The organism is Idiomarina sp. H2 (assembly GCF_004364275.1).
GTDB lineage: Bacteria > Pseudomonadota > Gammaproteobacteria > Enterobacterales > Alteromonadaceae > Idiomarina > Idiomarina loihiensis.
On the sequence record NZ_SNZY01000008.1, the window covers coordinates 113,482 to 168,916 of the forward strand.

62 protein-coding genes and 1 tRNA gene (2 of these 63 running past the window's edge) are annotated in these 55,435 nt (G+C 46.6%); 44 read left to right on the forward strand and 19 right to left on the reverse strand.

What is annotated here, in order from left to right; all coding sequences use genetic code 11:
- On the reverse strand, positions 1-1,664 hold the 5' portion of the coding sequence (gene putA, locus DET62_RS11370; RefSeq protein WP_110013974.1) for a bifunctional proline dehydrogenase/L-glutamate gamma-semialdehyde dehydrogenase PutA. The gene continues 1,504 nt to the left of window position 1, outside the view; the window shows 1,664 of its 3,168 coding nt (coding positions 1-1,664); the start codon lies at positions 1,662-1,664; the stop codon falls past the left edge of the window.
- A 225-nt stretch (positions 1,665-1,889) separates the two neighbouring features.
- On the opposite strand from putA, the gene DET62_RS11375 reads away from it, so the two are divergent.
- Positions 1,890-3,389, forward strand: coding sequence for a CYTH and CHAD domain-containing protein (locus DET62_RS11375; protein WP_110013975.1), 1,500 nt, complete (start codon positions 1,890-1,892; stop codon positions 3,387-3,389).
- A gap of 7 nt (positions 3,390-3,396) precedes the next feature.
- Positions 3,397-6,246 carry a bifunctional [glutamate--ammonia ligase]-adenylyl-L-tyrosine phosphorylase/[glutamate--ammonia-ligase] adenylyltransferase gene (gene glnE, locus DET62_RS11380; RefSeq protein ID WP_110013976.1) on the forward strand — a complete coding sequence of 950 codons (2,850 nt, stop codon included), beginning with the start codon at positions 3,397-3,399 and terminating at the stop codon, positions 6,244-6,246.
- Here the strand turns inward: glnE and lpxL are convergent.
- Both lpxL and tolC read right to left on the reverse strand, forming a co-directional pair.
- Positions 6,222-7,163: an LpxL/LpxP family Kdo(2)-lipid IV(A) lauroyl/palmitoleoyl acyltransferase gene (gene lpxL, locus DET62_RS11385; protein WP_034822497.1), complete on the reverse strand. Its 942-nt coding sequence runs from the start codon at positions 7,161-7,163 to the stop codon at positions 6,222-6,224. The two genes, glnE and lpxL, sit on opposite strands and share 25 nt — an antisense overlap.
- A gap of 100 nt (positions 7,164-7,263) precedes the next feature.
- Complete coding sequence (gene tolC / locus DET62_RS11390; protein ID WP_110013977.1) at positions 7,264-8,649, reverse strand: outer membrane channel protein TolC; 1,386 nt, start codon at positions 8,647-8,649, stop codon at positions 7,264-7,266.
- A 185-nt stretch (positions 8,650-8,834) separates the two neighbouring features.
- Between tolC and DET62_RS11395 the strand changes: the two genes are divergently transcribed.
- The 6 genes from DET62_RS11395 to rraB all read left to right on the forward strand — a co-directional run bounded on the left by DET62_RS11395 (position 8,835) and on the right by rraB (position 15,289).
- Positions 8,835-9,452 (forward strand): NUDIX domain-containing protein, encoded by a 618-nt coding sequence (locus DET62_RS11395; protein ID WP_110013978.1) that lies wholly within the window; start codon positions 8,835-8,837, stop codon positions 9,450-9,452.
- A 9-nt stretch (positions 9,453-9,461) separates the two neighbouring features.
- On the forward strand, positions 9,462-9,923 hold the full coding sequence (locus DET62_RS11400) for a DUF1249 domain-containing protein (protein ID WP_110013979.1): 462 nt from the start codon (positions 9,462-9,464) through the stop codon (positions 9,921-9,923).
- Positions 9,924-9,989: 66 nt separating this feature from the next.
- The gene (gene parE / locus DET62_RS11405) at positions 9,990-11,882 is read left to right on the forward strand and encodes a DNA topoisomerase IV subunit B (protein WP_110013980.1); all 1,893 of its coding nucleotides are present in this window, start codon (positions 9,990-9,992) and stop codon (positions 11,880-11,882) included.
- A 26-nt stretch (positions 11,883-11,908) separates the two neighbouring features.
- The gene (gene parC, locus DET62_RS11410) at positions 11,909-14,152 is read left to right on the forward strand and encodes a DNA topoisomerase IV subunit A (protein WP_110013981.1); all 2,244 of its coding nucleotides are present in this window, start codon (positions 11,909-11,911) and stop codon (positions 14,150-14,152) included.
- A 13-nt stretch (positions 14,153-14,165) separates the two neighbouring features.
- Positions 14,166-14,906, forward strand: coding sequence for a 1-acylglycerol-3-phosphate O-acyltransferase (locus DET62_RS11415; protein WP_034822503.1), 741 nt, complete (start codon positions 14,166-14,168; stop codon positions 14,904-14,906).
- Positions 14,903-15,289 carry a ribonuclease E inhibitor RraB gene (gene rraB / locus DET62_RS11420; RefSeq protein WP_110013982.1) on the forward strand — a complete coding sequence of 129 codons (387 nt, stop codon included), beginning with the start codon at positions 14,903-14,905 and terminating at the stop codon, positions 15,287-15,289. The genes DET62_RS11415 and rraB overlap by 4 nt, the downstream gene beginning before the upstream one ends.
- Positions 15,290-15,409: 120 nt before the next feature.
- Here rraB and DET62_RS11425 read toward each other — a convergent pair whose 3' ends face one another.
- Genes DET62_RS11425 through pepA form a run of 3 tightly spaced genes read right to left on the reverse strand, consistent with a single transcriptional unit; the run spans position 15,410 to position 20,223 of the window.
- Positions 15,410-18,259 (reverse strand): valine--tRNA ligase, encoded by a 2,850-nt coding sequence (locus DET62_RS11425; RefSeq protein ID WP_110013983.1) that lies wholly within the window; start codon positions 18,257-18,259, stop codon positions 15,410-15,412.
- A gap of 7 nt (positions 18,260-18,266) precedes the next feature.
- Positions 18,267-18,716: a DNA polymerase III subunit chi gene (locus DET62_RS11430; protein WP_034822505.1), complete on the reverse strand. Its 450-nt coding sequence runs from the start codon at positions 18,714-18,716 to the stop codon at positions 18,267-18,269.
- A 1-nt stretch (position 18,717) separates the two neighbouring features.
- Entirely contained in the window at positions 18,718-20,223 is a 1,506-nt protein-coding gene (gene pepA, locus DET62_RS11435) for a leucyl aminopeptidase (protein ID WP_110013984.1), read from the reverse strand.
- Between the two features lie 133 nt (positions 20,224-20,356).
- Between pepA and lptF the strand changes: the two genes are divergently transcribed.
- Together lptF and lptG are read left to right on the forward strand one after the other, a co-directional pair.
- Positions 20,357-21,466: an LPS export ABC transporter permease LptF gene (lptF, locus tag DET62_RS11440; RefSeq protein ID WP_181396972.1), complete on the forward strand. Its 1,110-nt coding sequence runs from the start codon at positions 20,357-20,359 to the stop codon at positions 21,464-21,466.
- On the forward strand, positions 21,466-22,536 hold the full coding sequence (gene lptG / locus DET62_RS11445) for an LPS export ABC transporter permease LptG (protein ID WP_011235174.1): 1,071 nt from the start codon (positions 21,466-21,468) through the stop codon (positions 22,534-22,536). The genes lptF and lptG overlap by 1 nt, the downstream gene beginning before the upstream one ends.
- A 22-nt stretch (positions 22,537-22,558) precedes the next feature.
- Here lptG and DET62_RS11450 read toward each other — a convergent pair whose 3' ends face one another.
- Positions 22,559-23,068, reverse strand: a complete 510-nt coding sequence (locus DET62_RS11450) for an RDD family protein (protein ID WP_110013986.1) — start codon at positions 23,066-23,068, stop codon at positions 22,559-22,561.
- Between the two features lie 220 nt (positions 23,069-23,288).
- On the opposite strand from DET62_RS11450, the gene DET62_RS11455 reads away from it, so the two are divergent.
- Positions 23,289-23,374, forward strand: a tRNA-Leu gene (locus DET62_RS11455).
- A 69-nt stretch (positions 23,375-23,443) separates the two neighbouring features.
- Here DET62_RS11455 and DET62_RS11460 read toward each other — a convergent pair.
- Complete coding sequence (locus DET62_RS11460; RefSeq protein WP_011235172.1) at positions 23,444-24,031, reverse strand: hypothetical protein; 588 nt, start codon at positions 24,029-24,031, stop codon at positions 23,444-23,446.
- A 37-nt stretch (positions 24,032-24,068) separates the two neighbouring features.
- Positions 24,069-24,425, reverse strand: a complete 357-nt coding sequence (locus tag DET62_RS11465) for a hypothetical protein (protein WP_016341380.1) — start codon at positions 24,423-24,425, stop codon at positions 24,069-24,071.
- Positions 24,426-24,619: 194 nt separating this feature from the next.
- Here DET62_RS11465 and rnr point away from each other — a divergent pair, with 194 nt between their 5' ends.
- The 9 genes from rnr to dnaB all read left to right on the forward strand — a co-directional run bounded on the left by rnr (position 24,620) and on the right by dnaB (position 32,208).
- On the forward strand, positions 24,620-26,929 hold the full coding sequence (rnr, locus tag DET62_RS11470) for a ribonuclease R (RefSeq protein ID WP_110013987.1): 2,310 nt from the start codon (positions 24,620-24,622) through the stop codon (positions 26,927-26,929).
- Positions 26,926-27,672 (forward strand): 23S rRNA (guanosine(2251)-2'-O)-methyltransferase RlmB, encoded by a 747-nt coding sequence (rlmB, locus tag DET62_RS11475; RefSeq protein WP_110013988.1) that lies wholly within the window; start codon positions 26,926-26,928, stop codon positions 27,670-27,672. Before rnr ends, rlmB begins: the two co-directional genes overlap by 4 nt.
- Entirely contained in the window at positions 27,662-28,093 is a 432-nt protein-coding gene (locus DET62_RS11480) for a hypothetical protein (RefSeq protein WP_011235169.1), read from the forward strand. Before rlmB ends, DET62_RS11480 begins: the two co-directional genes overlap by 11 nt.
- A 137-nt stretch (positions 28,094-28,230) precedes the next feature.
- Positions 28,231-28,581, forward strand: a complete 351-nt coding sequence (gene rpsF, locus DET62_RS11485; RefSeq protein WP_011235168.1) for a 30S ribosomal protein S6 — start codon at positions 28,231-28,233, stop codon at positions 28,579-28,581.
- A 24-nt stretch (positions 28,582-28,605) separates the two neighbouring features.
- Positions 28,606-28,905: a primosomal replication protein N gene (gene priB, locus DET62_RS11490; protein ID WP_011235167.1), complete on the forward strand. Its 300-nt coding sequence runs from the start codon at positions 28,606-28,608 to the stop codon at positions 28,903-28,905.
- Positions 28,906-28,915: 10 nt separating this feature from the next.
- Positions 28,916-29,143, forward strand: a complete 228-nt coding sequence (gene rpsR, locus DET62_RS11495; protein ID WP_011235166.1) for a 30S ribosomal protein S18 — start codon at positions 28,916-28,918, stop codon at positions 29,141-29,143.
- Between the two features lie 41 nt (positions 29,144-29,184).
- Positions 29,185-29,637, forward strand: coding sequence for a 50S ribosomal protein L9 (gene rplI, locus DET62_RS11500; RefSeq protein WP_011235165.1), 453 nt, complete (start codon positions 29,185-29,187; stop codon positions 29,635-29,637).
- A gap of 121 nt (positions 29,638-29,758) precedes the next feature.
- Complete coding sequence (locus DET62_RS11505; RefSeq protein ID WP_110013989.1) at positions 29,759-30,718, forward strand: DUF4097 family beta strand repeat-containing protein; 960 nt, start codon at positions 29,759-29,761, stop codon at positions 30,716-30,718.
- 95 nt (positions 30,719-30,813) lie between these two features.
- Entirely contained in the window at positions 30,814-32,208 is a 1,395-nt protein-coding gene (gene dnaB / locus DET62_RS11510; protein ID WP_011235161.1) for a replicative DNA helicase, read from the forward strand.
- Positions 32,209-32,214: 6 nt separating this feature from the next.
- On the opposite strand, the gene DET62_RS11515 is transcribed toward dnaB, so the two are convergent.
- Genes DET62_RS11515 through zur form a run of 4 tightly spaced genes read right to left on the reverse strand, consistent with a single transcriptional unit; the run spans position 32,215 to position 35,995 of the window.
- A complete protein-coding gene (locus DET62_RS11515) occupies positions 32,215-32,685 on the reverse strand; it encodes a chemotaxis protein CheX (RefSeq protein ID WP_011235160.1) in 471 nt (156 codons plus the stop codon).
- Between the two features lie 3 nt (positions 32,686-32,688).
- Positions 32,689-33,195: a DUF6702 family protein gene (locus DET62_RS11520; protein ID WP_011235159.1), complete on the reverse strand. Its 507-nt coding sequence runs from the start codon at positions 33,193-33,195 to the stop codon at positions 32,689-32,691.
- Positions 33,188-35,518, reverse strand: a complete 2,331-nt coding sequence (locus DET62_RS11525; RefSeq protein ID WP_110013990.1) for a M1 family metallopeptidase — start codon at positions 35,516-35,518, stop codon at positions 33,188-33,190. The genes DET62_RS11520 and DET62_RS11525 overlap by 8 nt, the downstream gene beginning before the upstream one ends.
- 36 nt (positions 35,519-35,554) lie before the next feature.
- Positions 35,555-35,995 (reverse strand): zinc uptake transcriptional repressor Zur, encoded by a 441-nt coding sequence (zur, locus tag DET62_RS11530; protein WP_011235157.1) that lies wholly within the window; start codon positions 35,993-35,995, stop codon positions 35,555-35,557.
- A gap of 157 nt (positions 35,996-36,152) precedes the next feature.
- Between zur and dusA the strand changes: the two genes are divergently transcribed.
- From dusA to DET62_RS11605, 15 genes are all read left to right on the forward strand, one after another.
- Positions 36,153-37,151 (forward strand): tRNA dihydrouridine(20/20a) synthase DusA, encoded by a 999-nt coding sequence (gene dusA / locus DET62_RS11535; RefSeq protein ID WP_011235156.1) that lies wholly within the window; start codon positions 36,153-36,155, stop codon positions 37,149-37,151.
- Between the two features lie 172 nt (positions 37,152-37,323).
- Positions 37,324-37,581 carry a hypothetical protein gene (locus tag DET62_RS11540; RefSeq protein WP_011235155.1) on the forward strand — a complete coding sequence of 86 codons (258 nt, stop codon included), beginning with the start codon at positions 37,324-37,326 and terminating at the stop codon, positions 37,579-37,581.
- A 174-nt stretch (positions 37,582-37,755) separates the two neighbouring features.
- Positions 37,756-38,976 carry a dipeptidase gene (locus DET62_RS11545; protein ID WP_110013999.1) on the forward strand — a complete coding sequence of 407 codons (1,221 nt, stop codon included), beginning with the start codon at positions 37,756-37,758 and terminating at the stop codon, positions 38,974-38,976.
- 209 nt (positions 38,977-39,185) lie between these two features.
- Positions 39,186-39,497 carry a 30S ribosomal protein S10 gene (rpsJ, locus tag DET62_RS11550; RefSeq protein ID WP_053954198.1) on the forward strand — a complete coding sequence of 104 codons (312 nt, stop codon included), beginning with the start codon at positions 39,186-39,188 and terminating at the stop codon, positions 39,495-39,497.
- Positions 39,498-39,535: 38 nt separating this feature from the next.
- On the forward strand, positions 39,536-40,174 hold the full coding sequence (gene rplC / locus DET62_RS11555; protein WP_110013991.1) for a 50S ribosomal protein L3: 639 nt from the start codon (positions 39,536-39,538) through the stop codon (positions 40,172-40,174).
- An 18-nt stretch (positions 40,175-40,192) separates the two neighbouring features.
- The gene (gene rplD, locus DET62_RS11560) at positions 40,193-40,798 is read left to right on the forward strand and encodes a 50S ribosomal protein L4 (RefSeq protein ID WP_110013992.1); all 606 of its coding nucleotides are present in this window, start codon (positions 40,193-40,195) and stop codon (positions 40,796-40,798) included.
- Positions 40,795-41,097 (forward strand): 50S ribosomal protein L23, encoded by a 303-nt coding sequence (gene rplW / locus DET62_RS11565; protein ID WP_011235151.1) that lies wholly within the window; start codon positions 40,795-40,797, stop codon positions 41,095-41,097. The genes rplD and rplW overlap by 4 nt, the downstream gene beginning before the upstream one ends.
- Before the next feature lie 14 nt (positions 41,098-41,111).
- Positions 41,112-41,936, forward strand: a complete 825-nt coding sequence (rplB, locus tag DET62_RS11570; RefSeq protein WP_011235150.1) for a 50S ribosomal protein L2 — start codon at positions 41,112-41,114, stop codon at positions 41,934-41,936.
- Positions 41,937-41,952: 16 nt separating this feature from the next.
- The gene (gene rpsS, locus DET62_RS11575) at positions 41,953-42,231 is read left to right on the forward strand and encodes a 30S ribosomal protein S19 (protein ID WP_011235149.1); all 279 of its coding nucleotides are present in this window, start codon (positions 41,953-41,955) and stop codon (positions 42,229-42,231) included.
- Positions 42,232-42,244: 13 nt separating this feature from the next.
- Positions 42,245-42,577: a 50S ribosomal protein L22 gene (rplV, locus tag DET62_RS11580; protein WP_011235148.1), complete on the forward strand. Its 333-nt coding sequence runs from the start codon at positions 42,245-42,247 to the stop codon at positions 42,575-42,577.
- Between the two features lie 10 nt (positions 42,578-42,587).
- A complete protein-coding gene (gene rpsC / locus DET62_RS11585) occupies positions 42,588-43,268 on the forward strand; it encodes a 30S ribosomal protein S3 (RefSeq protein WP_011235147.1) in 681 nt (226 codons plus the stop codon).
- An 11-nt stretch (positions 43,269-43,279) separates the two neighbouring features.
- Positions 43,280-43,693, forward strand: coding sequence for a 50S ribosomal protein L16 (rplP, locus tag DET62_RS11590; RefSeq protein WP_011235146.1), 414 nt, complete (start codon positions 43,280-43,282; stop codon positions 43,691-43,693).
- Positions 43,693-43,884, forward strand: a complete 192-nt coding sequence (gene rpmC, locus DET62_RS11595) for a 50S ribosomal protein L29 (RefSeq protein ID WP_011235145.1) — start codon at positions 43,693-43,695, stop codon at positions 43,882-43,884. Before rplP ends, rpmC begins: the two co-directional genes overlap by 1 nt.
- Positions 43,884-44,147 (forward strand): 30S ribosomal protein S17, encoded by a 264-nt coding sequence (rpsQ, locus tag DET62_RS11600; protein WP_011235144.1) that lies wholly within the window; start codon positions 43,884-43,886, stop codon positions 44,145-44,147. Before rpmC ends, rpsQ begins: the two co-directional genes overlap by 1 nt.
- 166 nt (positions 44,148-44,313) lie before the next feature.
- On the forward strand, positions 44,314-45,726 hold the full coding sequence (locus DET62_RS11605; RefSeq protein WP_110013993.1) for a hypothetical protein: 1,413 nt from the start codon (positions 44,314-44,316) through the stop codon (positions 45,724-45,726).
- A 36-nt stretch (positions 45,727-45,762) separates the two neighbouring features.
- On the opposite strand, the gene DET62_RS11610 is transcribed toward DET62_RS11605, so the two are convergent.
- The 6 genes from DET62_RS11610 to DET62_RS11635 are packed head-to-tail and all read right to left on the reverse strand — an operon-like array spanning position 45,763 to position 51,570.
- On the reverse strand, positions 45,763-46,155 hold the full coding sequence (locus tag DET62_RS11610; RefSeq protein ID WP_011235142.1) for a Na+/H+ antiporter subunit G: 393 nt from the start codon (positions 46,153-46,155) through the stop codon (positions 45,763-45,765).
- Positions 46,156-46,168: 13 nt separating this feature from the next.
- A complete protein-coding gene (locus DET62_RS11615) occupies positions 46,169-46,438 on the reverse strand; it encodes a K+/H+ antiporter subunit F (protein ID WP_011235141.1) in 270 nt (89 codons plus the stop codon).
- Positions 46,432-46,920, reverse strand: a complete 489-nt coding sequence (locus DET62_RS11620) for a Na+/H+ antiporter subunit E (RefSeq protein WP_011235140.1) — start codon at positions 46,918-46,920, stop codon at positions 46,432-46,434. The genes DET62_RS11615 and DET62_RS11620 overlap by 7 nt, the downstream gene beginning before the upstream one ends.
- 5 nt (positions 46,921-46,925) lie before the next feature.
- Positions 46,926-48,440 carry a monovalent cation/H+ antiporter subunit D gene (locus tag DET62_RS11625; RefSeq protein WP_110013994.1) on the reverse strand — a complete coding sequence of 505 codons (1,515 nt, stop codon included), beginning with the start codon at positions 48,438-48,440 and terminating at the stop codon, positions 46,926-46,928.
- Positions 48,440-48,781: a Na+/H+ antiporter subunit C gene (locus DET62_RS11630; protein ID WP_011235138.1), complete on the reverse strand. Its 342-nt coding sequence runs from the start codon at positions 48,779-48,781 to the stop codon at positions 48,440-48,442. Before DET62_RS11630 ends, DET62_RS11625 begins: the two co-directional genes overlap by 1 nt.
- Entirely contained in the window at positions 48,781-51,570 is a 2,790-nt protein-coding gene (locus DET62_RS11635) for a monovalent cation/H+ antiporter subunit A (RefSeq protein WP_110013995.1), read from the reverse strand. The genes DET62_RS11630 and DET62_RS11635 overlap by 1 nt, the downstream gene beginning before the upstream one ends.
- 272 nt (positions 51,571-51,842) lie before the next feature.
- Between DET62_RS11635 and rplN the strand changes: the two genes are divergently transcribed.
- The 9 genes in view from rplN to rpmD are tightly spaced (at most 26 nt apart) and all read left to right on the forward strand, a layout consistent with a single transcriptional unit that may run on beyond the window.
- Positions 51,843-52,211 carry a 50S ribosomal protein L14 gene (rplN, locus tag DET62_RS11640; RefSeq protein ID WP_006956444.1) on the forward strand — a complete coding sequence of 123 codons (369 nt, stop codon included), beginning with the start codon at positions 51,843-51,845 and terminating at the stop codon, positions 52,209-52,211.
- A 10-nt stretch (positions 52,212-52,221) separates the two neighbouring features.
- Positions 52,222-52,536, forward strand: a complete 315-nt coding sequence (rplX, locus tag DET62_RS11645) for a 50S ribosomal protein L24 (protein WP_011235136.1) — start codon at positions 52,222-52,224, stop codon at positions 52,534-52,536.
- A 20-nt stretch (positions 52,537-52,556) separates the two neighbouring features.
- Positions 52,557-53,096 carry a 50S ribosomal protein L5 gene (gene rplE / locus DET62_RS11650; protein ID WP_011235135.1) on the forward strand — a complete coding sequence of 180 codons (540 nt, stop codon included), beginning with the start codon at positions 52,557-52,559 and terminating at the stop codon, positions 53,094-53,096.
- A gap of 11 nt (positions 53,097-53,107) precedes the next feature.
- Positions 53,108-53,413, forward strand: coding sequence for a 30S ribosomal protein S14 (rpsN, locus tag DET62_RS11655; RefSeq protein WP_011235134.1), 306 nt, complete (start codon positions 53,108-53,110; stop codon positions 53,411-53,413).
- Between the two features lie 26 nt (positions 53,414-53,439).
- Positions 53,440-53,832, forward strand: a complete 393-nt coding sequence (gene rpsH, locus DET62_RS11660; RefSeq protein WP_011235133.1) for a 30S ribosomal protein S8 — start codon at positions 53,440-53,442, stop codon at positions 53,830-53,832.
- A gap of 14 nt (positions 53,833-53,846) precedes the next feature.
- Positions 53,847-54,380: a 50S ribosomal protein L6 gene (rplF, locus tag DET62_RS11665; RefSeq protein ID WP_034822546.1), complete on the forward strand. Its 534-nt coding sequence runs from the start codon at positions 53,847-53,849 to the stop codon at positions 54,378-54,380.
- A 9-nt stretch (positions 54,381-54,389) separates the two neighbouring features.
- Positions 54,390-54,743, forward strand: coding sequence for a 50S ribosomal protein L18 (gene rplR, locus DET62_RS11670; protein WP_011235131.1), 354 nt, complete (start codon positions 54,390-54,392; stop codon positions 54,741-54,743).
- Between the two features lie 9 nt (positions 54,744-54,752).
- The gene (gene rpsE / locus DET62_RS11675; RefSeq protein ID WP_011235130.1) at positions 54,753-55,253 is read left to right on the forward strand and encodes a 30S ribosomal protein S5; all 501 of its coding nucleotides are present in this window, start codon (positions 54,753-54,755) and stop codon (positions 55,251-55,253) included.
- A gap of 6 nt (positions 55,254-55,259) precedes the next feature.
- Positions 55,260-55,435, forward strand: the 5' portion of a protein-coding gene (gene rpmD, locus DET62_RS11680) for a 50S ribosomal protein L30 (RefSeq protein WP_011235129.1). It continues 7 nt past the right edge of the window; only the first 176 of its 183 coding nucleotides appear in the window; the start codon lies at positions 55,260-55,262; its stop codon lies off the right edge, out of view.

Consider the following 55,435-nt stretch of genomic DNA (forward strand, 5'->3'; position numbering starts at 1 on the left):
TGTTGAACCGCTGCAATAAAATCATCTGCTTGTGAGTGAATATTCATATTCAATCCTAATGAATTTGTGCGATCCCCATACATTTCTGAGGGAAGTGGAATTTTGCTGTTAGCGTACTTCTCGTAGCCGGACGCGGTTTTCATCGGGTGCTCGACTAAGTCATTGACCGGTGTGTCTGCATCTAGCAGCTTGTGGACAAACGACGAGTTAGCACCGTTCTCTAAAAGCCGGCGGACTAAATACGGCAACAAATCTTTGTGAGGGCCTACTGGTGCGTAGATACGTACCACCATACCTGGATTTTGCTCCATTATGGTGTCGTACAAGCTATCACCCATGCCGTGCAAACGCTGATACTCAATTCGACGCTGATGGGTCTCATTCATTTGTTGAATGGCCATAAAGGTTTGCGCGTTGTGAGTCGCGAATTGCGGATAAATGGCACCGTCAGTGTCGTCACTTAATAAGTAACGTGCACAGGCCAGGTATGAAATGTCGCTGTGTGACTTACGAGTAAATACCGGGTAACCAAGCAGACCGTTTTCCTGAGTCCACTTAATCTCGTTATCCCAATAAGCCCCTTTTACCAAGCGTACAGGAATTTCATCGCCACACTCTTTTGCCAGTGCCGTTATCCAGCACAAGGTTGGTAGTGCACGCTTCGAGTAGGCCTGTACAACCAAACCAAAACGAGGCCAGCCTTTACAGACACCGCTGCGGTAGACTTTCTCAAACAGCTCCATTGAAAGCTCGTGGCGATCGGCTTCTTCGGCATCAATGGTCACACCAACATCGGCTTCTTTGGCCAGCTTGACCAGTTCGGTCAACGTGGTGGCCAGCTCAGTCAGTACACGTTCGTGATTTGATGCTTCATAACGAGGGTGCAAGGCTGACAATTTAATTGAAATTGTCGGGCGTGGTGCATCCGGGTTATTGAACTCTTCTTTGGTTATCGTCTTGATTGAGTTGACGTACTGCTGCTTGTAGTAATCCGCATCCTTCATAGTTAATGCGGCTTCGCCAAGCATATCGTAAGCGTGAGTGTAACCCTTGTCACGGTTATCACGGCTTTCTTTCAAGGCTTCCTCAATGGTACGTCCCAATACGAACTGCTTACCCATAATTTGCATGGCGGTATAGGTTGCCTTGCGAATAATGGGTTTACCGAGTTTGCGAACAAGACGACGGAAAGCACCACGAGGTGTTTCCATGGCTTTGCCTGTAGGGTTTGTCACACTGTTTGTCAGTGCCAGCCCCCAGGTACCTGAGTTAACTAACCAGGACGCGCTCTGGCCCATATGTTTCTGCCAGTCTCCGCCGGAGAGTTTGTCTTGAATTAACGCGTCGGCTGTATAAGCATCAGGAATTCGCAATAGTGCCTCGGCAAGGCACATTAAAATAATACCTTCTTTGGTATCTAGGCTGTACTCTTGCAGAAATGCGTCGACGACGCCGTTATCTGCCTGTTCCCTCACTTGCTCAACTAACTTAGCTGCGCGCTCGGTTACTGCGCTAACCGTATCATCATCGGCCGGAACCAGCGGCAACAGCTCACGCATATATTCGTCTTCATCAACAATATAATTGTCAGTAATTGCCTGCTGTAAGGACTTTAAGTCCTCAGCCTGATGCTGTTTGGATAGCACCTCACTCGCTTTGAACATAGCATCTCCTGTGTAGCCAGGCCGAAGCTCGGCGTGCTTCCCCAAAGTTGGGAATCGGCGCAAGTATAAGCTTATTTTTGCGCGGGTAAAGACCCTTCATGGTCGGATCTCACGTTGCAACTTTTCACCCTTGGTGTCAAGTGAACTAAATGCCCGTGTTTGTTGACCGTTAGCCGCCAAGCCAGTACCTTTAATCTAACTTATTAAACGCATCGGAATCGATTTATGTCACAAGAAGTTGAGCTCAAGTTACTGATTGCTCCAGAACAGCGAGAAAAAGCGCTCGAAGTCTGCCAGTCGTTGGCGGATTCTCATCAGGCAAAACCCCGCAAAGAGCAGTTTGAACTCAAAAATGCTTATTTTGACACGTCCGATTTACGTTTACGTCAGTTCGATATTGGATTACGGATACGTAGCGATAAAGCTCATAAAGAGCAGACAGTGAAATTGGCTGGTCGAGTTATGGGCGGCATGCACCAAAGGCCAGAGTATAATATTGACATTGATAGCGACAAACCCGACTTAACCTTGTTTGATAACGAAATATGGCCGGAGGACTTTCCGGTTTATGATATTCAGCGTGATTTGGACACCTTGTTCGTTACCGATTTCACCCGAACCCGTTGGCGGCTTCCCAGCGGCGAAGGTGTTATCGAAATGGTTCTTGATGAGGGATATATAGAGTCGGGCGAGCAGCGAGAGCCAATAGCGGAGATTGAACTGGAGTTACAGGGCGGTTCTTTGGCCGAGGCCTATCGACTGGCACAGGAGTTAGTGAAAAAAGCCGGTGCGCGAGTAGGCTCGTTAAGTAAAGCGGCAAGAGGCTATCTGCTGGCCGGAAAAAGCTTGCTGGAGCCTTTTACACAAATGCACTACGTACCAATACACTCTGAGCAAAATGTTGGCCAGGCGCTTTATCGGTCGCTGGAATCGGGCTTGCGCCATTGGCAGCACAACGAAGCGTGCCTGGACTTCCAACCCAGTGTCCGGGCGGTACAGGGAATGGCGGACGGTATGCAAATGGTGCGGGTTGTGTTGGAACAACTTATTGAGAACGGGGTTGGTGAACGACGGTTGCTGACCGGCATCTCGCAAATAACCGCAAAACTGCAATGGTTGAAGCGATTTGAAGGGCTGGATGAGTTAACCGCTGAAGATGGGGCCTATCATCGCGCGCTTAAGCGTTACAGCAAATTGTATGAATCTTTAGTCAACAGTCAGGAGGATGTTATTCGCCTGAATGAAGTTGCTGAACTGGTGCATTCTGCGGCATACCAAAAAACCGTACTGGGATTGTCAGAGTTTCTCTTGAAAGAAGAAATGACAGAGGAGCTGGAGCAGCCGGTTTTACCCTGGAGCAGTCAACTTTTGAAAAGCGACTGGCAACTGGTGCAAACGGCATTTTCTGAGCATGAAAAGCTCAGTGAAGAAGGGTATCTTAAGTTGCTGACACCCTTGCAAAACAGCCTTTTGATGGGAACTTGCTTCGGACATTTGTTTGATGCTGACTTGAGAGAAAGCTTCCGGCTGCCGTGGCAGGATTTAGCCCGGGGTATTCGTGAAATTACCGCATTGCATATTTTACATGAGCGTATTCGGGACCGCGACGACGAAGTGGATGAAAAATTAATGGACTGGCAAAAAGTACAGCGTGAGTCCCTGTTAAAAGCTCTTGAATATTCGCGTAAAGCTGCGCTGAAACGTGAACCATACTGGTTAAATTAAGGTGGTTATGCAGACTCCCGACAATAAATTGATGAGCGAGACTGAAACAGCCTGGGAACGTTTTAAAGAGGTTGCAGAGAATATTAAGCTCACAGCTGAACAGGAGCAAAGATTACGGGCATTATTTGCTGTTAGTCCTTTTCTTGGCAGGGTTGCTGAAAGTTACCCAGAGCATCTTTTAACCGACTTTTTTGACGACGGTGGAACGAGTATTTGTTTGGTTGATGCTGACAGCTACGGTGACCGTATAGCAGAGTCGTTAAATCAAATAACGCATGACGATGACGCAAAAAAATGCCTCCGCAGGCTACGGCACTGTTGGATGGCGAAGCTGGCAGCAGCCGACATTCTGCAGCAAGTGTCGCTAAAAGAATCTCTACACCATTACAGTACCTTTGCTGATGCAGCAATCAATAAGAGTCTGGAGTGGTTGTTTGAACGTTTTGTCCAACGCCACGGTAAACCGCTAGATGCTAATGATCAGCTAATGCCAATGCTGGTCATTGGAATGGGGAAGCTGGGTGGAAAGGAGCTGAATTTCTCTTCCGATATTGACCTTATTTTTGCTTTTCCTGAACAAGGCGAAACTCAGGGGCCTGGACGTAATCTGGAGCACGGTGTTTTCTATAAGCGGCTGGCGCAGTCACTGATTGGGTTACTTGACGAGACGACTGCGGACGGGCAAGTGTTCCGGGTCGATATGCGGTTAAGACCTTTTGGTCAGTCGGGTCCGCTGGTAACCAGTTTGAATGCGCTGGAGCATTACTATCAGGAGCAGGGTCGGGACTGGGAACGTTACGCCATGGTTAAAGCTCGCATGGTAGGGGCTGATGAACAGTATGAGCAAGCATTTCAACAGTTGATACGACCTTTCGTTTACCGCCGCTATATTGATTTTGGCGCCATTGAAGCGCTGCGTAAAATGAAGCTTTTGATTACCCAGGAAACCCGCCGACAGGGCGTTAAAAATAACATCAAGCTGGGTGCCGGTGGGATTCGCGAAGTTGAGTTTATTGTTCAGGCGCATCAGCTTATCCGCGGGGGGCAGGAAAAATCACTGCAGACACGTTCAGTTTATATCGCCATGAACGGCCTGGTGGAACTGGATTTGATAAGCTCGGAGCATGCTAGTCAGCTATTAAAAGATTACGAGTATTTGCGGGTTATTGAGCACCGCCTGCAACAAATTGATGACCAGCAAACTCAGCAATTACCCAGCGATGAAACTGGCCGCGCACGGTTGTGCACAATGCTGAATGAACCTGAGTGGGAAACCTTGCAGAGAAAAATAGACAAGTGCATGGAGCGCATTCATGCTGAGTTCCAGCAAGTGGTTGGCGCGGAGTCTGAAGATGACGAGGATGAACAAGGCTTGCAGGTTTTGTGGCAGGACATGCTGGATGATGATGCTGCGATAGAAATCATAGAGAGCGAGGGCGTTGACGAACCTCAGGCATTATGGACTCTAATTAAAAATTTTCGCCAGGAGAGCCGCCGTCGTAGTTCGGGCCCAAGAGGGCGTTCTGCATTAGCTAGGTTAATGCCGATAATGCTCCGGCATGCTATTCAGCATCAGCATCCAGAGCGGTTGCTGGAAAGGCTGCTTTCTATTATTAAAGCGGTTATGAGCCGAACGGCGTACATTGAACTGCTGGCGGAAAACCCCGGCGCCCGCGAGCAGCTTTGCAAATTGTGTATGGCGAGCCCATGGATCTCTGAACAGTTGGCTTTGCACCCCATACTTCTGGATGAACTGATTGACCCGCAGCAGCTATACAGCCTACCTGAGTCAAAGGACTACGCGGCAGTGCTACGAGAATATCTTGTACGTATTCCTGAACAAGATCTGGAAACTCAAATGGATGCGTTGCGTCAGGCTAAGCAGGCGCTGCAACTGAAAATTGCTGCAGCGGATATCAGTGGCGTTTTGGAACTGATGAACGTTAGTGATCATTTGAGTGCGCTGGCAGAAGCCACTATTTCTCAAGTGGTCGGTCTGGCCTGGCAACATTTGACTCAAAAACATGGGAAGCCCGCGGGAACCAGTATCGATAATACCGGATTCGCAGTATTGGGATATGGGAAACTAGGCGGGCAGGAGCTGGGTTATGGTTCCGATCTTGATCTCGTTTTTGTAACGGATGCTAATTATCAGGGGCAGACAGACGGTCAACGACCGATTGAAGTTCAGCAGTTTTACTTAAGACTGGCGCAACGAATTCTGCATTTATTTACTACCCGTACCGTTGCAGGCATTTTGTATGACGTGGATTTACGCTTGCGCCCGTCAGGGCAGGCTGGTTTACTGGTGACGCAGGTGGGCTCTTTTGCCCGTTATTTGCGCGACGACGCCTGGACCTGGGAGTTGCAGGCACTGGTGCGTGCGCGGCCTGTATTCGGCGTTCCGGCTTTAAGGGATACGGTTATGGATATACGCCGGAGTGTTCTTTCTCAACAACGAGATGAACACGAACTGCGTCAGAATATCGTTAGTATGCGAGAAAAAATGCGTGAGCATCTGACCCAAAGAAACAGCCGGAAGTTCGATTTAAAACAAGACCCGGGCGGTATTGCTGATATTGAGTTTATCACTCAGTATCTGGTTTTGCGTTATGCGCATAAATATCCGGATCTATGCAAGTACAGTGATAACGTCAGGCTTCTGACTGAAGCGCAACAGTTACATTTACTAACAGAAGTGGATGCTCAGAACTTAATTAACGCCTTTCAAATTTTTCGCTGTGAGAGTCATTCGCTGGCGTTACAGGGGGAGCAGTTATTGGAGGAACACAACCTGGACAATGAACGTCAGGCTGTGCTCAATTGCTGGAATCACTTATTGGAAGATGACTTGTAGTAGCTTGGCATGTCAGGGTCGGGGCGGGTTTTAAACCTGCGGTGAACCCAGAGGTACTGGGCCGGAGCTTTTAGAATGGCGTCTTCCACCAAACCATTAACGCGTTCGGCATCCGCTTTCTTGTCTCCCGTGGGGAAATTTTCAAGCGGCGGTTCGTAAAAGAGATCGTAACCGCTTCCGTCGTCACGTCTGACGCAACGGCTTACCATGACTTTGCAGTTCGGGTTGCGGGCAAAAAGCATAGTACCCAAGGTTGTTGAAGCATCTGGTACTTCAAAGAACTTAACAAACTCGACGCGACGACGGCCATAATCCTGATCCGGAAGATAGCCGGCGATATCACCTTCGGTCAGTGATCTCATCATCGCTTTAACATCGCGACGCTGGATCATATATTTGTTTGAACGCCCTCTGCCGCGGGTTTGTAAGAACTCCATGACCGCATTATTATGTGGGCGGTAAAGACCTACAGCTGGCTCGACAAAGCCATGTAAGCGGGCATGAACTTCTAAGCTCAGGAAGTGAAAGAGCAATAACAGTACGCCGCTGCCATCCTCCTGTGCCTTACGTAAGTGCTCTTCACCATGGACGTGTAGCTTACGTTTAATTCGCCAGTTCGGCCACCACCAGGCCATGCCAACTTCGAAGTATGCGATTCCGGTATTTTTCATATTTTCGGTTAGCAATGCCTCGATCTTCTCATTGCTGTATTCCGGGAAGCAAAGCTTTAAGTTGGTACGGGCTATATTCACCCTGCGCGGCATGAGTTTTTTAAACAACAAGCCCAACCCGCGGCCCATGGCAAGCTGTAGCCGATAAGGCAGCCATGACACGCTATACAGGATGAAAACACCGAGCCAGGTAAGCCAAAACTTAGGATGTAAAAAGTAGAATTTAAATTTGGGAGGTTCGATCACAGCTGATGTCGCTTATTATTCGCTATTTGCCGCGGATAGTAACATAAAAATTCTAAAATGAGGCACCGCCAATAGTCAGGCGGTGCCACGGTCTGCGCAACTAGTCTGCGGCAGTGCCTTGTACGTTTTCAGAAAGACTGCTGTTAATCGCCATCAGGTCTTGTTCCTGCAGTTGTCCAGCGGCTTTTTCCAGAGTCAGCACTTGACGGATGTAGCCATAGCGCGCTTCTGACAAGTTACGTTTTGCATTGTAAAGGTTACGAGTACTGTCCAGCACATCAACAATAGTACGAGTACCTACTTCAAACCCTGCTTCTGTGGCTTTTAAAGCACTTTCGGCAGAAACAACTGACTGTTGAAATGCTTTAATACTGGGAATCGACGCAGAGACTTCATAAAAAGAGTTACGAACTTGACGCTCCACATTACGGCGGGTCTGCACCATTTGTTGACTGCTAACAACGTAGTTATCCCGCGCTTGCGCAATTTCAGATGACGTGCGGAACCCGGAGAAAATAGGAACACTGACATTCAGGCCAATCGAACGGCTGTCGAGTCGGGGCAAATTCGTTGTCTGCTCTTGTCCATTATCGCCGGTAATTGTGCGCTCGTTATCACTTGTGGAATAGCGTGCCTCTAAAGATACTGTAGGGTAGTGTCCACTTTGCTGCAGTTTTATTTGTTGCTCTGCAATTTCTACCTGTACCTGACTCTCCAGTAAACTCAAGTTAGCATTTTCAGCTTTTTTAACCCATGTTTCGATGTTGTCAGGAGATGGATCGCTCGGAGAAAATGTTTCAGTGTTTAGGGCCGCGAGATCTTGTGGGTAGCGACCAGTAATTTCACGAATGTCTTCCAAAGCAATTTTGACTGCATTCTTGGCCTGAATTTCACTAGCGACAGCGCTATCATACTGAGCTTGTGCTTCGTGGACATCAGTAATAGCTGTTAAACCTACCGAAAAACGCTGTTTCGTTTGTTCAAGTTGGCGTTCAATGGCTTTTTTCTCAGCTTCAGCGAAAGATAAATCGTCGCGCGCCTGCAAAGCCTGAAAATAAGCATTAACAACACGGATCATTAAATCTTGCTGAGCGTTACTGTAGGCAACTTCTGCCTGGTATGCTTGTTTTTCTGCAATATCTGCATTTTTCCAGACACTCCAGTCAAAAAGGCTTTGATTAAGACTTACACCTGCACTCCAGCCATTGCTGTCAGTATCAAAAACCTGAATGCCGGATTCAAAAACCTGAGGTGATTCGCTGGTCGAGTCAGTGTAACCTGCGTCACCTGTAATTTGTGGCAGGAATCCTGACTTGGCAATATCAATGCCTTTTTGTGCGGCGTTTCGCTCCGCTGCGGCACTTAATAGGGTCGGGTCGTTATCAACGGCTAAACGATAAATTTGAGCCAAATCTTCAGCGTTTGACGTAAAAGATACTGTGGTCAGTGCCAGACCGACGGCTGCCGACAAAATATGCTTTTTCATGGTAGTCAGTTTCCTGTTACTTAACGTGCAATTGTTCAATGATTGCGCATAGTTTACATACAGTGTTGAATGATTACCAGTGTAAATGATTTGCGCAGATAGTTTAAGAAAAACATGGTTTCAGAATTCGCTCAAGTGTAACAGAATGTTTGTCTTATCCGCCTATGTAAAAAAGGACACTAAGTATGACAATTCGTTTTCACCGGAATGATGTGAAAGTAAAGGAAAAGGCACCTCTTTATCAAGGTTTTTTATCGGTTTATCGGTATTCTTTACAACATCGCCTGTTTTCTGGTGACTGGAGTCCAGAAATAAATCGGGAATTAATGGAACGTGGACACGCTGTTGTGGTTATACCTTATGATCCAATCAGGGATGAACTGGTTGTTTTGGAGCAGTTCAGGGTTGGTGCACTCGACGACAGAAATGGGCCATGGTTGTTTGAGTTCGTTGCCGGTATGTTTGACGCGGACGAGAGCTCAGAGGAAGTGGCCACGCGTGAATTAGAGGAAGAAGCTGGATTAAAAGCTAAGCGGCTAATTTACGCTACCAGCTATTATTCAAGCCCGGGTGGTACCGACGAGAAACTGACTATTTATATTGCCGAAGTCGACAGTCAATCGGCTGCCAGTTTTGGCGGGTTAGCTGAAGAAGACGAAGATATTCGAGTCCACGTTTTACCCAGAACAGAAGTTATTGGCATGCTCGAACGTGAAGAAATCAACAACGCGGCAAGTGTTATTGGGTTACAATGGTTGCTATTACATCGTGATAAGGTGTTCTCTGACCAGGAGCAAAACTGAGGTTTTATTATGCAACAGCGCTATGTTGTCGACGTTGCGGAACTGCACCGACTAACCGAACTAAATTACGCAGGCCTTTTACCGCTGCTGTCTCAGCTTGAATCTGAAGCTGAGGTAACGCTCTACGCGGGCGAAAATTTGGCTTTCAATTTACGTAACGTCAGTGAATCGCGATACACCTCAGATATTGAAATTGAGCAATTAAAGCCAAACTGGGCGGATTACTTGCAGGCGAAAATGACGGTAAGATTATACCATGATGTGCGTATGGCTGAGATCATATCCAGTCAGGGTGTTACCCGATTAGCGGCACGTTATCAACAACCTAACCGCGAAATGCGGCACCGGGACGAAAAGCATCAGGTTAATCAGTTTTTGGCTGACTGGTTAACCTTGTGTCGAAAGCAAGGTCATATTCAACCAAAACTCAGTGAAGCCGTTCAGAAATTTATGCCTTACTACTTCAAATAGACGTCAGTTAGCGGTAAATTGAGGCACACTTTTCGCGGATCGAGCCAATAATAAAAACAGGGACTCATGACAGACTATAAATCCGACTCCATTGAGGTGCTGAACGGACTGGAACCGGTTCAGCGCCGCCCCGGTATGTACACTGACACCTCTCGACCTAATCACTTGGGTCAGGAAGTTATAGATAACAGTGTCGATGAAGCTCTGGCGGGGCACGCTAAGTCATTACTCGTTGTTCTGCATCCCGATCAGTCGCTTGAGACGACAGATGATGGACGGGGGATGCCAGTAGATATCCACCCGGAAGAGGGCGTTCCGGGCGTTGAACTGATTATGAGCAAACTGCACGCCGGCGGTAAATTTTCAAATAAAAACTACCAATTCTCCGGTGGCTTGCATGGTGTCGGTATTTCGGTCGTTAATGCGCTTTCTAAGCGCGTTGAGCTGACTATTAAGCGTGACGGCCAGGTTTATGAAATGGCCTATGAAAATGGTGATAAAGTCAGCGAGCTGGAGGTTACCGGTACCGTAGGCAAGAGAAATACCGGCACCCGGGTTCACTTTTGGCCAGACCCTCAATATTTCGATTCGGCAAAATTCTCGGTTACCAAACTAAAACATATTTTGCGAGCTAAGGCGGTACTCTGCCCCGGGCTTAAAATAACCTTCCGCAATAAAATAGATGACACAGAAGATACCTGGTTCTATCAGGACGGTCTGACCGACTACCTGGTGGAAGCGGTAAAAGATGTACCGACGTTGCCGGAAATGCCGTTTGACGGAAGTTTTAGCTCTCAGACTGAAGGCGTTGACTGGGCTGTTACCTGGCTCCCGGAAGGCGGAGAAGGGGTCTCAGAAAGTTACGTTAACCTGATTCCTACTACGCTCGGCGGTACACACGTTAATGGACTGCGCCAGGGCTTGCTGGAAGCGATGCGCGAGTTTTGTGAGTTTCGTAACTTGTTACCCAGAGGTGTCAAATTAACACCGGAAGATGTGTGGGAACGTTGCAGTTATATCTTGTCGACAAAAATGCAGGACCCGCAATTTGCCGGACAGACCAAAGAGCGCTTGTCATCCCGTCAGTCGGCCAGTTTTGTTTCCGGCGTGGTAAAAGACGCTTTTAGCCTGTGGCTGAACGAGCATACCGATCAAGCTGAGCTTTTAGCCGATGTGTGTATTAGTAACGCGCAACGACGCTTAAAGGCTAGTAAAAAGGTTGTTCGTAAAAAAGTGACTCAGGGTCCGGCATTGCCAGGCAAGCTTACCGATTGCTCAAGTCAGGAACCTGGTCGCAGTGAATTGTTTTTAGTGGAAGGGGACTCCGCCGGAGGCTCTGCTAAGCAAGCCCGCGATCGTGAGTTTCAGGCAGTTATGCCTCTGCGAGGAAAAATTCTTAATACCTGGGAAGTTGATCCCGAACAAATTCTGGCTTCGCAGGAAATTCATGACATTTCGGTAGCTGTCGGAGTCGACCCAAACAGTGTTGATTTAGATAAACTGCGGTATGGAAAAATTTGTATTCTTGCTGACGCCGATTCCGACGGTCTGCACATTGCCACGTTGTTGTGCGCATTGTTTGTAAAACATTTCAGACCTTTGGTTGAACATGGTCATATTTTTGTAGCGATGCCTCCGCTGTACCGTGTCGATTTGGGGAAAGAAGTGTTTTACGCACTAGATGAAGCAGAAAAGCAGGGTATCCTGGACCGGATTGAAGCAGAGAAACGTAAAGGCAAAGTGAATGTGCAGCGTTTCAAAGGTCTGGGTGAGATGAATCCGCTGACACTGCGAGAAACAACCATGGATCCTAATACCCGCCGGTTAGTCCAGTTGACCATTGATGACGGCGAAGTAATGGAAGAATTAATGGATATGCTGTTAGCGAAAAAACGCGCTGGTGATCGCCGTACCTGGCTGGAAAGCAAAGGTAACATGGCCGATTTGGCTGAACTGTAAGCACTTGTGAGCAAGGAGAAGTCAGAATGTCGACGGAAGTTACAGAAACCCGCCCACTGAGTCGCTTTACCGAAGAGGCCTACCTTAATTACTCCATGTACGTAATTATGGACAGGGCATTGCCAAATATTGGCGATGGCCTGAAGCCGGTACAGCGACGCATTGTTTACGCAATGTCAGAGCTGGGTTTATCTGCATTAGCAAAATATAAAAAATCGGCTCGTACCGTGGGTGATGTGCTGGGTAAGTTCCACCCTCATGGTGACAGCGCCTGTTATGAAGCAATGGTATTAATGGCGCAGCCCTTTACCTATCGTCACCCTCTGGTCGATGGTCAGGGTAACTGGGGTTCGCCGGATGACCCTAAGTCTTTCGCGGCCATGCGTTATACCGAAGCCCGGTTGTCTAAGTTCAGCGAGGTACTGCTGAGTGAGCTGGGTCAGGGCACGGTTGACTGGATACCGAATTTCGACGGCACCATGAAAGAACCTCAGGTACTGCCGGCACGGTTACCACATATTTTGCTGAATGGCGTAACTGGCATTGCGGTTGGCATGGCGACGGACATCCCGCCGCACAATGCCCGTGAAGTAGCAAATGCCTGCGCGATGTTACTGGAAAAGCCCGGTAGCCAGCTTGAAGATATTATGGAAGTCTTGAAAGGTCCTGACTATCCGACTGATGCGGAGATAATCACTCCGTCAGAAGACATCGTCAAACTCTACGAAACCGGACGAGGCAGCATTAAAATGCGAGCCTGTTACAGTATTGAAGATGGCGAAATTGTTATTACTGCGCTACCGCACCAGGCATCTGGCGCAAGGGTTTTAGAGCAAATAGCGCATCAAATGCAGGCGAAAAAGTTACCTCTGGTTGCAGACTTACGTGATGAGTCTGACCATGAGAACCCGACTCGATTGGTAGTGGTTCCGCGTTCAAACCGTGTCGATACCGAACAGTTAATGAACCACCTGTTTGCTACCACTGACTTAGAAAAGCAGTATCGGGTTAATCTGAATATTCTCGGCTTAGACGGTCGGCCAAAAGTGAAGCCTTTGGTGGGCATTTTGAAAGAGTGGCTGGAATTCCGTCAGACCACTGTTACCCGACGTTTGCAGCATCGTTTAGATAAAGTGCTGGCCCGTTTGCATATTCTGGAAGGCTTACTCATTGCTTATCTGAATATTGATGAAGTCATTGAGATTATTCGTACAGAAGACAAGCCGAAAGAAGAGCTGATGAGCCGTTTTGCGCTCACCGATAAGCAAGCCGAAGCGATTCTTGAATTGAAGTTACGTCACTTAGCTAAATTGGAAGAAATGAAGCTGACTGGCGAGCAGGATGAATTGAATAAAGAACGAGAAAAACTTGAGACCTTGCTGGGGTCTGATCGTCGGTTGAAAACTTTAATTAAGAAAGAGTTGCTGGCGGATGCTGAGAATTATGGCGATGAACGTCGTTCACCTATTGTTGAACGCTCTGAAGCAAAAGCGCTAAGCGAACGAGACTTAACCCCTGCTGAAGCGGTCACTGTTGTGCTCTCTAAAAAAGGCTGGGTACGTACAGCCAAAGGTCACGATATAGAAGGTGATAAGCTCAGTTATAAATCCGGAGACAGCTATCTTTCTTCGGCTGAGGGGAAGAGTAATCAGCCGGTGGTGTTCCTCGATACTTCGGGGAAAAGCTTTTCTTGTGAGGCTCATTTGTTGCCATCAGCGAGAAGTCAGGGGGAACCTCTGACCGGACGTTTCAGCCTGGTTGCTGGCGAGAATGTCGAGCATGTTTTAATGGCAAAAGATGAAAGTCATTTGCTGCTGGCCTCTGACGCAGGCTACGGGTTTGTTTGCCAGTTTAGTGATTTAGTCAGCCGTAATAAAAATGGTAAAGCCATTATTACATTACCTACCGGGGCTAAGATCCTGCCGCCGAATAACGTGAATGACCTGCAACACGACAAAGTCATTGTTATTTCTAACGAGGGCCGGATGTTGGTCTTCCCGGTTGCAGACTTACCGCAGTTGAGCAAAGGAAAAGGGAATAAATTAATTAGTATTCCGGCCTTAAGAGCGCAGTCCCGCGAGGAGTATGTGGTTGCTTTAGCTACCGCCGCGCCGGATACTGCCATTACTCTCATTGCAGGTAAACGCAAACTGACTCTGAAGCCGGCTGATTTAGAACATTATTACGGAGAACGTGGTCGCCGGGGCAATAAACTGCCGCGCGGGTTACAACGTGTCGACGAAATAGTGGTTGAGGAAAACAAGGATTAATTGGGGAGTTTGGATGTTAGCCTTGTTGCGATGGTTGTTTCTTGGTGGTTTTGTTGTGGTGTTTGGTGTCGTAGGCTGCTTGTTTTGTATTGTCCGGCCGTTCCACCGCAACAATACCTATCGTTTTGCCCATATTTTTGGTTGGGCAATACGGGTTTTGGGGATGCGAATTGAGGTCAGCCGGCACCCGGATATTGAAAAGGGCGGGCCTTATGTCTTTATTTGCAATCATCAAAATAGCTGGGAAATTTTCACCATAGCAGCAATGCTGCCAAAAAATACGGTGACTGTTGGCAAGAAGAGCCTTAGATGGATACCTTTTTTCGGTTGGCTCTACTGGTTGGCAGGCAATATCCTTATAGACAGAAAAAATGCCGGTAAAGCCCATGGCACAATCGGGCAGACTGCGGATGCGATAAAGCAGCGCGATATTTCGGTGTGGATGTTTCCTGAAGGCACCCGCAGTTATGGACGTGGTTTGTTGCCATTTAAAAACGGTGCTTTTCATACTGCGTACCGGGCGCAAGTGGACGTAGTGCCGGTTTGTGTATCTGAATTGCACGGTAAGATAAAAATGAACCGCTGGAATAACGGAGTGTTAAAAGTGGCGTTTCTTGAACCGGTGAGAATTGCCAATTATCAGCGAGAGAATCTACGTGAACTGAGTGCTCACTGTCATCAAAAAATGGATGATAAAATTAAGCAGTTAAACGCGAGCATTGAGCAAGAACAGGCTAAAAAGGAAAAAACATGAGTCGAGATCTTAATGATCTACTTACCCAAAGTGAAGAAACTGTACAGGCTTTGATTGCTGATGGTGCAGAAACAGAACTCTTGTATGAAATTGAGCATCACTTAGCCAGCCAGGACTTTACCAAACTGGAAAAAGCCGCTGTTGAACTGGTCAAGCAGGGATATCATGTGGACGATGCCGACGAGTTTGAAGACGAACGAGGCAAGCGTTGGTTTGCGTTTATGGCGGTAACAGACGCTGAGCTTGATAACGATATTTTAAACCGTCAGGTGCGTGAAATAGCCGCTATAGCTGATGAGTGCGAGGTGGAGTATGACGGCTGGGGTACGCTGATTGAAGACGACGAACTTGACGATGAAGACTTAGATGATGGAGAGGAATGAGCCTCTCTCAGCTTTTATTGGTAATTAAAGCAATAGGTTTGTTTTAGAATAGATGACGTTAAAAAAAGCCCGAATCTAATGATCCGGGCTTTTTTTGTTCAGCAATGGCGTAGTACAAAATTAGAGAGCTTTAATTTTGTCCTGTTGCTCCTGCAGCTGCTTCAGGGTTGTTTCGGCCTCTGAAAGCTTTTCACGTTCTTTGGCAATGACCGCTTCAGGTGCTTTACTGACAAAGTTGTCATTGCTTAACTTGCCATTCAGGCGCTGCCACTCTTTATTTGCTTTCTCAATAGACTTTTGCAGACGCTGCAGCTCAGCTTCTTTATCAATTAAACCGGCCATTGGAATATGCAGCTTCAACGTATCAACCAGCGCGGTCATACTGGCCGGTGCATCGTCATCGCTTTCAATAAACTCAATAGATTCCAGTTTGGCCAGGCTACTGAGGAAGCTTTGGTTATTTTCAATACGACCCCTGGCCATTGCATCAGCATTTGAGAGCAGCAGAGGCAAAGGCTTATTCGGTGATAAATCCATTTCGCCACGAATATTACGAATGGCCAAAATAACACGCTTAAGCCACTCCATGTCCTGCATTGCCTGATGGCTGACGTTGTCCTCAACCTGAGGGAACGGCTGCAGCATAATAGTATCACCCGTATTACCAACCAGCGGCTTAACGCGTTGCCAGATAGTTTCGGTAATGTAAGGCATGACCGGGTGCAGAAGACGCAGTAACTGCTCTAAAACATTCACCAGTGTGTGGCGAGTGCCGCGTTGTTGTACTTCTGTGCCACTTTGGAGTATCGGTTTAGTGAGCTCCAGATACCAGTCACAAAACTGGTTCCAGGTAAATTCGTACGCAATAGCAGCAGCCTGATCAAAACGGTAGGTATCCAAAGCCTGACGAAAGTCTTTTACGGTGCTGTTAAAGCGGGCAATAATCCATTCGTCTGCCAGTGACAGGGTCATATCGTCGCTTTCAAGACCACAGTCATGTTCTTCGGTGCTCATCAGCACATAACGGCTCGCGTTCCATAACTTGTTACAGAAGTTGCGATATCCCTCCAGGCGCTTCATGTCCCAGTTGATATCGCGACCAGTCGACGCAAGTGCTGTTAAGGTAAAGCGCAGCGCATCGGTTCCATGAGCGGTAATACCTTCAGGGAACTCCTTGCGGGTGCGTTTTTCAATTTTCTCGCGCATTTTAGGCTGCATCAAATTCGCGGTACGTTTAGCGACGAGCTCGTCAGCGCTAATGCCGTCAATCATGTCCAGCGGGTCTAATACATTACCTTTAGACTTAGACATTTTCTGGCCTTCTTCGTCACGAATAAGGCCGGTCACATAGACTTTCTTAAACGGAACCTGCGGCTGGCCATCCTCATCTTTTATGAAGTGCATGGTCATCATGATCATGCGGGCAACCCAGAAGAAAATAATGTCGAAACCGGTAACCAGCACATCGGTCGGATGGAAGGTTTTTAAGTCCTCGGTATTTTTTGGCCAACCGAGAGTAGAAAAGGTCCATAGTGCGGAAGAGAACCAGGTATCTAATACGTCTTCGTCCTGCTGAAGAGGAGTATCGCCTAAATTATGTTTGTCCCGCACTTCTTCTTCGGTGCGACCAACGTAGACATTGCCTTGCTCGTCGTACCATGCCGGAATACGGTGTCCCCACCATAACTGACGCGAAATACACCAGTCCTGAATGTCGCGCATCCAGCTGAAATACATGTTTTCGTACTGCTTGGGTACAAATTCAATGCGGCCGTCTTCAACCGCTTCAGTCGCCTGTTTGGCCATAGGCTCAACGCGGACATACCATTGGTCGGTTAAATGCGGTTCAATAGGAACGCCACCACGGTCACCATACGGTATTTTGTTGGTGTGCTTTTCAATTTTTTCCAGCAAACCGAGTTCGTCAAATTCAGCAATAAGCTGTTTGCGAGCCTCGAAACGCTCTTTACCGGCGTACTGCTCAGGTAGTCTACCGTTAAATCCGTTCAGCTCTTCAAGCGCTTCACCCGTACTGGTGTAAAGGCCTGCTGTTGCCATAACATGAGCCGTGTCATCAAAAATCGAAATCATGCCCGTTTGATGACGCTTGCCAATTTCGTAGTCGTTAAAATCATGCGCCGGGGTTACCTTTACGCAACCTGTACCGAATTCGCTGTCAACGTGATGGTCGGCAACTATCGGAATGCGGCGGTTAACAATAGGTAACTCAAGGTGTTTACCGACTAAATGTGCGAAGCGCTCGTCGTCCGGATGCACGGCAACACACACATCGCCTAACATGGTTTCCGGGCGGGTGGTCGCGACCACTAAATGATCTTTACCGTCTTCGGTTTTCTCACCATCGGCCAGCGGGTAGCGTAAATACCAGATAGAACCTTGTTGTTCTTTGTTCTCGACTTCTAAGTCGGAAATGGCAGTCTGCAGCGCAGGGTCCCAGTTTACCAGGCGCTTACCACGATAAATCAGGTTGTCTTCGTGTAGTTTTACGAAGACCTCGCGGACCGCATCTGAAAGACCTTCGTCCATCGTGAAGCGTTCGCGATCCCAGTCAACTGAGTCGCCCAGACGGCGCATTTGTTGGGTAATTGTGCCACCGGATTGTTCTTTCCACTCCCATATTTTATCAATGAAAGCGTCGCGACCAAGTTCCTGGCGAGTTTGTCCCTGAGCCGCCAACTGGCGTTCAACGACCATCTGGGTGGCAATACCGGCGTGGTCGGAACCGACTTGCCATAATGTATTAAGGCCATCCATGCGCTGGTAACGGGTCAGCGTATCCATAATAGTGTGTTGGAAGGCATGGCCCATATGCAGACTGCCGGTAACGTTGGGTGGCGGAATCATAATCGAGTAGGAGTCGCCTTTACCTGAGGGCTTGAAATAGCCCTTATCTTCCCATTGTTGGTAGAGATCTTGTTCTATCGCTGCAGGGGAGTATGTTTTATCCATAATGACCTTACTTCTGTTCGGATGTCAGGGGCTCGGTTTGCATTTGGCAACCGCGCGCCCTGTAATGTTTGTAACGCTCGCGAGCTGTTTTTTTGCCATTGTCATCGGCTGGAACAATGTCATAGAGCTGTTGGCTCTGCTGGGCTTGCACCGGAATTTCTTCCGCCAGATTAAACAGCGCATAACCCGGACGGTTTTTTACTGCATCGGCCTCAGGCCAGCAAAACTCTACCGGAGCACCTGTAGCCGGGCCTTCGCCGTGTAAGTTATGCGGAATAAAAGCATCACTTGGTTGTTGCCACAAAAGCTCGTCCAGAGCTTCAGCCTGCTGTTGATTGCGGGCCCAGACCCGCAACTTTTTATGCTTTCGGTACAGTTGCGCTATCTTATCGCAGATAAGCCGGTTTTGCTCATCTTCGGCTCCGTCCGGCATTAAGAAAAAGGTGGCTGACGACATGTTATTCAGCTGCCTCGGTGTTACACCGGTTAATTAAGAACTGAGTTAACAGTGGAACCGGACGGCCTGTTGAGCCTTTGTCTTTACCACCTTGCCACGCTGTGCCTGCGATATCCATGTGTGCCCAGTTGTACTTTTTAGTGTAACGCGAGAGGAAACAAGCAGCAGTAATAGTGCCGGCTTCACGACCGCCGATATTCGCCATATCCGCAAACGGGCTATCCAGCATCGACTGATATTCGTCCCAAAGCGGCATGCGCCAGGCTTTGTCACCACTTTGCTGAGCAGCGTTCAGAATTTCGTGTGCTAACGGATTATGCTGGCTGAGAACGGCGGAAGCATGACTGCCTAAAGCAATAACACAGGCGCCTGTCAGCGTGGCTAAATCAATCACGGATTCAGGTTCAAATCGCTCGATATATGTCAGGGTATCGCACAGCACCAGTCGACCTTCCGCGTCAGTATTCAGTACTTCAACTGTTTGGCCGCTCATGGTGGTTAAAATATCACCTGGTCGGTAGGCTTTGCCATCCGGCATGTTTTCGCAACCGGCGACCGCACCAATAACATTGATAGGCAGTTGCAGTTCGGCCAGAGCCTGCATGGCGCCTAAAACGCCCGCTGCACCGCCCATATCGTATTTCATTTCATCCATATTCGCGGACGGCTTAATTGAAATACCGCCAGAATCAAATGTCAGACCTTTACCTACCAGCACAATAGGAGCCTGGTCATCGGGTGCGCCTTTATAATGCATTAATGTGAGCACTGACTCATGCTCTGAACCGCGACCAACCGCTAAGTATGCATTCATACCCAGTTTTTCCATTTCGGCTTCTTCAACCGTGGTAACTGTTAAGTTGTCGTAATTATCAGCCATTAATTTGGCTTGATCGGCTAAATAACGAGGCGTGCAAATGTTAGGTGGCATATTCGCTACGTTGCGGCAAATATCCATTCCGGTTGCCACCGCTAATGCGTGCTGCACAGCTTGTTCGCCCAAAGCCAGCTCTTTGCGGCTTGGAACGTTAAAAACCAATTTGCGTAACGGGCGGCGAGGCTCTTCTTTTTTACTTTTGAGCTCATTAAAGTTATACAATGTTGCCCGGGCTGCCTCTACTGCCTGGCGAACTTTCCAGTAGGTATCGCGCCCTTTAACGTGCAGTTCACTGAGAAAGCACACCGCTTCCATTGAACCTGTTTCGTTCAACGTGTTCATAGTACGAGCGATAATTTGGCGGTACTGACGCTCATCAAGTTCGCGTTCTTTACCGCAGCCGACCAGTAAAACCCGTTCGGCAAGAATATTGGGGACATGATGTAACAGCAAAACCTGACCGGATTTACCTTCGAGGTCTCCGCGGCGTAATAGGTTGCTTAAATAACCATCACTGACTTTGTCTAATTGTTCGGCAACGCCAGACAGACGACGAGGTTCAAATACGCCAACAACGATACAAGCAGAGCGTTGTTTTTCCGGATTACCACTTTTGACGCTGAACTCCATGACAGTGCTCCTGTTTCAGGTGGCTTCAATGCCTGCTATAGTTTCGCTATAAAGACACTTTGTTGTTAAAATAACAAGTTTACTTAAAAATCACAGCTATTCCAGTAAAAACCTAAGTTATGAGTGAACGCCAGTGCGCATATTCCGATATTTGATCAGTGAAACCTTGAAGTCGCAGCTTGCTGTGCTTTTTATCCTGATGACAATTTTTGTCAGTCAGAAATTTGTCCGTGTGTTATCGGATGCGTCAGAAGGGGACATACCGGGCGCTATTATTTTTCAGCTGTTGTCGTTGAACCTGCCGGCATTATTGTCACTGATTTTGCCTCTTAGCCTGTTTTTAGGGATTTTACTGGCTCACGGACGTATCTACGCCGACAATGAAATGACCGTTTTGCACGCTTGTGGCGTCAGTGAGTGGTACGTAACCCGGGTAACGCTGGTGCTCTCACTGATTCTGGCTATTATCACCGCGTCTTTTACTTTGTGGCTGGTGCCCTGGTCGCTTGATCAGGAGCAAAAACTAGAAGATAAAGCTCGTTCAGAAAGCGGACTCACCGCGCTTATGCCGGGGCGATTTCAGCAAGCCAGCAACCAGAAGGCGGTTATTTTTGTACAAAGTGTTGGCGATGAGGGTGATTTGGAGGAAGTTTTTGTTGCGCAGCACACGCACAATCAGGGCGAGTTACAGTCTGGTAGTGTGGTGATGGCCAAAACCGGCAAAGTGATTAGTGAAACAACCGGCTCGCAATGGCTGGAGCTGGGTCAGGGAAAACGTTATGCCGGCGATGACGACAGCTATCAGATGATGTCGTTCGACAGTTATCAATTGCAAATTAAAGAGCAGCAGGCAAGTGAGCAATTACGAAAACTTGAGGCTTACCCAACTGTTGAACTGTTATCGCGGAAAGAACCGGCAGCGATTGCTGAATTACAGTGGCGTATTGCTATTCCGCTGGCAATGCCGTTACTGACACTTATTGCGGTGCCACTAAGCCGGGTAAACCCGCGTCAGGGTAAGTTCGGAAGAATGGCGCCGGCGCTGCTTATTTATCTGGGGTACTTTTTATTGCTTATGGCAGCTAAGTCAGCCATTCGGGACGGCGTTATTCCGCCTATTATTGGCTTGTGGTGGATACACTTCATTTTGCTGATTTTTGGGTTGGCTCTGGTGGGTAAGGGGCGTCCGCTCGGGTTGAGGTTACTGGCAAACTTGCGCTTTGGCGCTGCGCGGGGGCACTGATGTTTAGTATTTTAGATAAGTACATTGGGCTTTCCGTATTACGGACATCGCTTTTAAGTCTGGCCGTATTAACCGGGCTTTCCTCGTTAATCCGCTTTGTGGAGCAGCTTAAAGCGGTGGGTCGCGGCGACTACAATGTTATGGATGCGGCGCTCTTTGTGTTTTACAGCCTGCCGCGCGATGTTGAAACTTTCTTTCCAATGGCCGCTTTACTCGGCGGGCTCATTGGCGTGGGGATGCTTGCCAGTAACTCGGAACTGGTGGTCATGATGGCCGCCGGGCGGTCGCGTTTAAATATTATTGGCGCGGTAATGAAGTCAGCTATTATTATGATGGTCGCGGTTATGGCCATTGGAGAGTGGATAGCGCCGCCTATGGAAGCTCAGGGCCGGGCCATACGTTCACAGGCTATTTCCGGCGGTAGCTTAATATCTGCTCAGCAGGGAGTGTGGGCAAAAGATGGCTCGGACTTTATCAATATTGGCGAAGTAGAGGATACCGGACGGCTTAACGACGTATTAATTTACGACTTTAACGACAATCGTGAGTTGCAAAAAGTAACTTACGCCCGGACCGCTAATTTCAGTGGTGACAAATGGCGCATGCAGCAGGTAACTGTAACTCAGCTTGATGATATCCGAATGTTACGTGATGAAAAGCCTAGTATGGTTTGGCAGTCGAGTTTAACGCCGGACAAACTTGGAGTGGTGACTATAAAACCAGAGTCGCTTTCTATTACTGGGCTGTTGGACTACTTAACCTACCTAGAGAGTAACCAGCAATCCGCGGAGCGCTACGAGTTGGCGTTATGGCGGAAACTTTTCGCACCGATTACGGTAGCGGTTATGCTGTTGGTGGCCTTGTCTTTTATTTTTGGCCCGCTGCGATCAACAACAATGGGTGCCCGAATATTACTTGGTGTTATTACTGGTTTTGGCTTTCATGTGAGTAACGAAATTTTTGGTCCGTTGGCTCAGGTTTATCAAATTCCGGCTATTCTGGGAGCTTTATTACCCAGTATTTTATTTGCCGGAGTGGCCGTTTACTTTATGCGAGGGCGTACGGCCTGACAATTGGCCGTACCTCTATAGGCTAAAGTTCATTCCAGTAGAACAGCTGATTTGCTTCTTTTGAAAGCGTGACAACTTCGGTGCCGGCAGCGTAATCATGCCAGGCTCGTTTGTTTTTAAAATCTACCAGAACCCAGAGGTTTCCAAGGCCTGCACAACAAGTAATCAGCCTGATAAAAACCTGGCGATTAGTCAGCCTCGAACCATCACGGTTTTGAAGTTTCAGGCGCCACGCGCGCATACCTAAGGTTTGACCCGAACGTTTCCAGAACCAGCCAAAAAATAGCGAAACAACGGAAAGAAGATACAAGCTGTACCAAGGTCCCTGGGCTAACCAGGCGGCGTGATCCATCCCTTCGGGCAGCACTAACCAGTCAAAAGCAGTCAGCAGCGCGGCAAAGAGTAAAGCCAAAGCTGAAGCGAGCATAATAATAGCTACGGCGACTAAAAAGTCATAAACCCAGGAGACAAAACGTCTGGGAAAGCCGGCACTGGGGGAACTGGCGTGTAATTTCTGTGCTGCGGAACTCATGTGAAACTCATTTAACTCAATAGTGCGTTAATCATATCACGAGCAAAGCGGGCTGACAGCTACCTCAGTTTTGTGCTCAGCTGTACTCTAGTTGTATAAGGAATCAGCAGTTAGTTGGATTATAAGGTGTTTTAGTGAATTATTGCTTGATTAGAGAGAGTGGACGAGTATAATTCCGTCCCGTTGCTTTGTTATGCAACGCCTTCACCTTATAAAGCATGGCGCTGTGGTGGAATTGGTAGACACGCCTGATTCAAAATCAGGTTCCTTCTGGGAGTGACGGTTCAAGTCCGTCCAGCGCCACCAAGTTTTTCCCTTCGTAGTTGGTACTGAAGATGCCAGAAGCGCAAAAGCACTTCTGACATATAATTGATTTCAGTCAATGACCTCATGATGATTTATCGCTGAAATAATTTCCGCAAAAGTTGAGGGCAGGTGATAAACGTTTACTGACTCCCCTGTTAATTCAGCTATTCTAAGAGATGACACTACGCCACAGACTTCTCCATCGTTAATCACGAGAAGAAAGTCGCGGCCACTGGCTTTGAGAGTTGCCGCTGCGTCACCGATTTTAGCTTTCTTTAAGTCCTCAAGTCTTACCTGTGGTAATGCCACCAGAGGTAACATCAACTCTTTTACTGCCAATTCCCGCCAGCCAATTTGCTTGACGGTACTTAGCTGAGTTGCTTTGCGTCCGTGAAGCTCACGCAATGCCAGTAAACCTGTCATTTCATCACTTTGATTTTTTATGCAGGCGTAGCGGAGGTTGGCATTACGAAGCTTTTGCTCTGCGTCGCTGACCAGAGTGCTCTCCTTTATTTCTAGAGGAGATACTTTTGTGAAATCATCAACAACATGCGTAGCACTATCGTGCCAGCTAATTAACGGTTGATGCTCATAGTTGTGGTGTATTGCAATTTTATCGGCTGCAGAAGACCATTGAATTTCTTTAAACTCACTCATGACAAACTCCTTTAAAAATTAAAAAAATACAGAATTTTTAAAGGTGAGCGGGTGGCCCCCGGACGAGATGCCAATTCCATTGGGTAAGCTTCGGTTCGCTTTTCTCCTGAGATAGAGGAGCAAGCGCTAAGACGTTTTGAAAAACTCGTGAGGATGCGTCGATTGCTTTATCGAATTCGGGATCTTCTGCCTGAATTTCAGATATAGGCGATGACAGGTCTACAATGAAAACAGCGTTGGAATTTTGCTGCGCCGTTAGCTGTTTTTCACTAATTTCGCCAGATGCGGCGTAGCTGGCTGTACTGAAAACGATGAGTAATAAACACAGCAATACCCGATAGCTCCACTGTTGGAGCCCGTTTAATTCGGTTGTAGTTGCTGAATATTTTTGCATTTTTTGATCTTCGTAAATGTTCCAGTTCTCAAATTAGAGTATATAAGACGATTCGACAACTCATTTTTTTACCTATTAAGTAGTACATGGGTACGTTTTGTTCAAAATACAAGCTAAGCACTGACATTATGACTTTCAGCACGTATACTGTTGCCCATCGGTCCTCCTTAACCGTGCAACTACAATAGGATTCTATGTCAGATAATCAACAGAACAACAGTACGCCAGAATATGAAGTTGAAATTCCGGGCCGTGAGCAATTGCTTGAACTTGTAACCTCAAACAGTAAACCGGTTCAGTTTGATGAGTTCATTCGTCACTTTGGTTTAGATGATGAGCGCCAGGCAATTGGTTTGAAACGGCGTTTGCGCGCTATGGAGCGCGACGGACAGCTTATATACAGCAAAGCGAATGCTTATGGTCTGCCCGAGCGTATGGATTTGATCAAAGGTCGTATCATTGGTCATAAAGATGGTTTTGGATTTTGTCAGACTGAAGATGGCGGTAAAGACCTGTTTATTCCACATCATCAAATGTATTCAGTTTTGCATGGTGATCGCGTACTGGTTAAAACCAGTGGTAAAGATAGCCGAGGTCGCACCGAGGGGCGTATCGTTAGAGTTACAGAGCCCCGCGACAGTAATATTGTTGGCCGTTACTTCGTTGAACATGATCTGGGCATAGTAGTACCGGACGATGGCCGTATTAGTCAGGATATTCTTATTCCTGATGCGGATAAAAATGGCGCGCGTCATGGACAGCTTGTGGTCGTTGAAATTACCCGACGTCCAAGTCGCCGAACCAGCCCAATTGGTCGGGTCAGCGAGGTGCTGGGTGAACATATGGCACCGGGTATGGAAATTCAGGTCGCGATTCGTGAGCACGATATTCCTACCGAATGGCCAACTGAAGTTGACGAAGAGCTGAAAAAATATAGCGAAGAAGTCCCAGCCGAGGCCTACGAGGGTCGTAAAGACTTACGTGACCTGCCGCTTATTACTATCGATGGTGAAGACTCTCGCGACTTTGATGATGCCGTTTGCTGCGTGCAGGAAGAAAAAGGCTGGCGCCTTTGGGTAGCAATTGCCGATGTGTCTTACTATGTTCGTCCGGACACCGTTCTTGATAAAGCCGCAACAGAACGCGGTAATTCAGTTTATTTCCCCAGCAATGTTATTCCAATGCTACCGGAAAAACTGTCTAATGGTTTGTGTTCATTAAACCCCGATGTCGACCGTTTGTGCATGGTTGCAGAAATGGAATTGGGACCTCGTGGAAAACTCAAGTCCACAGAGTTTTATCCGGCAGTAATGAAAAGCCATGCGCGACTGACTTACAATAAAGTTAAAAAGCTACTTGATGGCGATGAAGAACTGCAACAGCAGTACCAGCATGTCATGGACAATGTGCAGGAACTGGAGCGACTTTATAACGCATTAAGTGCAGCTCGTAAGCGCCGCTCAGCTATTGAGTTTGATACGCAGGAAACCCGCTTTATTTTTAATGCTCAGCGTAAAATTGAGAGTATCGAACCGGTTAAACGTCATGTTGCTCACAAAATTATTGAAGAGTGCATGATTATGGCAAACGTGGCCTCTGCTCAGCTTATTGAGTCAGATAAAGAAGTTGGCGCGTTGTTCCGCGTGCATGAAACTCCGGCTGATGAACGATTGAACAACTTCCGCAGTTTTCTTGGTGAACTGGGTCTGAACCTGGAAGGCGGTGATGAACCATCTCCGAAAGACTATGCGACTTTGCTTGAGCAAGTGAAAGATCGTCAGGATCATGAACTGATTGAAACCATGTTGTTGCGCTCTATGCAGCAGGCGGTATATCAACCAGAGAATAAAGGGCACTTTGGCTTGGCATTGAAGTCTTACGCGCACTTTACCTCACCTATTCGTCGTTACCCGGATCTTATTTTGCACCGCGCGATAAAAGCAATTTTGCGCAAGAAAAAAGGTGAAGAGAAAGGCTTAGTGGGTGCATGGGCATACTCTGAGAAGCAATTGGATGAACTGGGTGTACATACCTCAATGACCGAGCGACGTGCTGATGATGCTACCCGCCAGGTTGACGAATGGCTGAAGTGTGAGTTCATGCTCGACCATATTGGTATGGAGTTTGAGGGCGTTATTTCCTCAGTCACCAATTTTGGCTTGTTCGTGCGCTTAAGTGACTACCAAATTGACGGCCTTATTCATATTAGTAACCTCGACAACGACTACTATCACTTTGATCAGCAAAAAGGAATGCTAATCGGAGAGAACAGCAACAGCGTTTTTCGTCTGGGTGATAATGTGAAAGTCAAAGTGAAAGACGTGAATCTGGACGATCGTAAAATTGATTTAACTTTGCTGGAAGCTACGAGTCCGGGTGGTCAGAAACGAAATATGCCAGCTAAAGGTTCAGGCAAAGGTAAGAGAAAAGGACAGTCTCGTGGAAAAGGCGGCCAGCGGAAAAGTGGTAATCGCAGCAGCAATAAGGGACGTAGCAAGTCATGAGTCAAAAAGTGACCGTATTTGGCTTGCACGCGGTGCGGGCCATATTAAAAAATCATCCAGACCGTTTGGTAGAGCTCTACGTTTCTAAAGAGCGTCAGGATGATTCGGTGCGTGACATTGTTAATCAATGCCATGCAACTGGCGTCAGACCTCAATGGGTGCCTAAACAAGCTTTGGAAAAACGCGCGGAAGGCGGTAACCACCAGGGCGTTGTGGCGACCGTTCAGTCGCCGCCTACTTTAACTGAGCACGACTTGCCTAAATTACTGGAACAAAGTCAGCAGGCCGGGTTGTTCTTAATACTCGATGGCGTGACCGACCCGCATAATTTAGGTGCTTGCCTGCGCACGGCCGATGCAGCAGGCGTTACGGGCGTTATTGTACCAAAAGACAAGTCGGCTCAAATTACTCCAACCGTGCGTAAGGTGGCGTCGGGTGCTGCCGAGAACGTTCCTCTTGTTGTGGTCACCAACTTAGCCAGGGCGCTTCGTGACTTACAGGAATTGGGCGTGTGGGTATACGGCACAGCAGGCGAAGCAACTCAATCTGTTTATGATGTTGATTACAGAGGGCCTGTAGCTTTGGTTATGGGTGCCGAAGGTAAAGGTATGAGACGTCTTACCCGCGAAACCTGTGACGATTTAGTCTCCATTCCTTTGTCTGGTAGTGTCAGTAGCTTAAATGTTTCTGTAGCCAGTGGTGTTTGCTTATTTGAGGTTGTCAGACAGCGCAATGGATCTTAAACGTCGCCTTTTGCCTATAGCCATTGCCTTAGCAATGGTCGCAGTATTGTTTGTCAGTTGGACGCCTAACTGGGAATCACCAACCTGGCTGCGTTCAGAGAAACCCTATGTCGCTTTTCATTTTGACGTTGAGGATGACGCAACCCAGTCTGTGCAGAACCTTGCCTTTGATATTAGTAATCGACTGGATGTCAGGCACGAATGGCACAGAGTCGAGGATAGTAATGCTGAATGGCAAGTCACTCTTGTATTCGCTGAACAGCAGGATGCGGTGCAAATTGATGCTACAGCTCGTCGCCAGGGCAAAATCGTAGACAATATTGTTGTTCGTGGCGACAAAGCCGTAGCAAACGAATTGGCCGACCGCGTTGTTGCTTTACTCAGCTCCCGCATTGAAAAAGCCCATAAAAACGCCGATTAATTTGCAATTGGCGTTCATTTTAGTTAGTATCGCGCGGCTTAAATCAGCCATATTTTCATTTTACTGAATGTGTTCCTTGCTTCTATGTTAGTGCGGCTGAGCTAAACTGAGGCTATACGAACCAAAAGGAAACTGTAATGCGTCATTACGAAATCGTATTTATGGTCCACCCGGACCAGAGCGAGCAAGTACCTGGCATGATCGAGCGCTACAGCGAAACGATCAAGCAAGGTGGTGGTCAAATCCATCGTTTAGAAGACTGGGGCCGTCGTCAATTGGCTTACCCAATCAACAAACTGCACAAAGCGCACTATGTTCTGTTAAACATTGAAGCGTCTGCAGAGGTTGTGGAAGAGCTTGAAACTGCATTCCGTTATAACGATGCGGTATTGCGCAATATGATCATGCGCAAAAAAGAATCTATTACTGAGCCTTCGCCGCTGACTAAGCCGAAGGAAGATCGTAAAGGTGACAGTGAAGCAGCGTAAGCTTGCTGACTTTCAATAGCCCTTATGAATCGACTGCATTTAACCGGAACACTTGGCAAAGTACCTAAGCTGGAAACCAGCCCGTCAGGTATTGAGCATTTACAATTAGTGATTGAACATCGGTCTATGCAACCGGAAGCTGGTATGAATCGTCAATCTTATGTGCGTATTCAGGTCGTTTTAAGTGGTGAAGGTTTACAACACTGGTTAGAAAAATTGACGGTGGGTTGTGAAGTTCTGGCAGAAGGTTTTCTGCACCGTCACGAGGATAGCAATGGCTCACCTCGTTTGGTACTTCATGCTCAGCATCTCGAATTGATTTAAGGAGACCATCATGGCTCGTTTTTTTCGTCGCCGCAAATTCTGCCGCTTTAAAGCAGATGGCGTAAAAGAAATTGATTATAAAGATATCGCTACGCTTAAGAACTACATTACTGAAACTGGTAAAATCGTTCCTAGCCGTATTACTGGAACATCCGCTAAGTATCAGCGTCAGTTAGCGCGCGCTATTAAGCGTGCTCGTTATTTGTCACTGCTGCCTTATACTGATTCACATCAGTAAGCTAGCACCGGTTCGATTACCAAAAGTAGAGGTAGCGAGAAATGAATGTCATTTTGTTAGATAAAATTGCTAACTTGGGAAGCCTTGGCGATCAAGTCAGTGTAAAATCTGGTTACGCACGTAACTTCCTTTTCCCTCAGGGAAAAGCAGTACCTGCAACCAAAAGCAACGTTGATCTATTCGAACAACGTCGTGCTGAGTATGAAGCGAAATTAGCGGATCAATTAGCTGCTGCTCAAGCTCGCGCTGAAAAAGTAAATGCTTTAGATGCAGTAACTATTGCTTCTAAAGCTGGTGATGAAGGCAAACTATTTGGCTCTATCGGTACTCGCGACATAGCAGATGCAGTAACAGCTGCTGGCGTTGAAGTGAAGAAGAGCGAAGTATTAATGCCGCATGGTACATTACGTGAAGTCGGTGAGTTTGATATTGAACTGCACTTGCACGCTGATGTATTTGCAAACATTACATTGAAAGTTGTACCGGCTGAATAAGTCGTTACGGTTTTATCAAAAAGCTGCCTCCGGGCAGCTTTTTTTTTGGAAAATTTTCTCCACTAGCGTGATTCTTATGGCAATATGCTGTAACGGTAGAACAAAAGATAGGGAGCGAGAAGTGAATAAAATATTATCCTTAGTTGGACTCATATTACTAGCGATGAGCCCGGTTAGCTTGGCGCAGGAAAAAGTCGATGAGACATTATCTACATCGCCTGGTGCCCGAGTCCTAATTGACAATATGAGAGGAAAGGTCGAGCTAATTACTAATGATAAAGACGAGATACGGGTTGTTGGGACATTGGATGAAAAAGTTGAGCGGTTCATTTTTGAACAGCGGGGAAGTCGCATCCAAATCAAAGTTGAGACGCCACAAGAAAGAGCTTTTAACTTTTCTTCCAATGATAAAGGTTCAGATCTGAAGATATATTTGCCTGATTCTATGGACATAAAAGTGAACGGTGTGTCTATGGAAGTAATTGCTGAAGGATTCAATGGTGGGCTAGAAATTCGACTGGTTAGTGGAAATATAGCCGTTAATCAAATTGCCAATCGCGTATTGTTGAAGACGGTGAGCGGAAATATTGATGCTGAAGAAATAAGCGGCGATGTCCGTTTTGAGACGGTTAGCGGCGATATTAAGGATATAAATAACAGCGCTGACTCCGCGACTTATCAGTCTGTTAGTGGTGATATTGCCAGTCAGTCCGACTCTATTTCTGAATTCACTGCACAGTCAGTTTCTGGTGATATTAGCGCAAAAGTCGGGACACTGACTAAGACCAAAATGACCACGGTTAGTGGCGACGCAATATTAACTGCCGGACTATCCAGGAGTGCGCGTATAGAGGCTAGTTCAGTCAGTGGCGATTTAACTTTTAAGTGGTTAGGTGACATCCACGCAGACTTTAGTATTAAGTCTAATGCTGGAGGTGAAATTACGAACCGTTTAAGCGACAAAAAAGCAACTGAAGCCGAGTGGGGCCCATCCTCTACATTAGAATTCACAGTTGGTGACGGTGGAGCGTCGGTTTCTGCAACAACAGTTAGTGGCGAAATAACACTTGATAAAAATTAAATCGTGCTGTTAGGCGTTGCTTCGCTTTCTAAACAAGAGGGGATTTTGTATAGTAATCCCCTCTTATTATTTCCCTTTGCGAGACAACTTTCCCCATGGCAGAGAAGTCAAAAAAACGCGACGCGTCAATAGAAGCACTGCGCTCGGCACCCCATTCAATTGAAGCTGAACAATCCGTTCTTGGCGGTTTAATGCTCGATAATGATGCCTGGGACAATGTTGCCGGTAGCGTCATCGCTGAAGACTTCTATCATCGTTCGCATAGGCTTATTTTTAAAGCCATGCATGAGCTTGCTCAACGCAGTCAGCCAATGGATTTGGTGACAGTTTCCGAAAACTTGGAAACGGCTGGGGAGCTTGAGCAAATAGGTGGTTTTGCCTACCTTGGAGAAATTGCGAAAAACACCCCCAGCGCGGCAAATATATTAGCCTATGCAAACATTGTCCGCGAACGAGCGGTGTTAAGGGAAATGATTGGTGCGGCAAATGATATTGCCGAGTCAGGTTACGATACTCAGGGGCGAAGCAGCGCAGAATTGCTTGATCTGGCGGAATCAAAAGTCTTTCAAATTGCGGAGAAGCGAGTCAGTTCCAGCGAAGGACCGCAAGGTATCAATTTAATTTTGCAACGCACGGTTAGCCGTATTGAGCAGTTGAGTAAGCTGAAAAACAATAACGGTGTGACCGGTGTTTCTACCGGCTTTACTGACCTCGATCAGATGACTGCAGGCCTTCAGCCTTCTGACCTAGTCATTGTAGCGGCACGTCCGTCTATGGGGAAAACAACCTTTGCCATGAATCTGGCAGAGAATATTGCGCTCAATGATGACCGTCCGGTATTGGTGTTTAGTTTGGAGATGCCCGCAGAGCAGCTGATGATGCGTATGCTGGCTTCACTTAGTCGGGTAGATCAGAATAAAGTACGTACAGGTAAGCTTGAAGATGACGACTGGGCTCGCATCGCGTCTGTCATGAACATGCTAAACGATAAAAATAATATCTACATAGATGACTCATCTGGCCTAACTCCTACCGAAGTGCGCTCCCGTGCTCGCCGGATTCATAGAGAGCATAAGGGAATATCCATGATTATGGTGGATTATTTGCAGCTAATGACGGTTCCAGGCATGTCGGAAAACCGAACGCTGGAAATTGCAGAGATATCTCGTTCTTTGAAGTCGTTAGCGAAAGAGCTGGAAGTGCCTGTGGTGGCGCTGTCTCAGTTAAACCGTTCACTTGAGCAGCGTTCCGATAAAAGACCCGTTAACTCAGACTTGCGTGAGTCTGGCTCTATTGAGCAGGATGCTGATGTTATTATGTTTATTTACCGTGACGAAGTTTACCACCCAGACTCAGCTGAACAGGGCTTAGCTGAAATCATTATCGGCAAACAGCGTAATGGGCCTATTGGTAAAATTGAATTGAAATTCCATGGGCAATTATCGAGGTTTGACAACTATGCCCGCCATGCCAGCGACGAGCGTTATTAGTCGTCGCTATTTGATTTTATCGAAGCATATTTCTATGTAAGCTTTGCCGGCAACGTGGTTGAATGGCATGATTAATTTTGAGCCTTCAGATTTATGAGAAATGGTATGGTCTTTACCTGAAACCACAATTGGAGTAGCCATATCAAAATCGTAACCTTTTTCACCTAGTGTCTTTTTGGCTCCGCCGGTAACCATATTCGTGATTTCGCCGACCATATCACAGACATCTTCGTTAATTGAGTTTGGTAACTCACCTAACATTTTATTCATGATTTCACAGGCCAGATTTTCCTCAAATGAAATTGAGAATGATCCTTTTATCTGTGGGCCCACCATACCGATGACGCCTGATACATCGCCCCGCGCGTACTCATCCTTTTTTAGTTGAGCTTTACCGGGCTTCAATTCCATTTGAGCCATCATCGACAAGACATTTTGCAGTGCTTGAAGAAATGGGTTTACGAACTCGGCATTCATTTTCTATTCCTTTATCTCTTGCTGGCACGTAATTGTGTCAGATGTATTTTCAATGGTCAGAATTAGGCTACGATTGCCATGATCATCGACGACATTGATAGTATTTACCTGGGCAGAAAAGCTATCCATTAATAGCTTATTTGAAACATCCCACCCACACAGGTTATCACGCTTCGGTATCTCCTGATAAACCCAAATTTTCTGGTAGTCAGCTTCAAAACCTACCCAGTTTGGCTCAACTTTATTTCCTTGCGAGTTTACCAGTTGAAACTTTTCAGTTATCCAGTCTCTGATATGTTTTTCAGAACCTTCTTCTTCCAGTCTAAAAGCCTTTCCCAGCCGCTTTTTAAGCACTTGTTGTACGTCATGCAAAGTATACTGATGAATAATTTCTATTGCTTGGGTGTTTTTATTCGCACTTATTTCGGTTAACCCAAAAAAATAGCGATGCGCTGATACAGAAGGTATCAGCGCGAACAAAAAAACAATAGCAGCAACAAGTTTAATCATCGTTGCCCGACTCCAACTCCTCGTTGAAGTCTTCCATCATGCTCTTATTACGGTCTTCACGCTTAAACAGTTCAATCCGGGATGGCACTGCTCTGGCTGGCCAGTAGTTGTTACTGGTATCAACATCTGCCGTCTCCCAGTTAGGGTCAACAACGACTTGAGTCAAAGTTTTATCGCGAATCAATAACTTGCTCACCTTTTCTGGAGAGCGACGCCATACTTCCGCCGGAATGCGAACATGTTCTTTACTGCCATCTTCAAACTGAAGATCTAGTAAAATAGGCATAACTAAGCCGCCTTTATTGGCGAAATCAAGTACGTAGAAGTTGCTGCCGTTCTTCAGCATTTCCCGCTGCTCTTCGTTAAGCCCCTCTATCAGCTCTTGATATTTGTTTCGGTCAGCGTTAGTGACAGTGTAGTCGTCGTTCTCATTATAAAAGTCAGTAAGATCCGGTTGCTGATGAATTTTATAATTAACACCGGCATTACGCTCAGTTGTCAAAGACTCTGGCTCAGCATTTTCTTGCTGTTCTTGCCATGCTTTTTCGATTTCCGGATCTTGCGTATTAATAGTCAACTGATTGACTTGCTCAAGGGCGATATCGACATGGTCAGTAGAGTAGAACCAGCCTCTCCAGAACCAGTCTAAATCAACGCCGGAAGCATCTTCTATGGTTCTGAATAAGTCTTCTGGTGTAGGACGTTTAAATTTCCAACGCTGCGCATACTGACGGAAAGCGAAATCAAAGAGCTCACGGCCAACGATAGTTTCACGTAATATATTAAGTGCTGTAGCTGGCTTTCCGTAGGCATTATTACCAAATTGCAGAATCGACTCTGAGTTGGTCATAATAGGCATTTGGTTACTGCTGGCCATGTAACTGGTAATGTTACGCGGTTCACCGCGCCACGACGGATAATCTTTTTCCCATTTTTGTTCAGCCAGGAACTGTAGGTAAGTATTGATACCTTCATCCATCCAGGTCCACTGGCGTTCATCAGAGTTAACTACCATAGGAAAGTAAATGTGACCAATTTCGTGGATGATTACAGAAATTAGACCGTATTTGGTGCGTTTAGAGTAGTATTTCTCACCTGAATCCTCATCAACGTAAGGGCGCGGGCCATTAAAGGTAATCATCGGGTATTCCATACCACCAACAGGGCCGTTTACCGATATAGCGACAGGATAAGGATAGTCAAAGCTGTAATCGTTATAGTGCTCAATTGTGTGAATAATAGAAGCGGTCGAGTAACGTTCCCATAATGGATTGCCCTCTTCAGGGTAATACGACATAGCCAGCACATTGGTATCGTTCTTTTTGTAACCTTGCGCGTCCCAGATAAACTTGCGCGACGAAGCCCAGGCAAAGTCACGAACTTTATCTGCTTCGAAAATCCAGGTTTTAGTATTGCTGGTGCCTTCCTTCTGATTTTCTAATGCCTCTTCTTCAGTGACAATTTTTACCGGCTTGTCTGAATTACGGGCTTTTTCCAGGCGTTCACGCTGAGTAGAAGTGAGTACTTCATCGGGATTTTGCAAAACACCAGTAGAGGCTACAATATGATCCGCCGGAACCGTTATCTCTACGCGATAATCACCAAACTCTAAAGCGAACTCTCCGTTGCCGATAAACTGTTTATTCTGCCAACCTTCAGCGTCGTAATATGCGGCCATACGAGGGAACCACTGTGCCATCTCATACAGGTAGTTTCCGTCGTCTTCAAAGTACTCATAACCGCCGCGACCACCAAGTACTTCAGCTTCGATAATATTGAACTGCCAGTTGATATTAAAAGTGACACTTTCGCCGCTTTTAAGGGGCTCATCCAGATCCAGCCTTAGCATAGTGTCATTAACGTAATGTGCTAAAGGTTCACCATCTTCGTTACTGATTTCTGTAAGCTCATAACCGGCCGGAAACTCTTCCTGAGTGAGCATGCTTTCCATTCTGGAAAAGCTAACTCGGTCTAAATCTCCGGAGGCTTGACTCTGCGGCCCAATGGAGTCTTTCTTAAAGCGGTTCTGGTCAAGTTGAACCCATAAATAGCGCAAAGTATCGGGGGAGTTATTGGTGTACGTTATGGTGCTTTGTGCCGTAATACTCTGATTCTCATCGTCCAGAGCAACCTCAATTTTGTAGTCCGCTTCCTGTTGCCAGTAAGCATGTCCAGGAGCACCGGACGCGGTACGATAAATGTTCGGACTACGGAATTTATCATCGTTAAGCTGACGGAATTTATCTTCAAAAGCTTGAGCGGTTGCCGCCTGATTAACGGTTAAACAAACCGCTGCAGTGGCAATAAGATGATTGAGCTTCATAGTGTTACCTATTGTTATTATTTAATAGCGCTAATATTAAAGGCATTTAGTGCACAAACCATGTGCTTCTATAGTTTGGCTCTGAACCTTAAACCCTTGATCTTCGGCTTGATGTTTCAATTCGTCATAAACCCCTTCGGACTGAATTTCCTGAACATCGCCGCAGGAACTGCAGATTAACATTTGAACCGGATGTTGATGGTCGAAATGCGAGCAAAGAACAAAACTATTCGACGAAGTGATTTTATGAACGAAGCCTTGTTCTTGTAAAAAGTCTAAAGCGCGGTAGATTGTCGGGGGTTTTGCATTGGGCATGACTTCCCGCAGTTGATCAAGTAAATCATATGCGCCGACGGCTCCTGAATGCTCTGCGAGTATCGCGAAAACTTCGCGGCGGGCATTTGTCAGGCGGGCACCACGTTGTTGGCAGAGTTTTTCAGCTTTTTGTATAAGTCGTTGTGCTTCTTGAGCTTTCATTATTGACTACAATTTATGACAATTTTAGTCATTGTAGAGAGTTTTAGGGGTAAGGAAAAGGGTTTTACGGAAGAGGCTGCTTACTGGTGTATTCTGAGTTAAAATAGTCTGCTAAATATACTGACTTTGTCGGTTAACTTTTTACCGGGTGGATGTTTTGACCGAACCATATTCTTATAAGCTTTCTGTAGCCCCGATGCTAGACTGGACCGATCGCCATTGCCGGTATTTTCATCGTCTCCTGACCAGGAGTACCTTGCTTTATACCGAGATGGTAACGACAGGTGCGATTATTTTTGGTCAGCAGGATTTTCTGGCATTCAATGCAGAGGAACATCCGGTTGCTTTGCAGCTTGGAGGTTCGGAGCCCGCGGCTATGGCCGAGTGCGCGCGTTTGGCACAAGAGCGGGGGTACGATGAGGTTAATATTAATGTCGGTTGCCCATCTGACCGAGTGCAAAATGGTAGCTTTGGCGCGTGCTTGATGGCTCAACCGGAAAAGGTTGCAGAATGCGTAAAGGCAATGAAAGCGGTAACCGATATTCCGGTTACCGTAAAAACCCGTTTGGGCATTGATGAGCAGGATTCTGATGACTTTCTATATGAATTAACCGATGCCGTTGTTGCTGCTGGTGTTGATCAACTGACTTTGCATGCCCGTAAAGCCTGGCTGCAAGGCCTTAGCCCGAAAGAAAACCGGGATATTCCTGAATTGCAGTATGAACGGGTTTACCGGGCCCAAAAAAGATACCCTGATGTCCCCGTGGCGATTAACGGCGGAATTGTCGAATTGCATGAGGTTAAGCAGCATTTAAACCAGGTCCATGGGGTGATGATTGGCCGGGCAGCCTACCAAAATCCCTGGTTACTTACTCAGCTTGATTCTTTGAGTGAAACGAAGCCGGCAGAGTTAACTCGTGAGGCTGTAGTTACCGCGATGATACCTTATATAGACAACCATATTCGACAGGGCGGGCGCGCCTGGCATGTGGCCCGCCATATGCTGGGACTGTTTCAGGGAATGACCGGAGGTAAGCGGTGGCGCCAGTATCTTAGTGTGAAAGGCCCCAGAGCTACCAGCGCCGAACAACTGCTTTATGGTGCTCTGGCTTTTCGCGATGATCACAGTCAGCACGTATCATCATTAACGTCATAAATTGACTAAAAGTTGGTGAAAAACACTAACCTGAGAAATCTTCTTTCTCTCAGTTAAAAATAAAAAGTGATTATATAACAAATGGTTAGCAACATTTAAAAAGATGGCACAACCTTTGAATTACATAGTGTGACTTAACTAACGCACTGTCATTTATTCAAAGGAGAAAATCATGAAAGCGTTAATCGTAAGTGTTGTCAGTGGTGTTATGTTGTTCAGTGCATCGGTCTCAGCTGCCGATGAGAATAGAGATTCTATCACTGCTGAGCTTCAAGCTCAGATTGCTGAAATTTCTGAAGAAGCGATGCAAAGTGTCAAACAGTCGGTTTCAGAGTCAATTGAAGAGTGGGTTATAGAGTTTTTGCCTGATTTAAAGCAAGCTGAAACTCAGATTGACCCTTCTGAACAAAAGAATAAGCAGTCTCAGTAAGGGGCACCCGTGATTTTATTAGATCAATGGTGGCTCATTTGGTTGGCGGCACCGGTATTAGGAACCTTGATTGTCGGCGCTGTCATAAGTTTCAGCGTATCAGTAATGCGGCACAGCTAGACTTTTGCTACTCTGCGTATATCTCGTATAAAAATAAAAAGAGGAATACGTATGATGAAGTCTCTGATAGCCGCTTCTGTACTGGCCGTTATTACCGGTTGTGCAACAGCGGGGCAAGCTGCAACCAACGGTTCTGAACAAGCGGAATATACCGCTAGTGACAAAGCTGAAAAATTGGCGAAGCAGTATTTACTAATAGACACACATATTGATGTACCTTATCGAATTCATGATAAGTGGGAAGATGTAACAGAGGCCACTGCAGAAGGGGATTTTGACTACCCGCGTGCAGTAGAAGGTGGCCTCGATGCCCCGTTTATGTCTATTTATATTCCGGCCTCTTATGAAGAGAGTGGCGGCAGTGTTCAGTTGGCTCATGAGCTTATCGACGGTATGGAAGCGCTTGTCGGACGTGCACCAGATAAGTTCGCAATGGCTTATAGCACTGATGATATCCGCGAAAATAAAGAGCAAGGCTTGATGTCAATTGCTTTGGGCATGGAAAACGGCACTCCTATCGAAGGCGATCTTGACAACCTGCGTATGTTCTATGAGCGCGGTATTCGCTACATTACTCTGGCTCACTCATTATCTAATCACATTTCAGACTCTTCTTATGACATTCGCCGTCAATGGGATGGCTTAAGTCCATTTGGTAAAAAATTGGTCAAAGAAATGAATAAGGTCGGGGTTATGGTTGATGTGTCGCACATTTCCGATGAGGCATTTTATCAGGCGGTTGAAATTAGTGACGCTCCGGTCATTGCGTCGCATTCGTCGCTGCGCTCTTACACTCCAGGTTTTGAACGTAATATGAGCGATGACATGCTAAAGGCCTTGGCGAAAAATGAGGGCGTTATCCAAATTAACTTTGGTTCGTCGTTTTTGGCTGAGCAGGCCAACCGTTACCGTGACATGATGAAAAAGCGTATTGCTGCGGTAAAAGAACAGTATGGCGAGGGAAGTGAAGAAGCGAAGCGCCGTATAGAAGAGATTGAAGCAAACAATCCTTATCCGTTCGCTACTTTAGATACCGTTCTGGAGCATATTGATCATGTTCGTGATTTAATCGGTGTGGAGCATATTGGCATTGGCTCAGACTATGATGGGGTTGGTGACTCTTTGCCGGTTGGACTAAAAGATGTATCTACCTATCCAAATCTTGTTCAGGGGTTGATGGACAGAGGATACTCAGATAAAGAAATTGAAATGATTCTGGGCGGTAATTTAATGCGAGTTTGGGAGCAAGTAGAAGACTACGCCAAAACACATTAAGGGCTTGACACCAGGCCGTGAATCAGTATAATTCGCGGCCACGTCTTTTGAAGTTTATCGGCTTTTGCCGTGTAGAAGACGTTCGACAACAGTCCCGATTGGGGACTGAATGCTTGACGTAGAAAAACGCACCCCCGGTATGTGCCAGGGAGGTTGCGATTTTCTGTGCTCTTTTTTAAATGCTCTTTTATTGAGGCTTTGATTTATTTATGGCTAATCAAAGAATTCGGATTCGTTTGAAAGCGTTCGATCACCGTCTGATCGACCAGTCGACTGCAGAGATTGTTGAAACTGCAAAACGCACTGGTGCTCAGGTACGTGGTCCTATCCCACTGCCAACACGGAAAGAACGTTTCACCGTGCTGACTTCACCACACGTAAATAAAGACGCGCGTGACCAGTACGAAATCCGCACCCACAAGCGTCTGATTGATATCATGGACCCTACTGACAAAACGGTTGACGCGCTTATGCGTTTAGATTTGGCAGCTGGCGTTGATGTACAGATCAGCTTGGGTTAAGTGGGCAGTAATAGGATTACACACGAGAGGTTTTAACAATGGCTATAGGTCTAGTCGGTCGTAAAGTAGGAATGACGCGTGTCTTCCAGGAAGACGGCGCTTCTGTTCCTGTTACTGTGATCGAAGTGCTGGCGAACCGTGTGACTCAGATTAAATCTGATGACACTGACGGTTACCGTGCCCTTCAAGTAACCACAGGCGAGAAGAAAGCGAGCCGTGTAACCAAGCCTTTAGCAGGTCATTTTGCTAAAGCTGGTACAGAGGCTGGTCGTGGTCTTTGGGAATTCCGCCTGCAAAATGGCGAAGGCGAAGATTACGCAGTAGGTTCTGAACTGACTGTTGATATTTTTGCAGAAGTTAACAAAGTAGACGTTACTGGTACTTCAAAAGGTAAAGGCTTTGCCGGTACTGTGAAGCGCTGGAACTTCAGCATGCAGGACGCTACTCATGGTAACTCATTATCTCACCGTGCACCGGGTTCAATCGGTCAAAACCAGTCGCCTGGTAAAGTATTCAAAGGCAAGAAAATGGCTGGCCAGATGGGTAATGAGCAAGTCACTACGCAATCACTTGAATTAGTTCGGGTTGATGCAGAGCGCAGCTTGTTGTTGATCAAAGGTGCGGTCCCGGGTGCAACCGGAAGTGATGTGATCGTTAAACCAGCGGTCAAGGCATAACGTCTGAGGAGAATAGTGATGGAATTAACATTGAAAGACGCAAAAGGCGCTCTTGAGGTTTCCGAAGCTACCTTTGGACGTGAGTTTAATGAAGCCCTTGTCCATCAAGTAGTTGTAGCTTACGCTGCAGGTGCTCGTCAGGGCACAAAAGCTCAGAAAACTCGTTCTGAAGTAGCCGGTGGTGGTAAGAAGCCTTGGCGTCAAAAAGGTACTGGTCGTGCTCGTGCAGGTACAATCCGTAGTCCTATCTGGCGTTCTGGTGGTGCGACTTTTGCAGCTAAACCGCAAAATCACAGCCAGAAAGTAAACAAAAAAATGTACCGCGGTGCGATTAAAAGCATTTTGTCGGAACTGATTCGTCAGGAACGTTTGATTGTTGTTGAGAAGTTTGGTGTTGATGAACCAAAAACAAAGCAACTGGCAGCGAAACTGAAAGAAATGGATCTGAACGATGTTTTGGTCGTGACAAAAGAAGTTGATGAGAATCTGTTCTTAGCTTCTCGCAACTTGCATAAAGTCGACGTGCGTGATGTTCAGGGTATTGACCCTGTCAGTCTGATAGCTTTCGAGAAAGTGCTGATGACTGCTGACGCCGTCAAGCAGCTTGAGGAGGTGTTATCATGATGCGCGAAGAACGTTTGCTTAAAGTGATTTTAGCACCTCACGTTTCGGAAAAATCGACTAACACTGCTGAAAATAACAACACGGTTGTTTTTAAAGTAGCTGTTGATGCGACTAAAACCGAAATCAAAGCGGCTGTCGAAAAATTGTTTGAAGTTGAAGTCAAAAACGTACGTACAGTCAACGTGAAGGGTAAAACCAAACGTACTGGTTCTCGTTTTGGGAAACGCAGTGACTGGAAGAAAGCGTATGTTGCCTTGAATGAAGGTGCTGACATTGACTTCTCAGGCGGCGCTGAGTAACAGGAGGAATAAACATGGCTGTAGTTAAAAGTAAGCCTACGTCTCCGGGTCAACGCCACGTCGTTAAAGTCGTCGGTCAGGACCTGTACAAAGGCAAGCCTTACGCACCATTGCTGGAAAAAAACAGCAAGTCTGGTGGTCGTAACAATAACGGTCGTATCACGGTTCGTCACATTGGCGGTGGTCATAAACACCACTACCGTGTAATCGACTTTAAACGTAATAAAGATGGTATCCCTGCAAAGGTTGAGCGTATTGAATACGATCCTAACCGTTCAGCGAATATCGCTTTAGTTTTGTATGCTGACGGTGAACGCCGTTACATTCTGGCTCCGAAAAACCTTTCAGTAGGCGATCGTATCCAGTCTGGTGTTGACGCACCAATCAAACCTGGTAACAGCCTGCCAATGCGCAACATCCCTGTGGGTAGTGTTGTTCACGCGGTAGAGTTACAGCCAGGTAAAGGCGCACAGATGGCTCGTTCAGCGGGTGCTTATTGCCAGATTCTTGCTCGTGACGGTGCTTATGTTACTGTTCGTTTACGTTCAGGTGAGATGCGTCGCGTTCAGTCTGAAGGTCGTGCAACTATCGGTGAAGTAGGCAACGCAGAACACATGCTGCGTCAATTGGGTAAAGCCGGTGCAAACCGCTGGCGTGGTATTCGTCCGACCGTTCGCGGTGTGGCGATGAACCCAGTTGATCACCCTCACGGTGGTGGTGAAGGCCGTACCTCTGGTGGACGTCATCCTGTGACTCCATGGGGCACGCCGACCAAGGGCTACAAAACCCGTAAAAACAAGCGTACTGATAAGTTCATCGTACGCCGTCGCAACAAATAAGAGTTGAGGATAAAACATGCCACGTTCTCTTAAAAAAGGTCCATTTATTGACCTTCACCTGCTAAATAAGGTGGAGAAAGCGTTGGAAGCCGGGGAAAAGAAGCCAATTAAAACTTGGTCCCGTCGTTCAATGATCATCCCAGATATGATCGGCCTGACAATCGCTGTTCACAACGGTCGTCAGCACGTTCCTGTCTACGTGACAGATGAAATGATCGGTCATAAATTAGGCGAATTCGCGCCAACCCGTACTTATCGCGGCCATGCTGCTGATAAGAAAGCGAAGAAACGGTAAGAGGTAGAGAGTGATGGAAGCAATTGCTAAACACCAATTTGCCCGCGTTTCAGCGCAGAAGGGCCGTTTGGTCGCAGACCAAATCCGTGGACTTCCGGTAGAAAAAGCACTGGATATCCTGGCATACAGCCCCAAAGCAGCTGCTGGCTTAATCAAGAAAGTTCTTGAGTCAGCAATCGCGAACGCGGAACATAACGAAGGTGCGGATATTGATGAACTTAAAGTGAGCCGAGTCTTTTTAGACGAAGGTCCTACTATGAAGCGCATCAAGCCACGGGCGAAAGGCCGTGCCGATCGTATCTTTAAGCGCACCAGCCACATTACTGTGGTCGTGTCAGATAGCTAGGAGATAAATTATGGGTCAGAAAGTACATCCTAATGGTATTCGCCTAGGTATCTCCAGACCATGGAATGCAACCTGGTATGCGAATACAAATGAGTTCGCTGATAACCTGCACAGTGATTTTCAGGTACGTAAGTTCCTGAACAAAGAACTGCGCAATGCATCAGTCTCTCGTATCGTTATCGATCGTCCAGCTAAGAGCGTTCGTGTGACTATTCACACAGCACGTCCTGGCGTGGTTATCGGTAAGAAAGGCGAAGACGTAGAAAAGCTGCGTAAGCAAGTTTCTAAGTTGACAGGTGCTCCTGCGCAAATCAACATCTCAGAAGTTCGTAAGCCTGAGTTGGATTCGCAGCTGGTAGCTGACAATATTGCTGGTCAGTTGGAACGTCGTGTCATGTTCCGTCGTGCTATGAAACGTGCCGTACAAAACGCCATTCGCTTGGGTGCCAAAGGTATCAAAGTTGAAGTGAGTGGTCGTTTAGGCGGCGCAGAGATTGCACGTACTGAGTGGTATCGTGAAGGCCGTGTACCGCTGCACACATTACGTGCAGACATCGACTACTCGACCTCAGAAGCGAACACCACTTACGGTATCATCGGTGTTAAGGTCTGGATTTTCCGTGGTGAAGTTCTTGGTGGACTTCCAACTGAAGAAAAGCCAGCTCCTAAGCGCGGCAAGAACCGTAAGTAAGGAGAGACGATATGTTACAACCTAAGCGTACAAAATTCCGTAAGGTTCACACAGGCCGCAACCGTGGTCTGGCGCAGTCTGGTAACAAAGTCAGCTTCGGTACTTTTGGTTTAAAAGCTACTGACCGTGGTCGTATGACCGCGCGTCAAATCGAAGCAGGCCGTCGTGCAATGACTCGTCACGTTAAGCGTCAAGGTAAAATCTGGATCCGTGTATTTCCTGACAAGCCTATTACCAAAAAGCCTTTAGAAGTTCGTATGGGTAAAGGTAAAGGTAACGTCGAATACTGGGTTGCTCAGATTCAACCAGGTCGCGTTCTGTATGAAATGGACGGTGTTCCTGAAGAGTTGGCACGTGAAGCGTTCCGCCTGGCGGCACGTAAACTGCCTTTCAAAACCACTTTTGTGACTCGGACGGTAATGTGATGAAAGCAAGTGAACTGAAAGATAAAACCGTTGAGCAGCTGCAAGAAGAGTTGTTAGGCTTGCGTCGTGAGCAGTTTAATCTGCGCATGCAGGCAGCAACTGGTCAGCTGAATCAGACTCACATGATGAAACAAGTGCGTCGTGATATCGCACGTGTTAAAACCATCTTAAATGAGAAGGCAGGTGCGTAATGACTGACGAAAAACGTGTTCGTACTCTGCAAGGCAAAGTTGTCAGCGATAAGATGGATAAAACCATCACTGTAGCTGTTGAACGTCGTGTAAAGCACCCGGTATACGGGAAGTACATCACGCGTACAACTAAAGTACATGCGCATGACGAAGAAAACCAGGTTAAAGCTGGCGATACCGTGATTGTTCGCGAATGTCGTCCGCTGTCTAAGAATAAATCTTGGACTCTGGAAGAAATCGTTGATCGCGCGACTGTTGTCTAAACGCAGATAGCGAAAAGAAATTAAAAGGCCTCCCTTGCGGAGGCTTTTTTTTTGATCTAAACCTTAATAGGTTTAGTACAAATATCTGAAATTAAATAAATTTCTTTTTAACATAAGAAATAATAAATACGTACACCAATGCGTAGTTCTCAGAGGGAGACAATTCATGTCAAAAAGTTTATTTTTTGCAGCTACTGTGCTTGCGGCAAGTCCGGTCATTGCTGCTCCTCAAGATAGTAATTCGGTTGAACAGGAAATTCAGGCATTAAAAGAACGTTTAGCTCAATTAGAGAAACGGCTTGAAGAAAAAGAAGAGCGTGAAAAAGAAGAAGTTGTTGTTGTAAAAGAACGAGAAGTAGAAAAAGGCAATGAAATTGCCAGTAACGAAAACAGTTCGAAGCGCAGAGTTGTCTACGACTCTGGAGTCCATGCACGTTTAGACGAGCTGGAAAAGAAAACGGAAGAGAATGAAAATTGGCCAATAAAGATTCATGGTGCTGTTCGTTTTCAGTATGAATACAATAATTATGACTCAGATAATGAAAACCGCGGTGGCGATTTGGATTTCGATATTTTCCGTCTGAATTTTGATGGAGAAATGGGAGGTGTCATCCTTTCTGCTGAGTATCGTTGGTTTAATTATCAGGACGTGGTCAAACACGCCTGGTTTGGTTATGACTTCACCGATAAACTGCAAGGGCAGGTTGGCGTTGTAAAAATTCCATTTGGTAACATGCCTTACAACTCTCACAGCTATTTCTTTAATAGTACTTTCTATGTTGGCCTGGAAGATGAACATGATAACGGTATTCGGTTTAAATACCGTGGCGATGAATGGGATTTCGATTTAGCTTACCTGAAATCAGACGAGCAGGGCGGCATCGACGGCTCAACATCTGATCGTACCGCGCGCTATAATTACGACACCGTGGGTATTCGGTTGCCCGGTCAGGACGCTTACGATGAACCGGGCCTGCCTGTAGGCGAAAGTAACAGCTACGCTTTCAGAACCGCGCGTAAGTTTAGCTTCAGCGATGATGAAAACTTAGAGCTTGGTGTGTCTTTGCAAGGCGGGAATTTGTATTCAGGAACGGCTGCTGAAGGCTTTACAGATGCACAGGCGTATGAGAATCAGAATGTTGGTAATCGCATGGCCTGGGCCGCACACGGTGTCTACAATAACGGACCGTGGAACGTACAGTTACAGTATTCAGACTATGACTACGATATAAAACTGGAAAACCGTGGTGTTTACATGGCAGCTTACGCTTATTACGACGCAATTCCTACTGAAGCCAAACTGTATACAGCCAACGTTGCTTATACTTTACCGGTAGATATTGGGCCTCTGACAAGCTTAACTTTCTATAATGACCACAGCTTAATGACCGATAAAATGGGTTATCAAGATGATACCTGGATGAACGTTTTAGGAGTTGCTGTTGCAGCCGGCGGCGGTTTTTATACTTATGTTGATTATGTAAGAGCAAAAAACCAACCGTTTATTGGTGGTAATACTGCAACTGATGGTGGTGAGGTCAATGACCGCTTTAACATTAACTTTGGTTACTATTTCTAAAGTGGCTTAAGTTTTCATGGCGAAGGACATGGAACCTTATGGTTCCATGTCTTTTTTATTAGGCAGGATATGCTCGTAAGAATCCCCTTCCTGACGAAAGTCTTTCGTTCGATTAAACATCTTCAGTTCTGTATGTAATGCGGCTTTAGCCATAATGTGCGCACTAATAGGTGCCGTCAAAAACAGAAATATCGCAATCAATAGCTCGTTTAGGTTAATTGACCCTTGTACCGAAGTAATAAGAATGGAAGCTATGACTATGCCGCCAATGCCTATTGTGGTGTTTTTCGTGGGGGCGTGTAAACGGGTAAAAAAGTCCGGGAGTATGGCTAACCCCAAAGAGCCAATAAAGGCGAAAATAGCGCCTAATAAGATAAAGAAAGCCGCTAGCCATTGTGACCATGCCGGTAATTGGTTTAGTGCATCCATAAGGTTTTCCTCTTTATTCTATTAAGTCGCCACGCAGTAAAAATTTACCTGCCGCGATGGTACCGACAAAACCGAACATGGCAATGAGTAATGCTGCTTCAAAATAGGTTTGCGTGTTTTGGTACATACCCAGCAACAGCAGTAAAGCCAGCGAATTAATGTAAATTGTATCCAGAGCCAGTATTCTGTCCGGTAGATCGGGTCCTTTAATAAGGCGCCAGAAATTCATTAATACCGATAGACTGAATAACAAGAAGGCAATGTGTAGTACCGTCGTTAACATTGAAATATCTCCTTCAGGCGACGCTCATAACGGTTTCGAATCGTTTTTATGACTTCTTCCGGGCTTTCTTCTGAGAATGCGTGAATAAGAATGCCTTTGCGTCCACGAGTAATTTCGCAGGATACCGTTCCCGGCGTCAGTGTTATGGTACTTGCAAGAAGAGTAACCGGAAGCTCCTCTTTCATATCCAGTGGAAAAACAAACAGCGCGGGTTTTATCGAGCGAGGTTTCCCAAGAATCATACCGGCAACCTTAAAGTTAGCCACGACAATGTCATTCAACAGAATGAAAAAATAGACGACAGCCAGGTCGGGGCGCTTAACTTTTGCAAAATTAGGCCAGGCGTCACGGAATAAAAATGGAATAAACCAGGAAAATAAAGCGCCCAGTATGATCACCCCGGGCGAAACTGAGTTAAATAATAGAACCCATAGCGTCAATAAGAAAAAAGATAACAAAGGTGTCGGAAATAGTTTTTTCATAGTAATTATTCCACTCCTTTTGTCAGCACGCGGGATGGGTACTGGTCTATGTCGTAAAGCTGTTCAGCGACATCATCGGTATAGTTGCGTATTGGGCTGGCAAATAACGTCATAACAACCGATAACGACAGAAGCATAACAACAGCAGCTCTTTTCCCTAAAGGAGCGGATTGTTCATTCGCTTTACCCGACAGTGTGTGCCAGAGCATTTTACTTCCCGCCCGGGTGACTGAAATTAGCATAATAAGAGTTGCGCCTAACATGGCTCCCCACAGCCAAAAACTGGCCCCGGTTGGGCTTGCCGATTCCATAATCATAAGTTTTCCGATAAAACCTGACAGAGGTGGTAAACCAATTATTGCTATTGCAGCAATTAAAAACATGACTGAATAAGCAGAGTGATTGGCCATTTTCTTGCCCGATACGATGCGTGATGCGGTTTTACCACGTTCGAACGCAATAAGGTCGGCCAGTAAAAATAATGCGCCAGTGATAAAGGTTGAGTGGATTAAATAAAACAGCATGGCTCCGGTTGTCGCAATTCCATTCAAGCTGTAGGTTGCGATAAGTGTGCCAATTGAAATGACGACTAAATAAGCCACAAGCAAGCGCAAGTCGCGAGCTCCGATAATTCCGATAGCGCCGGCTAGCATGGTAACGAGACCCATAACCCAAAGCCAGTCATGTGCAATGAGTGCAAGCTCATTAGCTTCAGGACCGAAAATGAGTGTGTAGACCCGAACTATGGCGTAAACCCCAACTTTTGTCATTATTGCGAATAGAGCGGCAACAACTCCGGTTGTTGTGGAATAGGCCTGAGGCAGCCAGAAGTGCAACGGCAGGATAGCGGCTTTAATGCCGAATACTATCAATAGCATCATACCACCGGCTTTAGCTAAGGCGGCCTGGTCTCCGCTTAACTGTTGAACTTGGGTAGCAAGGTCAGCCATATTCAAAGTGCCTGTAACACCATATAGAGTACCGACACTTATTAGGAAAAGTGCTGAACCTAAAAGGTTGAGTAATACGTAGTGTAAGGTTGTGCGTAGGCGAAATTTTCCTCCACCGTGCATTAATAGTGCGTAGGAGGAAATCAGAAGAACTTCGAAGAAGACGAATAAGTTGAAAATATCGCCGGTAGCAAAAGCCCCCATAATACCCATTATCTGAAACTGAAATAATGCCTGAAAGTGTGAGCCAAGATTATCTTCGGCATAACAACCGTAGATGAGCACTGGTAATGCCAATATTGCCGTTACCAGCATCATCAGAGCACTAAGCTTGTCCACCATCAGGACAATTCCAAATGGCGCAGACCAATTGCCTAAGGCATAAACAATCATCTGATCCTGATTAACCTGAACGAGCAGGGCAATAGTCAGTATTAAAGTTAATATACTGGACAGCAGGCCTATGGCTCTGCGTTTTGGCTGAGGTCTGTCTCCCCAGGGAAGAAGCTGTAGCAGCGCCGCCAGTAACGGCACCAAAATAGGAAGTATCGCCAAATGTTGTTGCCACATTAGCGGTTGCCCTCCGTGCTGTTATCTTGTTGGTTAACTTCATCCGTCCCTATCTCGCCTCGGGCGCGCACAGCCAGAATAATTGAATACGCTGTCATGGCGAAGCCGATAACGATAGCGGTGAGAACTAGTGCCTGAGGTAAAGGGTCGGCATAGGTTTCCTGCGTGCCATAAATTGGTGCGCCGTCTATTGTCAGACGACCGGTTGAAAATAGAAATAAGTTAACGGCATAAGACAGCATGGTAATGCCGACGACCACAGGAAATGAACGGCCGCGCAGAATTAGAAAAACACTGCATGCGGTTAAAATACCAACGGTAACTGAGTATAAAGTTTCCATTAATGACCCTCATGCGTTGGGCGATGACGTGTCGTCATCTTCCCGAAGTTACTTAAAATCATCATAGTAGCGCCAACAACCGTTAGGAAAACGCCAAGATCGAAGAGTAAAGCCGTTGCAAATTCAAATTTACCAACCACTGGCCAGTTTAAATAGGTAAACCAGGAAGTCAGGAAAGGCTTGCCAAACAGCCAGCTACCAAGCCCGGTAAGCGCGGCAATCAAAACGCCAAATGACATTAGAGATTGATAATTAACGCTAAAGCGTTCTTTCATCCAGTCGACACCATTGGCAATGTATTGCAGGATCATCGCCGAGGCGACTATCAGGCCTGCGATGAAACCACCACCCGGTAAGTTGTGGCCTCTTAGGAATATATAGGCAGCAACTACCATCGCCATGGGTAAAATAATGTTGGCAACAGTTGTTAACATCAACGGGTGTCTAATTCTATGCCAGGGGCGTCCGTCAATATCACTGGAAGGCATAAATGGTTTTAGCTTATTAAGCAGCTTATGAATACCTGCGGCAGCTATTGCCAGAACGGTAATTTCTCCTAATGTATCGAAACCACGAAAGTCCACCAGAATGACGTTTACTACGTTGGTTCCACCACCACCGGATTTTGCATTCGCAAGGAAAAAGTCCGAGATGCTTTCAAACGGTGAGGTCAGTATTGCGAAATTTAAGGTCGCGACAATACCACCAATAAAGCTCGCAATGATTATGTCACGAAAAACTCGGTGGCCAGAAGAGGCCCGACTGGTTTTTTGTGGCATAAAGAACAACGCCAGTATCATTAAGATAATACTGACCACTTCGACAACCAACTGAGTCATGGCAAGATCCGGGGCCGAAAAGTGCGCGAAAGCTAACGACACAACCAGTCCAACCACGGATAGCATCATCAACATCACAAAACGATTACGATGTAATGTAGCGGTGGCAAATGCTGCGGATATCAGGATGATAGCACCAACCATGCTCACCATATCAACAGGCAACTGAGGTTTGCCACCAGTTACCACGCTTAGGTCGCTTAACGAAGGAAGCAACACGACAATAACGCTGATAAGAACAAAAGCAATGTAGCGCTGCAAGGAACCTGTGTCTAAGCGGTCGTAAAAATTTGCTGCTGCATCAGAGGCTTTTTGCACGAGGCGTTCAAAATTGTGTTTAGCGTCCTGCCCGTCAAATTGGCGATTAAATGTAAACAGTTGATCGCGGGAAAGGTATATCAGAATACCGCCAACCACTGCGACTGCGCTCATTAACAGAGGCATGTTAAAGCCGTGCCAAAGCGATAGTTTTACTTCAACAGGAGAGCCGGTAACAGCGGCGGCGGCCTGATCGAGTATACCGGAGACCATAGTCATTGGTGCGACGCCGATAGCGATACAAAGGAACCCTAACACAGCAACCGGTGCAGACATCATGCGAGGAGGATCATGTGGTTTTTTGGGCAGTTCTTTATAGTCGCCGTTAAAGAAAACATCGTGAATAAAGCGAATAGAGTAAGCCACCGACAGCATGGCTCCCACAGTCGCCAAAATAGGAATAAACCATGACAGCCCACCGAATAAATGTTGCTGCAGAGCTTGATCCAGGAATAGCTCTTTAGACATAAACCCGTTAAACGGTGGTATTCCTGCCATTGAGGCCGCTACAATCATGGCAAGAGTAGCCGTTATAGGCATCAGGCTCATAAGCCCTTGCAGTTTACGCATATCACGAGTGCCGGACTCATGGTCAATAATGCCTGCGGTCATAAACAGCGCGGCTTTAAATAGAGCATGGTTAATAATGTGAAATAGCGCCGCTATCACAGCCGCCTGGGTGCCTATCCCCAGTAACATACAAATGAGGCCCAGATGGCTTACCGTAGAGAAAGCCAGCAAACCTTTAAGGTCGTGCTTTAACAGAGCAAAGTAAGCACCGACTAACATGGTAATTAAACCGGTTAATGTCACCAGGGTAAACCACAGTTCAGTCTCGGCTAATACCGGATGAAAACGTGCTAATAGAAAGATACCGGCTTTTACCATGGTCGCAGAGTGTAAGTACGCACTTACGGGAGTTGGCGCCGCCATGGCATGTGGTAGCCAAAATTGAAATGGAAACTGGGCTGACTTAGTAAAGGCTCCTAATAAAACGAGTATTAAAGCGGGTACATAGTAAGCGTGCGCTTTTATCTGGTCTGCTGCGGCGAATACAGTATCCAGTTGATAGCCACCGGCTATGTGCCCAATTATTAGTAATCCGGCTAACAGTGCCAGACCTCCGGCGCCGGTTGTTGCCAATGCCATGCGAGCACCGCGACGTGCATCACTGCTATGGAACCAATAACCAATAAGTAAAAAGGAAGAGATGCTGGTCAGTTCCCAGAAAACCCACATTAGTAAGATATTATCTGCCATAACGATGCCCAGCATCGATGACATAAATAACAGCAGGCAGGCATAAAAACGGGATTCATCGTCGTCGCTGCTTAAATAGTAGTGAGCATAGCCAATAATCAGTACGCCTATGCCTAATATGAGCCCCACGAAAAGAAGTGACAAGCCGTCCAGACGCACGGCAAAATCAAGCCCTATACCCGGTAGCCATTCCACCATTTGCTTAGGTACTTCACCGGCAAGTGTAGCGGGTAGGTACTGAAACAAAACAATTAAGCAGAAAATAGGAACAAGTAGTGTAATCCCAGTCTTTGTCGGTCGCGACGCTTGCTTAAATAATAGCGGTAAGAGCGCACCAAAGAATGGGGCAAAAATAATGAATAGCAGATTCATACCATAGAAGTCCCAAGTCAGCCTGTGCTCTTATAATAAGGTATAATTAACGGAGCAACGTAAAGTATTGAATTTACCATTGGTTCTGCTGCAATCCAACTAAACTAAACCCTTAAGATAGTGAATTCATCTTACGCCTACGAAATTTTCTGAGATTACCCTACCACTTACAAATTTTATCTGTTACACTTCGCGACCCTTTTTATAAGGGAAAAACCAAAGGCAGCACGACCCGAGAGGGTCTGTTTTTTTAACCTAAGCGGGGCACTGAAATGATCCAAATGCAAACTACCCTGGACGTTGCCGATAACTCCGGCGCGCGCAGCGTACAATGTATTAAGGTTCTAGGTGGTTCGCACCGTCGCTACGCAAACATCGGCGATATCATCAAAGTTACTGTCAAGGAAGCAATTCCGCGCGGTAAGGTGAAGAAAGGCGATGTAGTGAATGCGGTGGTCGTTCGCACCAGAAAAGGCGTCCGTCGACAAGACGGGTCGGTCATCCGTTTTGACCGCAACGCGGCTGTGTTGTTGAATAACAACCAACAGCCCATTGGCACACGTATTTTCGGGCCGGTAACTCGTGAACTGCGTTCAGAGCAGTTTATGAAGATTATCTCGCTGGCACCAGAAGTACTATAAGGAGTCAATTATGGCGGCAAAAATTAAACGTGATGACGAAGTAGTCGTCCTGGCAGGTAAGGACAAGGGCAAGCAAGGCAAAGTCCTGAAAGTTCTTACCGATAAAGATCGCGTGATCGTGGAAGGCGTCAACGTAGTCAAGAAACATCAGAAGCCAAATCCGGCTTTAGGTGAATCAGGTGGCATCGTTGAACAAGAAGCAGCAATCCACATTTCGAACGTAGCGATCCTTAACCCAGAGACAGGTAAAGCAGATCGTGTTGGATTTCGTCTTGAAGATGGCAAGAAAGTTCGCTTCTTCAAATCGAACAACGCAATCATTTAATTCAAACTTGGAGTTTTACGATGGCGAAACTGCATGATTTTTACAGAGAATCGGTAGTTCCTGAGCTTATGAAAGAGTTCAGCTACAACAGCGTCATGCAAGTCCCTCGGATTGATAAAATCACCCTTAACATGGGTGTTGGTGAAGCTCTGGCTGACAAAAAAGTACTTGATAACGCAGTGGCTGACCTAGAGGCTATCTCTGGTCAAAAGCCAATTCGTACTGTGGCACGCAAGTCTGTCGCCGGTTTCAAAGTCCGTGAAGGCTTCCCGATTGGCTGTAAAGTAACTCTGCGCGGCGAGCGCATGTGGGACTTTTTGCAACGCTTAATTTCGATTGCAATCCCACGTATCCGTGACTTCCGTGGCCTGAACCCTAAATCGTTCGATGGTCGTGGTAATTACAGCATGGGTGTTCGTGAGCAGATCATCTTTCCGGAGGTCGACTATGACAAAGTCGACAAGGTACGTGGTCTGGATATCACCATTACCACAAATGCTGGCACAGATGACGAAGCTCGTGCTTTGCTAGCTGCCTTTAACTTCCCGTTCAGAAAGTAAGGTGTAGAGTTATGGCAAAACAGTCAATGAAAGCGCGTGACGTGAAGCGAGCTAAAATCGCTTCAAAATACGCAGAAAAACGCAACGCACTGAAAACGGTCATTAATGACCCTAAAGCATCAGACGAAGAGCGTTGGGAAGCCGTACTTAAGTTGCAACAGCTCCCACGTGATGCCAGTCCGACGCGTCAACGTAACCGTTGTCGTATAACTGGTCGTCCTCATGGTTTCCTTCGTAAATTCGGCATGAGCCGAATCAAGGTCCGTGAGATGGCGATGCGCGGTGAAATTCCTGGCTTGAAAAAAGCTAGCTGGTAAGCCACGAATCACGGGAGAAAGCAAATATGAGCATGCAAGATCCAATTGCGGATATGTTCACACGCATTCGCAACGCTCAAGGTGCTAACAAAGTAACGGTTAAAATGCCGTCTTCTAAGCAGAAAGTGGCGATTGCTCAAGTTCTGAAAGAAGAAGGTTTTATTACTGGTTACAGTGCCGAGAGTACTGTTAAACCTGAGCTTGAAGTCGAATTGAAATATTTCGAAGGCAAGCCAGTAATTGAAACAATCGAGCGCGTTAGTCGGCCTGGTCTGCGTATCTATAAGAAACGCAACGAGTTGCCTAACGTAATGGGTGGCCTTGGCATCGCAGTAGTTTCGACGTCTAAAGGCCTGATGACTGATCGTGCCGCTCGCCAAGCTGGTCTTGGTGGCGAAATTATCGGTTACGTAGCGTAATTAGGAGGTAGGAAATGTCACGTGTTGCTAAAGCACCCATTGAAATTCCTGCTGGCGTTGAAGTTACGCTAAATGGCCAGGAAATCACGATTAAAGGTGCCCAAGGCTCACTGAGTCGTGTTGTAAACGATGCAGTTGAACTGGTAAAAGATGAGAGTGAGTTACGTACTAACGCCCGTGAAGGCGTTGCTAACTCAACAGCTCAAGCTGGTACGGCTCGCGCATTGTTGCAAAACATGGTGGTCGGAGTCACTAAAGGATTCGAACGTAAGTTACAGCTGATAGGTGTTGGTTACCGTGCGCAAGCACAAGGTAAAAAACTGAACTTGACGCTAGGCTTTTCGCATCCTGTGGAGTTCGAGATTCCTGAAGGAATCACAATCGATACTCCGACTCAGACTGAAGTCGTCGTTAAAGGTGCAGATAAGCAGTTAGTTGGTCAAGTTGCCGCTAACATTCGTGCATACCGTAAACCCGAGCCTTACAAAGGCAAAGGTGTCCGTTATGCTGACGAGCAAGTGCGCCGTAAAGAAGCCAAGAAAAAGTAGGGTAATACGATGGACAATAAAGCAGCTCGCTTACGTCGTGCTACTCGCGCACGTAAACAAATTAAAGAGTTGGGTGCAAATCGCCTGGTCGTTCACCGTACACCACGGCATATTTACGCGCAGTTGATCGCACCTAACGGTTCTGAAGTGCTGGCAGCCGCATCGACTGCAGAGAAAAGTGTCCGCGAAGGGCTTAAATCTACAGGTAATGTAGACGCAGCCAAAGTCGTGGGCAAAACTATCGCTGAACGAGCGATTGAAAAAGGCGTTAAAAACGTGTCTTTCGATCGTAGTGGTTTTAAATACCACGGTCGCGTAGCCGCATTAGCGGACGCAGCTCGTGAAGCCGGACTTCAGTTCTAGGAGACGAACATGGCAAATGTAGAAGCTCAAACCGGTGAACTGATAGAGAAGTTGATCACAGTAAATCGTGTAGCAAAAGTGGTTAAAGGTGGTCGTATCTTTAGCTTCACTGCACTGACTGTGGTTGGCGACGGTAAAGGTAAAGTCGGTTTTGGTTATGGTAAAGCGCGTGAAGTACCCGCTGCTATTCAAAAAGCAATGGAAAAAGCACGTCGCAATATGGTTACCGTTCAACTGAAAGGCGACACTTTACAGCATCCTGTTAAAGGACGTCATTCAGGTTCACAGGTATACATGCAACCTGCTTCAGAAGGTACGGGTATCATCGCTGGTGGTGCAATGCGTGCGGTTCTGGAAGTTTCAGGTGTTCATAACGTGCTGTCAAAGGCATATGGTTCAACCAACCCAATCAACGTTGTTCGCGCGACTATCAAAGCGTTGAACGGCATGAAATCGCCGGAGCAAGTTGCGGCGAAGCGTGGATTGCGCGTTGACGAAATACTGGGGTAGTGAACAATGGCGAAAAAGACAATCAAAGTAACACAGACGCGTAGCTCTATCGGTCGTTTGCCGAAGCATAAAGCTACACTACGTGGCTTGGGTCTCCGCCGCATTGGTCACACAGTAGAGTTGGAAGACACTGCTGCAGTCCGCGGTATGGTGAACCGAGTTAATTACATGATTAAGGTGGA

Excerpts from the sequence above, each read along its gene's own strand:
- rplR (WP_011235131.1), top strand. The coding sequence starts at position 54,390 with ATGGACAATAAAGCAGCTCGCTTACGTCGTGCTACTCGCGCACGTAAA.
- DET62_RS11520 (WP_011235159.1), bottom strand. The coding sequence starts at position 33,195 with ATGATTAAACTTGTTGCTGCTATTGTTTTTTTGTTCGCGCTGATACCT.
- rplW (WP_011235151.1), top strand. The coding sequence starts at position 40,795 with ATGATGCGCGAAGAACGTTTGCTTAAAGTGATTTTAGCACCTCACGTT.
- parE (WP_110013980.1), top strand. The coding sequence starts at position 9,990 with ATGACAGACTATAAATCCGACTCCATTGAGGTGCTGAACGGACTGGAA.
- rpsJ (WP_053954198.1), top strand. The coding sequence starts at position 39,186 with ATGGCTAATCAAAGAATTCGGATTCGTTTGAAAGCGTTCGATCACCGT.
- DET62_RS11430 (WP_034822505.1), bottom strand. The coding sequence starts at position 18,716 with ATGTCGTCAGCCACCTTTTTCTTAATGCCGGACGGAGCCGAAGATGAG.
- rplI (WP_011235165.1), top strand. The coding sequence starts at position 29,185 with ATGAATGTCATTTTGTTAGATAAAATTGCTAACTTGGGAAGCCTTGGC.
- rpsR (WP_011235166.1), top strand. The coding sequence starts at position 28,916 with ATGGCTCGTTTTTTTCGTCGCCGCAAATTCTGCCGCTTTAAAGCAGAT.
- DET62_RS11375 (WP_110013975.1), top strand. The coding sequence starts at position 1,890 with ATGTCACAAGAAGTTGAGCTCAAGTTACTGATTGCTCCAGAACAGCGA.
- DET62_RS11400 (WP_110013979.1), top strand. The coding sequence starts at position 9,462 with ATGCAACAGCGCTATGTTGTCGACGTTGCGGAACTGCACCGACTAACC.
- lptG (WP_011235174.1), top strand. The coding sequence starts at position 21,466 with ATGTTTAGTATTTTAGATAAGTACATTGGGCTTTCCGTATTACGGACA.
- DET62_RS11515 (WP_011235160.1), bottom strand. The coding sequence starts at position 32,685 with ATGAATGCCGAGTTCGTAAACCCATTTCTTCAAGCACTGCAAAATGTC.
- DET62_RS11620 (WP_011235140.1), bottom strand. The coding sequence starts at position 46,920 with ATGAAAAAACTATTTCCGACACCTTTGTTATCTTTTTTCTTATTGACG.
- rplD (WP_110013992.1), top strand. The coding sequence starts at position 40,193 with ATGGAATTAACATTGAAAGACGCAAAAGGCGCTCTTGAGGTTTCCGAA.
- DET62_RS11610 (WP_011235142.1), bottom strand. The coding sequence starts at position 46,155 with ATGGATGCACTAAACCAATTACCGGCATGGTCACAATGGCTAGCGGCT.
- rplN (WP_006956444.1), top strand. The coding sequence starts at position 51,843 with ATGATCCAAATGCAAACTACCCTGGACGTTGCCGATAACTCCGGCGCG.
- DET62_RS11525 (WP_110013990.1), bottom strand. The coding sequence starts at position 35,518 with ATGAAGCTCAATCATCTTATTGCCACTGCAGCGGTTTGTTTAACCGTT.
- DET62_RS11630 (WP_011235138.1), bottom strand. The coding sequence starts at position 48,781 with ATGGAAACTTTATACTCAGTTACCGTTGGTATTTTAACCGCATGCAGT.
- DET62_RS11605 (WP_110013993.1), top strand. The coding sequence starts at position 44,314 with ATGTCAAAAAGTTTATTTTTTGCAGCTACTGTGCTTGCGGCAAGTCCG.
- DET62_RS11450 (WP_110013986.1), bottom strand. The coding sequence starts at position 23,068 with ATGAGTTCCGCAGCACAGAAATTACACGCCAGTTCCCCCAGTGCCGGC.
- rplC (WP_110013991.1), top strand. The coding sequence starts at position 39,536 with ATGGCTATAGGTCTAGTCGGTCGTAAAGTAGGAATGACGCGTGTCTTC.
- DET62_RS11465 (WP_016341380.1), bottom strand. The coding sequence starts at position 24,425 with ATGCAAAAATATTCAGCAACTACAACCGAATTAAACGGGCTCCAACAG.
- DET62_RS11635 (WP_110013995.1), bottom strand. The coding sequence starts at position 51,570 with ATGAATCTGCTATTCATTATTTTTGCCCCATTCTTTGGTGCGCTCTTA.
- rplP (WP_011235146.1), top strand. The coding sequence starts at position 43,280 with ATGTTACAACCTAAGCGTACAAAATTCCGTAAGGTTCACACAGGCCGC.
- rpsN (WP_011235134.1), top strand. The coding sequence starts at position 53,108 with ATGGCAAAACAGTCAATGAAAGCGCGTGACGTGAAGCGAGCTAAAATC.
- DET62_RS11460 (WP_011235172.1), bottom strand. The coding sequence starts at position 24,031 with ATGAGTGAGTTTAAAGAAATTCAATGGTCTTCTGCAGCCGATAAAATT.
- rpsH (WP_011235133.1), top strand. The coding sequence starts at position 53,440 with ATGAGCATGCAAGATCCAATTGCGGATATGTTCACACGCATTCGCAAC.
- DET62_RS11615 (WP_011235141.1), bottom strand. The coding sequence starts at position 46,438 with ATGTTAACGACGGTACTACACATTGCCTTCTTGTTATTCAGTCTATCG.
- rlmB (WP_110013988.1), top strand. The coding sequence starts at position 26,926 with ATGAGTCAAAAAGTGACCGTATTTGGCTTGCACGCGGTGCGGGCCATA.
- DET62_RS11480 (WP_011235169.1), top strand. The coding sequence starts at position 27,662 with ATGGATCTTAAACGTCGCCTTTTGCCTATAGCCATTGCCTTAGCAATG.
- rpsF (WP_011235168.1), top strand. The coding sequence starts at position 28,231 with ATGCGTCATTACGAAATCGTATTTATGGTCCACCCGGACCAGAGCGAG.
- DET62_RS11625 (WP_110013994.1), bottom strand. The coding sequence starts at position 48,440 with ATGTGGCAACAACATTTGGCGATACTTCCTATTTTGGTGCCGTTACTG.
- DET62_RS11415 (WP_034822503.1), top strand. The coding sequence starts at position 14,166 with ATGTTAGCCTTGTTGCGATGGTTGTTTCTTGGTGGTTTTGTTGTGGTG.
- rplB (WP_011235150.1), top strand. The coding sequence starts at position 41,112 with ATGGCTGTAGTTAAAAGTAAGCCTACGTCTCCGGGTCAACGCCACGTC.
- zur (WP_011235157.1), bottom strand. The coding sequence starts at position 35,995 with ATGAAAGCTCAAGAAGCACAACGACTTATACAAAAAGCTGAAAAACTC.
- pepA (WP_110013984.1), bottom strand. The coding sequence starts at position 20,223 with ATGGAGTTCAGCGTCAAAAGTGGTAATCCGGAAAAACAACGCTCTGCT.
- rpsS (WP_011235149.1), top strand. The coding sequence starts at position 41,953 with ATGCCACGTTCTCTTAAAAAAGGTCCATTTATTGACCTTCACCTGCTA.
- rpmC (WP_011235145.1), top strand. The coding sequence starts at position 43,693 with ATGAAAGCAAGTGAACTGAAAGATAAAACCGTTGAGCAGCTGCAAGAA.
- rplV (WP_011235148.1), top strand. The coding sequence starts at position 42,245 with ATGGAAGCAATTGCTAAACACCAATTTGCCCGCGTTTCAGCGCAGAAG.
- rplX (WP_011235136.1), top strand. The coding sequence starts at position 52,222 with ATGGCGGCAAAAATTAAACGTGATGACGAAGTAGTCGTCCTGGCAGGT.
- parC (WP_110013981.1), top strand. The coding sequence starts at position 11,909 with ATGTCGACGGAAGTTACAGAAACCCGCCCACTGAGTCGCTTTACCGAA.
- DET62_RS11395 (WP_110013978.1), top strand. The coding sequence starts at position 8,835 with ATGACAATTCGTTTTCACCGGAATGATGTGAAAGTAAAGGAAAAGGCA.
- rpsE (WP_011235130.1), top strand. The coding sequence starts at position 54,753 with ATGGCAAATGTAGAAGCTCAAACCGGTGAACTGATAGAGAAGTTGATC.
- tolC (WP_110013977.1), bottom strand. The coding sequence starts at position 8,649 with ATGAAAAAGCATATTTTGTCGGCAGCCGTCGGTCTGGCACTGACCACA.
- rnr (WP_110013987.1), top strand. The coding sequence starts at position 24,620 with ATGTCAGATAATCAACAGAACAACAGTACGCCAGAATATGAAGTTGAA.
- rpsC (WP_011235147.1), top strand. The coding sequence starts at position 42,588 with ATGGGTCAGAAAGTACATCCTAATGGTATTCGCCTAGGTATCTCCAGA.
- dnaB (WP_011235161.1), top strand. The coding sequence starts at position 30,814 with ATGGCAGAGAAGTCAAAAAAACGCGACGCGTCAATAGAAGCACTGCGC.
- rraB (WP_110013982.1), top strand. The coding sequence starts at position 14,903 with ATGAGTCGAGATCTTAATGATCTACTTACCCAAAGTGAAGAAACTGTA.
- DET62_RS11545 (WP_110013999.1), top strand. The coding sequence starts at position 37,756 with ATGAAGTCTCTGATAGCCGCTTCTGTACTGGCCGTTATTACCGGTTGT.
- DET62_RS11540 (WP_011235155.1), top strand. The coding sequence starts at position 37,324 with ATGAAAGCGTTAATCGTAAGTGTTGTCAGTGGTGTTATGTTGTTCAGT.
- rpsQ (WP_011235144.1), top strand. The coding sequence starts at position 43,884 with ATGACTGACGAAAAACGTGTTCGTACTCTGCAAGGCAAAGTTGTCAGC.
- DET62_RS11425 (WP_110013983.1), bottom strand. The coding sequence starts at position 18,259 with ATGGATAAAACATACTCCCCTGCAGCGATAGAACAAGATCTCTACCAA.
- rplE (WP_011235135.1), top strand. The coding sequence starts at position 52,557 with ATGGCGAAACTGCATGATTTTTACAGAGAATCGGTAGTTCCTGAGCTT.
- rplF (WP_034822546.1), top strand. The coding sequence starts at position 53,847 with ATGTCACGTGTTGCTAAAGCACCCATTGAAATTCCTGCTGGCGTTGAA.
- priB (WP_011235167.1), top strand. The coding sequence starts at position 28,606 with ATGAATCGACTGCATTTAACCGGAACACTTGGCAAAGTACCTAAGCTG.
- glnE (WP_110013976.1), top strand. The coding sequence starts at position 3,397 with ATGCAGACTCCCGACAATAAATTGATGAGCGAGACTGAAACAGCCTGG.